General features: G+C 70.4%; 55 protein-coding genes and 2 pseudogenes (2 of these 57 only partly in view). 33 read left to right on the plus strand and 24 right to left on the minus strand.

The window, feature by feature from the left end; translation table 11 throughout:
- The 5 genes from ACFZDC_RS11985 to ACFZDC_RS12005 all read right to left on the minus strand — a co-directional run.
- Positions 1-1,121, minus strand: partial view of an FtsX-like permease family protein gene (locus ACFZDC_RS11985; RefSeq protein ID WP_391322732.1) — the 5' end (the start) only. 1,180 nt of this gene lie to the left of the window's left edge; only the first 1,121 of its 2,301 coding nucleotides appear in the window; its start codon is at positions 1,119-1,121; the stop codon falls past the left edge of the window.
- Positions 1,122-1,186: 65 nt separating this feature from the next.
- Complete coding sequence (locus tag ACFZDC_RS11990; RefSeq protein WP_391322734.1) at positions 1,187-1,888, minus strand: ATP-binding cassette domain-containing protein; 702 nt, start codon at positions 1,886-1,888, stop codon at positions 1,187-1,189.
- Positions 1,885-2,409, minus strand: a complete 525-nt coding sequence (locus ACFZDC_RS11995; protein WP_391322736.1) for a helix-turn-helix transcriptional regulator — start codon at positions 2,407-2,409, stop codon at positions 1,885-1,887. The genes ACFZDC_RS11990 and ACFZDC_RS11995 overlap by 4 nt, the downstream gene beginning before the upstream one ends.
- Positions 2,410-2,553: 144 nt before the next feature.
- Entirely contained in the window at positions 2,554-2,811 is a 258-nt protein-coding gene (locus ACFZDC_RS12000) for a hypothetical protein (protein ID WP_391322737.1), read from the minus strand.
- On the minus strand, positions 2,808-3,743 hold the full coding sequence (locus ACFZDC_RS12005) for an SPFH domain-containing protein (RefSeq protein WP_391322739.1): 936 nt from the start codon (positions 3,741-3,743) through the stop codon (positions 2,808-2,810). Before ACFZDC_RS12005 ends, ACFZDC_RS12000 begins: the two co-directional genes overlap by 4 nt.
- 217 nt (positions 3,744-3,960) lie before the next feature.
- Here ACFZDC_RS12005 and ACFZDC_RS12010 point away from each other — a divergent pair, with 217 nt between their 5' ends.
- The gene (locus ACFZDC_RS12010) at positions 3,961-6,291 is read left to right on the plus strand and encodes a transglycosylase domain-containing protein (RefSeq protein WP_391322741.1); all 2,331 of its coding nucleotides are present in this window, start codon (positions 3,961-3,963) and stop codon (positions 6,289-6,291) included.
- A 50-nt stretch (positions 6,292-6,341) separates the two neighbouring features.
- Here ACFZDC_RS12010 and ACFZDC_RS12015 read toward each other — a convergent pair whose 3' ends face one another.
- From ACFZDC_RS12015 to ACFZDC_RS12030, 4 genes are all read right to left on the minus strand, one after another.
- The gene (locus ACFZDC_RS12015; RefSeq protein WP_391322743.1) at positions 6,342-8,450 is read right to left on the minus strand and encodes a SpoIIE family protein phosphatase; all 2,109 of its coding nucleotides are present in this window, start codon (positions 8,448-8,450) and stop codon (positions 6,342-6,344) included.
- Positions 8,451-8,730: 280 nt separating this feature from the next.
- Positions 8,731-9,420: a DUF402 domain-containing protein gene (locus ACFZDC_RS12020; protein WP_391322745.1), complete on the minus strand. Its 690-nt coding sequence runs from the start codon at positions 9,418-9,420 to the stop codon at positions 8,731-8,733.
- Positions 9,421-9,492: 72 nt separating this feature from the next.
- Positions 9,493-10,878: an aspartate ammonia-lyase gene (locus ACFZDC_RS12025; RefSeq protein WP_391322747.1), complete on the minus strand. Its 1,386-nt coding sequence runs from the start codon at positions 10,876-10,878 to the stop codon at positions 9,493-9,495.
- A gap of 354 nt (positions 10,879-11,232) precedes the next feature.
- Positions 11,233-12,903, minus strand: a complete 1,671-nt coding sequence (locus tag ACFZDC_RS12030) for a FumA C-terminus/TtdB family hydratase beta subunit (RefSeq protein ID WP_391322749.1) — start codon at positions 12,901-12,903, stop codon at positions 11,233-11,235.
- Between the two features lie 179 nt (positions 12,904-13,082).
- Between ACFZDC_RS12030 and ACFZDC_RS12035 the strand changes: the two genes are divergently transcribed.
- Both ACFZDC_RS12035 and ACFZDC_RS12040 read left to right on the plus strand, forming a co-directional pair.
- Complete coding sequence (locus tag ACFZDC_RS12035) at positions 13,083-13,784, plus strand: DUF1707 domain-containing protein (RefSeq protein ID WP_391322751.1); 702 nt, start codon at positions 13,083-13,085, stop codon at positions 13,782-13,784.
- 174 nt (positions 13,785-13,958) lie between these two features.
- Positions 13,959-14,333 (plus strand): WhiB family transcriptional regulator, encoded by a 375-nt coding sequence (locus ACFZDC_RS12040; protein WP_094215194.1) that lies wholly within the window; start codon positions 13,959-13,961, stop codon positions 14,331-14,333.
- Positions 14,334-14,458: 125 nt separating this feature from the next.
- Here the strand turns inward: ACFZDC_RS12040 and glpX are convergent, their stop codons facing one another.
- A complete protein-coding gene (gene glpX / locus ACFZDC_RS12045) occupies positions 14,459-15,493 on the minus strand; it encodes a class II fructose-bisphosphatase (RefSeq protein ID WP_391322752.1) in 1,035 nt (344 codons plus the stop codon).
- Between the two features lie 127 nt (positions 15,494-15,620).
- Here glpX and ACFZDC_RS12050 point away from each other — a divergent pair, with 127 nt between their 5' ends.
- Positions 15,621-16,145, plus strand: a complete 525-nt coding sequence (locus ACFZDC_RS12050; RefSeq protein WP_391322754.1) for a DUF4245 family protein — start codon at positions 15,621-15,623, stop codon at positions 16,143-16,145.
- A gap of 68 nt (positions 16,146-16,213) precedes the next feature.
- On the opposite strand, the gene ACFZDC_RS12055 is transcribed toward ACFZDC_RS12050, so the two are convergent.
- The 3 genes from ACFZDC_RS12055 to xseA all read right to left on the minus strand — a co-directional run bounded on the left by ACFZDC_RS12055 (position 16,214) and on the right by xseA (position 18,379).
- Entirely contained in the window at positions 16,214-16,804 is a 591-nt protein-coding gene (locus ACFZDC_RS12055; RefSeq protein WP_391322756.1) for a malonic semialdehyde reductase, read from the minus strand.
- A gap of 131 nt (positions 16,805-16,935) precedes the next feature.
- Positions 16,936-17,160: an exodeoxyribonuclease VII small subunit gene (locus tag ACFZDC_RS12060; protein WP_391322758.1), complete on the minus strand. Its 225-nt coding sequence runs from the start codon at positions 17,158-17,160 to the stop codon at positions 16,936-16,938.
- A 10-nt stretch (positions 17,161-17,170) separates the two neighbouring features.
- Entirely contained in the window at positions 17,171-18,379 is a 1,209-nt protein-coding gene (xseA, locus tag ACFZDC_RS12065; protein WP_391322760.1) for an exodeoxyribonuclease VII large subunit, read from the minus strand.
- 372 nt (positions 18,380-18,751) lie between these two features.
- On the opposite strand from xseA, the gene ACFZDC_RS12070 reads away from it, so the two are divergent.
- Together ACFZDC_RS12070 and ppgK are read left to right on the plus strand one after the other, a co-directional pair.
- On the plus strand, positions 18,752-19,777 hold the full coding sequence (locus tag ACFZDC_RS12070) for a 4-hydroxy-3-methylbut-2-enyl diphosphate reductase (RefSeq protein ID WP_391322762.1): 1,026 nt from the start codon (positions 18,752-18,754) through the stop codon (positions 19,775-19,777).
- 64 nt (positions 19,778-19,841) lie between these two features.
- Complete coding sequence (gene ppgK, locus ACFZDC_RS12075) at positions 19,842-20,594, plus strand: polyphosphate--glucose phosphotransferase (protein ID WP_391322764.1); 753 nt, start codon at positions 19,842-19,844, stop codon at positions 20,592-20,594.
- A gap of 14 nt (positions 20,595-20,608) precedes the next feature.
- Here the strand turns inward: ppgK and ACFZDC_RS12080 are convergent, their stop codons facing one another.
- Positions 20,609-21,148: a DUF6542 domain-containing protein gene (locus ACFZDC_RS12080; RefSeq protein ID WP_391322766.1), complete on the minus strand. Its 540-nt coding sequence runs from the start codon at positions 21,146-21,148 to the stop codon at positions 20,609-20,611.
- 181 nt (positions 21,149-21,329) lie between these two features.
- On the opposite strand from ACFZDC_RS12080, the gene ychF reads away from it, so the two are divergent.
- The gene (gene ychF / locus ACFZDC_RS12085; RefSeq protein ID WP_391322768.1) at positions 21,330-22,418 is read left to right on the plus strand and encodes a redox-regulated ATPase YchF; all 1,089 of its coding nucleotides are present in this window, start codon (positions 21,330-21,332) and stop codon (positions 22,416-22,418) included.
- A gap of 433 nt (positions 22,419-22,851) precedes the next feature.
- Here ychF and ACFZDC_RS12090 read toward each other — a convergent pair whose 3' ends face one another.
- Positions 22,852-23,301: an Lrp/AsnC ligand binding domain-containing protein gene (locus ACFZDC_RS12090; RefSeq protein ID WP_391322770.1), complete on the minus strand. Its 450-nt coding sequence runs from the start codon at positions 23,299-23,301 to the stop codon at positions 22,852-22,854.
- A gap of 236 nt (positions 23,302-23,537) precedes the next feature.
- Positions 23,538-25,715, minus strand: a complete 2,178-nt coding sequence (locus tag ACFZDC_RS12095; RefSeq protein WP_359004925.1) for an MMPL family transporter — start codon at positions 25,713-25,715, stop codon at positions 23,538-23,540.
- A 418-nt stretch (positions 25,716-26,133) separates the two neighbouring features.
- Here ACFZDC_RS12095 and ACFZDC_RS12100 point away from each other — a divergent pair, with 418 nt between their 5' ends.
- Positions 26,134-27,171: a polyprenyl synthetase family protein gene (locus tag ACFZDC_RS12100; protein ID WP_391322771.1), complete on the plus strand. Its 1,038-nt coding sequence runs from the start codon at positions 26,134-26,136 to the stop codon at positions 27,169-27,171.
- 215 nt (positions 27,172-27,386) lie between these two features.
- Here ACFZDC_RS12100 and ACFZDC_RS12105 read toward each other — a convergent pair.
- A pseudogene (locus tag ACFZDC_RS12105) lies at positions 27,387-27,629 on the minus strand (carboxyl transferase domain-containing protein); the annotation flags it as partial.
- A gap of 1 nt (position 27,630) precedes the next feature.
- Here ACFZDC_RS12105 and ACFZDC_RS12110 point away from each other — a divergent pair.
- From ACFZDC_RS12110 to ACFZDC_RS12130, 5 genes and pseudogenes are all read left to right on the plus strand, one after another.
- Positions 27,631-27,798 (plus strand): annotated as a pseudogene (locus tag ACFZDC_RS12110) (carboxyl transferase domain-containing protein); the annotation flags it as partial.
- A 120-nt stretch (positions 27,799-27,918) separates the two neighbouring features.
- Positions 27,919-28,425, plus strand: coding sequence for a hypothetical protein (locus ACFZDC_RS12115; RefSeq protein WP_391322774.1), 507 nt, complete (start codon positions 27,919-27,921; stop codon positions 28,423-28,425).
- 265 nt (positions 28,426-28,690) lie between these two features.
- Entirely contained in the window at positions 28,691-29,728 is a 1,038-nt protein-coding gene (gene sbnB, locus ACFZDC_RS12120) for a 2,3-diaminopropionate biosynthesis protein SbnB (protein WP_391322776.1), read from the plus strand.
- Between the two features lie 4 nt (positions 29,729-29,732).
- Complete coding sequence (sbnA, locus tag ACFZDC_RS12125; protein ID WP_391322778.1) at positions 29,733-30,719, plus strand: 2,3-diaminopropionate biosynthesis protein SbnA; 987 nt, start codon at positions 29,733-29,735, stop codon at positions 30,717-30,719.
- A gap of 21 nt (positions 30,720-30,740) precedes the next feature.
- Positions 30,741-30,959 (plus strand): MbtH family protein, encoded by a 219-nt coding sequence (locus ACFZDC_RS12130; RefSeq protein ID WP_359004913.1) that lies wholly within the window; start codon positions 30,741-30,743, stop codon positions 30,957-30,959.
- Between the two features lie 90 nt (positions 30,960-31,049).
- Here the strand turns inward: ACFZDC_RS12130 and ACFZDC_RS12135 are convergent, their stop codons facing one another.
- A complete protein-coding gene (locus ACFZDC_RS12135) occupies positions 31,050-31,838 on the minus strand; it encodes a LuxR family transcriptional regulator (RefSeq protein ID WP_391322780.1) in 789 nt (262 codons plus the stop codon).
- Between the two features lie 80 nt (positions 31,839-31,918).
- Positions 31,919-32,689, minus strand: coding sequence for a DNA-binding response regulator (locus ACFZDC_RS12140; RefSeq protein WP_391322782.1), 771 nt, complete (start codon positions 32,687-32,689; stop codon positions 31,919-31,921).
- Positions 32,690-32,946: 257 nt separating this feature from the next.
- Here ACFZDC_RS12140 and ACFZDC_RS12145 point away from each other — a divergent pair, with 257 nt between their 5' ends.
- Together ACFZDC_RS12145 and ACFZDC_RS12150 are read left to right on the plus strand one after the other, a co-directional pair.
- The gene (locus ACFZDC_RS12145) at positions 32,947-33,387 is read left to right on the plus strand and encodes a helix-turn-helix domain-containing protein (protein WP_359004904.1); all 441 of its coding nucleotides are present in this window, start codon (positions 32,947-32,949) and stop codon (positions 33,385-33,387) included.
- A 16-nt stretch (positions 33,388-33,403) separates the two neighbouring features.
- On the plus strand, positions 33,404-33,982 hold the full coding sequence (locus tag ACFZDC_RS12150) for a toxin (protein WP_359004901.1): 579 nt from the start codon (positions 33,404-33,406) through the stop codon (positions 33,980-33,982).
- A gap of 10 nt (positions 33,983-33,992) precedes the next feature.
- On the opposite strand, the gene ACFZDC_RS12155 is transcribed toward ACFZDC_RS12150, so the two are convergent.
- The gene (locus ACFZDC_RS12155) at positions 33,993-37,424 is read right to left on the minus strand and encodes an aminotransferase class I/II-fold pyridoxal phosphate-dependent enzyme (protein ID WP_391322785.1); all 3,432 of its coding nucleotides are present in this window, start codon (positions 37,422-37,424) and stop codon (positions 33,993-33,995) included.
- A gap of 69 nt (positions 37,425-37,493) precedes the next feature.
- Positions 37,494-38,435, minus strand: coding sequence for an NAD-dependent epimerase/dehydratase family protein (locus tag ACFZDC_RS12160; protein ID WP_391322787.1), 942 nt, complete (start codon positions 38,433-38,435; stop codon positions 37,494-37,496).
- 214 nt (positions 38,436-38,649) lie between these two features.
- Between ACFZDC_RS12160 and ACFZDC_RS12165 the strand changes: the two genes are divergently transcribed.
- Positions 38,650-39,354 carry a WHG domain-containing protein gene (locus tag ACFZDC_RS12165; protein WP_391322789.1) on the plus strand — a complete coding sequence of 235 codons (705 nt, stop codon included), beginning with the start codon at positions 38,650-38,652 and terminating at the stop codon, positions 39,352-39,354.
- 41 nt (positions 39,355-39,395) lie between these two features.
- Entirely contained in the window at positions 39,396-40,559 is a 1,164-nt protein-coding gene (locus ACFZDC_RS12170) for an MAB_1171c family putative transporter (protein ID WP_391322791.1), read from the plus strand.
- A gap of 76 nt (positions 40,560-40,635) precedes the next feature.
- Here the strand turns inward: ACFZDC_RS12170 and ACFZDC_RS12175 are convergent, their stop codons facing one another.
- From ACFZDC_RS12175 to ACFZDC_RS12185, 3 genes are read right to left on the minus strand one after another with little or no spacing between them, the layout of a single operon-like run.
- On the minus strand, positions 40,636-41,205 hold the full coding sequence (locus ACFZDC_RS12175; RefSeq protein WP_359004890.1) for a hypothetical protein: 570 nt from the start codon (positions 41,203-41,205) through the stop codon (positions 40,636-40,638).
- Positions 41,206-41,994, minus strand: coding sequence for an ABC transporter permease (locus ACFZDC_RS12180; RefSeq protein ID WP_359004888.1), 789 nt, complete (start codon positions 41,992-41,994; stop codon positions 41,206-41,208).
- A complete protein-coding gene (locus tag ACFZDC_RS12185; RefSeq protein WP_391322793.1) occupies positions 41,991-42,974 on the minus strand; it encodes an ATP-binding cassette domain-containing protein in 984 nt (327 codons plus the stop codon). Before ACFZDC_RS12185 ends, ACFZDC_RS12180 begins: the two co-directional genes overlap by 4 nt.
- A 358-nt stretch (positions 42,975-43,332) precedes the next feature.
- Between ACFZDC_RS12185 and ACFZDC_RS12190 the strand changes: the two genes are divergently transcribed.
- From ACFZDC_RS12190 to ACFZDC_RS12265, 16 genes are all read left to right on the plus strand, one after another.
- Positions 43,333-43,584 (plus strand): LysR family transcriptional regulator, encoded by a 252-nt coding sequence (locus ACFZDC_RS12190; protein ID WP_359004882.1) that lies wholly within the window; start codon positions 43,333-43,335, stop codon positions 43,582-43,584.
- Between the two features lie 420 nt (positions 43,585-44,004).
- On the plus strand, positions 44,005-44,844 hold the full coding sequence (locus ACFZDC_RS12195) for a recombinase family protein (protein WP_359004879.1): 840 nt from the start codon (positions 44,005-44,007) through the stop codon (positions 44,842-44,844).
- Between the two features lie 100 nt (positions 44,845-44,944).
- Positions 44,945-45,319, plus strand: a complete 375-nt coding sequence (locus tag ACFZDC_RS12200; protein WP_391322795.1) for a 3-hydroxyacyl-ACP dehydratase FabZ family protein — start codon at positions 44,945-44,947, stop codon at positions 45,317-45,319.
- A gap of 47 nt (positions 45,320-45,366) precedes the next feature.
- Complete coding sequence (locus tag ACFZDC_RS12205; RefSeq protein ID WP_359004873.1) at positions 45,367-45,855, plus strand: 3-hydroxyacyl-ACP dehydratase FabZ family protein; 489 nt, start codon at positions 45,367-45,369, stop codon at positions 45,853-45,855.
- Positions 45,856-46,051: 196 nt separating this feature from the next.
- A complete protein-coding gene (locus tag ACFZDC_RS12210) occupies positions 46,052-46,312 on the plus strand; it encodes an acyl carrier protein (protein WP_359004870.1) in 261 nt (86 codons plus the stop codon).
- Positions 46,313-46,316: 4 nt separating this feature from the next.
- Entirely contained in the window at positions 46,317-47,522 is a 1,206-nt protein-coding gene (locus ACFZDC_RS12215; protein WP_359004867.1) for a beta-ketoacyl-[acyl-carrier-protein] synthase family protein, read from the plus strand.
- Positions 47,519-48,697 carry a beta-ketoacyl synthase N-terminal-like domain-containing protein gene (locus tag ACFZDC_RS12220; protein ID WP_391322798.1) on the plus strand — a complete coding sequence of 393 codons (1,179 nt, stop codon included), beginning with the start codon at positions 47,519-47,521 and terminating at the stop codon, positions 48,695-48,697. Before ACFZDC_RS12215 ends, ACFZDC_RS12220 begins: the two co-directional genes overlap by 4 nt.
- A complete protein-coding gene (locus ACFZDC_RS12225) occupies positions 48,675-49,808 on the plus strand; it encodes a beta-ketoacyl synthase N-terminal-like domain-containing protein (protein WP_391322800.1) in 1,134 nt (377 codons plus the stop codon). The genes ACFZDC_RS12220 and ACFZDC_RS12225 overlap by 23 nt, the downstream gene beginning before the upstream one ends.
- Positions 49,801-50,664: a beta-ketoacyl synthase N-terminal-like domain-containing protein gene (locus tag ACFZDC_RS12230; protein WP_359004858.1), complete on the plus strand. Its 864-nt coding sequence runs from the start codon at positions 49,801-49,803 to the stop codon at positions 50,662-50,664. The genes ACFZDC_RS12225 and ACFZDC_RS12230 overlap by 8 nt, the downstream gene beginning before the upstream one ends.
- Positions 50,661-52,487 (plus strand): alpha/beta fold hydrolase, encoded by a 1,827-nt coding sequence (locus tag ACFZDC_RS12235; protein ID WP_391322802.1) that lies wholly within the window; start codon positions 50,661-50,663, stop codon positions 52,485-52,487. The genes ACFZDC_RS12230 and ACFZDC_RS12235 overlap by 4 nt, the downstream gene beginning before the upstream one ends.
- A complete protein-coding gene (locus ACFZDC_RS12240; RefSeq protein WP_391322804.1) occupies positions 52,484-53,122 on the plus strand; it encodes a DsbA family protein in 639 nt (212 codons plus the stop codon). Before ACFZDC_RS12235 ends, ACFZDC_RS12240 begins: the two co-directional genes overlap by 4 nt.
- 3 nt (positions 53,123-53,125) lie before the next feature.
- Complete coding sequence (locus ACFZDC_RS12245; RefSeq protein ID WP_391322805.1) at positions 53,126-53,317, plus strand: hypothetical protein; 192 nt, start codon at positions 53,126-53,128, stop codon at positions 53,315-53,317.
- Complete coding sequence (locus tag ACFZDC_RS12250; RefSeq protein WP_359004847.1) at positions 53,314-53,475, plus strand: hypothetical protein; 162 nt, start codon at positions 53,314-53,316, stop codon at positions 53,473-53,475. Before ACFZDC_RS12245 ends, ACFZDC_RS12250 begins: the two co-directional genes overlap by 4 nt.
- An 88-nt stretch (positions 53,476-53,563) precedes the next feature.
- The gene (fabG, locus tag ACFZDC_RS12255) at positions 53,564-54,304 is read left to right on the plus strand and encodes a 3-oxoacyl-[acyl-carrier-protein] reductase (protein WP_391322808.1); all 741 of its coding nucleotides are present in this window, start codon (positions 53,564-53,566) and stop codon (positions 54,302-54,304) included.
- Complete coding sequence (locus ACFZDC_RS12260; RefSeq protein WP_391322809.1) at positions 54,301-55,293, plus strand: hypothetical protein; 993 nt, start codon at positions 54,301-54,303, stop codon at positions 55,291-55,293. Before fabG ends, ACFZDC_RS12260 begins: the two co-directional genes overlap by 4 nt.
- 231 nt (positions 55,294-55,524) lie before the next feature.
- Positions 55,525-56,240, plus strand: partial view of an amino acid adenylation domain-containing protein gene (locus tag ACFZDC_RS12265; protein WP_391322811.1) — the 5' end (the start) only. The gene runs 3,940 nt beyond the window's last position; the window shows 716 of its 4,656 coding nt (coding positions 1-716); its start codon is at positions 55,525-55,527; its stop codon lies off the right edge, out of view.

Raw genomic sequence — 56,240 nt, forward strand, 5'->3', positions numbered from 1 at the left:
AGCAGCGCGGTGACGCCGACCAGCAGCAGCATCACGCCACCGGTCACCAGGTACTGGTTGAAGTCACCGTTGCCGCGGCCTTTGCCGATCATCGGGTACAGCATCGCGAGCCCGGCCAGCGGCAGCAGCAGCCGCCACCACAGCCGGCGCCGTGCCTGCTTGGCCGCGCGCACCACGCCGAGCGGCTCGACGACGACCCCGCGCATCGCGAACAGCGTGACCAGGACCGCGGACGCCGGGACCGCCACCACGACGAGCGCCACGAGCGCGGGGGAGGGGTCGAGATAGCTGGGGAAGACGCTCTCGCCCAGCACCTCGACAGAACTCGCCACCTGACGGCCGATCAGGAAGAACACCGTACCGACCACCAGCCCGAGCAGGGCCCCGGCCAGCGCCTCGCCCGCCGCGATCCGCCGGGTCATCCTGCTGTCCGAGCCCACCAGCCGCAGCGCGGCCAGCCTGCGGTCGCGCCGCTCGCCACCGAACCGCACCGCCGCGGCGATGAACACGGCGACCGGCATCAGCAGCACCACGAAGACGACCAGGATCATCATGATCAGTACCGGGTCGGCCTTCTCGGCCGTCGGGTGCGGGTCACCGAACGCGGTCAGCCGCTCCACCCGCGCACCGCCCGCCTTCGGTACCAGCCCCTCGGCGCCCGCGTAGTACGCCAGCTCGTGCGAGCCGATCAGCCCGTTCTCGCCGATCGTGCCGGTGATCCGGTACGGCAGCCGCTCGCGCAGCAGCTTCGCGTCGTCCGAGGAGAGCAGCTTCTTCAGCGCGGGGGAGACCATCATTTCGCCCTTGGCCGGGAAGCGGTCGAGACCCGGGGGCAGCGGCGCCCGTGCGCCCTCGGGTTCGAGGAGCCGGCCCCGGATGCTCTTCGAGCGCCACTCGGTGTCCGTCGACCCGACCAGCACGGTGTTGTCGGCCTTGGGCCGGAGCGTGCTGGAGAACGTGTAGTCGTAGCGGGCCTCTTCGACCCGGTGGCGCGCGGTGAAGACGTTCGGCAGCGCGGTCGTCAGCAACAGCAGTGCCACGCCCAGCCCCACGCCGACCGCCGTCAGCAGCATCCGGACCCACCCCTCGCGCCCGCCGGTGAAGGCGAACCGGGCCCCCATGGCCAGATCTCTGCACCTCCCCCACGCTCGGCTTCGCCCGCGCGGGAGATGCCCCCTCCGCACCTTCATATGGCCCGCTCCATGTCCCGGGACTTGCCGTCGCGTACGACGATCTCGCGGTCGGAGTAGGCCGCCACCCGGGCCTCGTGCGTGACGAGGACGACGGCCGCGTTGGTGGAGCGGGCCGCGTCGGTGAGCAGTTCCATCACGCGCTCGCCGTTGAGGGAGTCCAGCGCACCGGTCGGCTCGTCGGCGAACAGCACCCGGGGTCCGGTGACCAGCGCCCGCGCCACCGCGACCCGCTGCCCCTGGCCACCGGAGACCTCGCCGGGCCGCTTGCCCTTGAGGTCGTCGACCTCGAGGCGCTCCATCCAGCTCAGCGCCGCCTTCTCGGCCTCCTTGCGGGAGGTGCCGTTCAGCCGCAGCGGAAGCGCGACGTTCTCCACGCAGGTCAGCTCCGGTACGAGCTGCCCGAACTGGAAGACGAACCCGAACTCGCTGCGCCGCAGCGCGCTGCGCTCGGTGTCGCTCATGGTGGCCAGCTCGCGCCCGGCGTAGGTGATCGAGCCCGAGTCGGGCGGCACGATGCCGGCGAGACAGTGCAGCAGCGTCGACTTGCCGGACCCGGAGGGGCCCATCACGGCGACGACCTCGCCGGGGTGGATGGAGAACCCGGCACCGTCGAGCGCGAGCGTCGGGCCGTAGGCCTTGCGCAGGTTCTCGGCGGTGAGCAGGGAGCCCGGGGGAGGAGGAGGGGCGCTGGTCATGCGGTCACCTCCGCACGGAGTTTGTCGAGCCGCGCGGCGGTCAGTTCCAGCCACCGCAGGTCGGCCTCCAGGTGGAACAGGGCGTGGTCGCAGATCAGCTGGTCCGCGAGGTCACCCCGGCGCTTGCGGTCGGTCAGGATGCGCATGCTGCGCAGGTGCTCGGCGCGCTGGGTGTCGAGGACGTCGGCCGCGTCGCGGTGGGTGAGCAGCGCCAGCACGACCTTGGTGTACAGGGTCGACTGGAGGTACTCCTCGGGCTTCTCCGGGGTCGCGAGCCACTGCTCCACGTCGGTGACGCCGGCGTCGGTGATGGCGTACCGCTTGCGCTCGGGCCCGCCACCCGACTCGATCCCGTCGACTTCCACGAGCCCGTTCCTCAGCAGCCGGGACATCGTCGAGTAGACCTGGCCGTAGTGCAGCGGCCGGTCGTGGCCGAACTTCTCGTCAAAGGCCCGCTTCAGGTCGTAGCCGTGTCGGGGGCCGGACTCCAGGAGCCCTAGAAGGGTGTGACCGATGGACATGACAGCACTCTACACACGGTGTATACGCGGCATGTATACGCGGAGTGTGTAGATCATGGCGGCCGCTAGGCCCGCGCAGGTGGGAGGCGATTGTCATGGTTCGGTAACGACAACCAGTCGGTCCAGCGGTCGAGGCGAGGCCGTTCAGGTCGAGGGAGGTTCGGGGGCGGAGCCCCCGGGCGGCCGTCCGCGGCGCGGCAGCGGGCCCGTCTCCCTCGGCAGCCGGCCGGCCTCGGCCAGGGCCTTCCGCAAGAGGAACTCGATCTGCGCGTTGGCCGACCGCAGCTCGTCGCCGGCCCACCGTGCCAGTGCCTCGTACACCGACGGGTCCAGCCTCAGCAGCACCTGCTTGCGCTGCTGAGGCCGACGCTGCGGGGCCGAACCCCCGGAAGGAGCCGTCACTGGTAGAGGGTCCCGGTGTTGAGCACGGGCTGCGGGGCCCGGTCCCCGCACAGCACCACCATCAGGTTGGACACCATCGCCGCCTTCCGTTCCTCGTCCAGCTCCACGATGTCTCGCTCCGCGATCCGGGCGAGCGCCGCCTCCACCATGCCGACCGCGCCGTCCACGATCTGCCGCCGGGCCGCGACGACCGCGCCGGCCTGCTGGCGCTGGAGCATCGCCGAGGCGATCTCGGGAGCGTACGCGAGATGCGTGAAGCGCGACTCGATGATCCGCACCCCGGCCGCCTCCACGCGTACCTGCAGCTCCACGGCCAGCTTCTCGGTGATCTCCTCGGCGTTGCCGCGCAGCGACAGGCCGTCCTCGTCGTGGGCGTCGTAGGGGTACTCGATGGCGATGTGCCGTACGGCCGTCTCCGTCTGTGTGGCGACGAACTCGGCGTAGTCGTCCACCTCGAACACCGCCTGGGCCGTGTCCTGGACCTTCCAGACCACGACCGCGGCCAGCTCGATCGGGTTGCCGTAGGCGTCGTTGACCTTCAGCACGGCGGTCTCGTGGTTGCGTACCCGGGTGGAGAGCCGGGTCCGCGAGGTGAAGGGGTTCACCCAGCGCAGGCCGTCCTGCCGGATCGTGCCCCGGTAGCGGCCGAAGAGCTGGACGACCCGCGCCTCGCCGGGCGCGACCGTGTTCAGGCCGCGCATCGCGATGACGGCGGCGAGGAAGAGGAGGACACCGCCGGCGACGAGCCCGCCCTTGGCGCCGGACGAGCCCACCGCCGAGGCGGCGGCGAGCAGGGCGACGGCGGCACCGAGCCCGAGCAGTCCGAGGAGCAGTGCGAGTCCGCCGCCGATGCTGTGGGCCTGGAACTCCCGCACGCGTGGCGCGGGCATCTCGGGTATGTCGGCGGTCGCGGACGCGTCGTGTGCGGACATGGTGGGTCCCCCCGTTCTCGGAACGTCTATCGTATTCCTAGCTAACTGCTATCACTTTTTTCTGTCAAGCAACCCTTCGCCGGTCAGAGTCGTCGGTTCCCTTGGGGTGGGTGCTGATTGTCACGTCCGCAAAAGAGCGGATCGGACGCCCTTTGTCATATAGACGGGTGTTAGCTTTCGGAGCTGACCCCGAGACGGAAGCGGAGCGTAGGGACTCATGGGACGAGCGGAAGAGAGACGAGCGCGACAGCGCGGTGGCCACCGCGCGGCGCCTGGGCGCCGTTCCCCGTCCGCAGCGGCCGCCCCGCCCGTGGCCGGGGCCAAGCCCGCCAAGGGCCGAATACGCAGGCTGTTCACCTGGAAGAAGATGCTCGGCACCTTCCTCGGCCTGTGCCTGCTCGGCATCGGCGGCTTCATCGTGCTGTACATGGCCGTCGACGTGCCGAAGGGCAACGCGGCCGCGCGGCAGCAGAGCAACATCTACAAGTACAGCGACGGCAAGGTCCTGGCCCGCGTCGGCACGGTCAACCGCGAGAGCGTGGACCTCGCCAAGGTGCCCAAGCCCGTCCAGCACACCTTCGTCGCGGCGGAGAACAAGACCTTCTACCACGACCACGGAATCGACGCGAAAGGCCTGGTCCGAGGCCTGTTCAACACGGTGACCGGCCGGGGCACCCAGGGCGGCTCGACGATCACCCAGCAGTACGTCAAGAACTACTACCTCAGCCAGGACCAGAGCGTCAGCCGCAAGCTCAAGGAGATGGTCATCTCCTTGAAGGTGGACCGCCGGCTGACCAAGGACGAGATCCTCGCGGGCTACATCAACACCAGCTACTACGGCCGCAACGCCTACGGCATCCAGGCCGCGGCGCAGGCCTACTACCGCACCGACGCGAGCAAACTCACCGTCGAGCAGGGTGCCTACCTCGCCGCGCTGCTCCAGGCGCCCAGCCAGTACGACTGGGTGGTCGCCGGGCCCGTGGGCAGGAAGCTGGTTCAGGAACGCTGGAACTACGTCCTGAACAACATGGTCAAGCAGAACTGGCTCGACCCCGCCGAGCGCCAGGCGATGAAGTTCTCGGACGCGATCCCCGAGGAGCCCAGGGGCACGCCCGGTGAAGAGGGGCAGAAGGGCTACCTGGTCCAGCTCGCCAACCAGCAGCTCGAACAGCGGCTGATGCAGACCGAGGGCATGACCCGGTCCCAGGCGGAGGCCGCGGTGGTGGACCGCGGCTGGACCATCACCCTGAACATCGACAAGAAGAGGCAGACCGCGCTGGAGAAGGCGGTCAAGTCGCAGCTCACCAGCAAGCTGAACCCGAAGAAGCGCAAGGTCGACGGCAACGTCCAGGCCGGCGCCGTGTCGGTGGACCCCAAGACGGGCAGGATCGTCGCCCTGTACGGCGGCCAGGACTACTTCAAGCACTACTTCAACAACGCCACGCGCCGCGACTACCAGCCCGCCTCCACCTTCAAGCCGGTGATCCTCGCCGCCGCGCTGGAGCAGAACGCCACGACGCAGACCGGCAAGCCGATCACCGCCAACACGCTCTACGACGGCACCAGCGGCCGCCAGGTCGTCGACCACGGCAGCAAGGTCGGCTTCGGGCCGCCGAACGAGGACCACGTCAACTACGGGCCCATCACCGTCCAGCGGGCGATGAACGAGTCCGTCAACTCGGTCTTCGCCCAGATGGGCGTCGACGTGGGCATGCCCAAGGTCATGGACACGGCCAAGCAACTCGGCATGGACACCGAAGGCATGCAGGCCGTGCCCGCGCAGACGCTTGGCTCGATGGGGGCGAGCCCGCTGGAGATGGCCGGGATCTACGCCACGTTCGACAACCACGGCTACAAGGTCACGCCGTCCATCGTGAAGACGGCCGAGCAGAAGGAACGTGCGGTCAGTATTCCGAACCCGATCGGCGGCCAGGTGATCAGCAGGACGGCAGCCGACACGGTGACCTCCGTGCTGACCGGTGTGGTCGACGACGGTACGGCCAAGCGGTCCGTGGCGGCCAACCCCCTGCGCAACGGCCAGCAGGTGGCCGGCAAGACCGGTACCTCCGACGAGAACAAGTCCGCCTGGTTCACCGGCTACACGCCCGACCTGGTCACCTCCGTCGGCCTGTTCGGCGAGGACCAGAAGACCAAGTCCCACGTGTCCATGATGGGCGCCACCGGTCAGCTCCCCTACCCGGGCCGCGTCAACGGCGGCAGCTACCCGGCCAGGATCTGGGCCGGGTACACCTTCGGAGTCACCAAGAGGGCCAAGTTCGACCTGAACACCACCCAGGGCGCCGCCGTCCAGCCGACGGACACCCCGACGTTCAGCCAGAGCCCGACCCAGACCCCGTCCAACACCCCGAGCAGTGAGCCGCCGACGTCCACGACCCCGTCAACGACGCCGTCGCAGACGCCGACCCAGACTCCGACGCAGACACCCACCCAGACTCCGCCCACCGGGACCCCGACCACCGGCCCACCGACGGGCGGCGTCACGGACGGCCCGCTCGATCCCAACGGCAGCGGCAACTTCAGCCGCTAGACCGCGCACGGAAAAGGGCGCCCGGATTCCCCGGGCGCCCTTTTCCGTGCTCAGCCCCGGTTCAGCTCGAACCAGACCACCTTGCCGGTGCTCAGCCGGGTAGCGCCCCACCGCCGGGCCAGCTTGTTGACCAGGTACAGCCCGCGGCCGCCCTCGTCCGTGGCCCGGGCCTGGCGCAGCCGCGGCAGCTGGGGCACGTCGTCGCCGACCTCGCAGCGCAGCACGTCCGTGCGCAGCAGACGGAGCGTTACCGGCCGGGAGGCGTACCGCACGGCGTTCGTGACCACCTCGCTGACCAGCAGCTCCACCGAGTCCGTCAGCTCCTCCAGGCCCCAGCGGGCCAGTGCGCGCCGGGCCAGCCGACGGGCCTGGCCCGGGGCCGCGTCCTCCGGCTCCAGGGTCCAGTACGCCACATCGCTCGGCGCGATCCCGTGGAAGCGGGCCGCGAGCAGCGCGATGTCGTCGTCCCGGTCGCCCGGGCCGAGCATGTCCAGCACCTCGTCACACAGGGCCTCGAGGGGCGGCGGATGGTCGGGGCCGGTCAACTGGGCGGTCGCGGCGAGCCGTTCGCGCAGTTGCTCTATACCGGTCCACACGTCCCGCAGCCGGGACTCCACCAGGCCGTCGGTGTACAGCAGCAGCGTGGCCCCGGCCGGCGCGTCCAGCTCGACCGCCTCGAAGTCGACCCCGCCGACGCCGATCGGCGCGCCCGGCGGCACCCGCAGCACCTCCGCGCGGCCGCCCAGGTGCAGCAGAACGGGCGGCGGATGGCCGGCGTTGGCGATCGTGATGCGGTGCGTGACCGGGTCGTAGACGGCGTACAGGCAGGTCGCCATGCGGTCGGTGCCCAGGCGCTGCGCCTGCTCGTCCAGATGGTGCAGCACCTCCTGCGGGGGCAGGTCGAGCCCGGCGAGCGTCTGGGCCGTCGTGCGCAACTGGCCCATGATCGCCGCCGACGTCATGGAGTGCCCCATGACGTCACCGACCACCAGCGCGACCCGGCTGCCGGGCAGCGGGATCGCGTCGTACCAGTCGCCGCCCACCCGCGCGGTCTCCGCCGCCGGCAGATAGCGCGAGGCCAGCCGCACGCCCGTCGGGCGGGGCAGCGTCTCGGGCAGCATGGTGCGCTGCAGCTCGTCGGCGATGTAGGCCTCCCGGCCGTACAGCACCGCCTTGTCGATGCCGAGCGCGCTGTGCGTGGCGAGCTGGGCGGCCACCAGCAGGTCATCCGCCTCGAACGCGAGCCGCTCCGGGCGGCGCAGGAACAGCGCGGCGCCGATCACCCGGCGCCGGCCGCGCAGCGGCGCGAGGATCGCGTGCTGCCCGCCCGGTACGACCGCCTCGCCGCCCTCGCCGAGCAGCTCGGGCAGCGCGGCCCGGGCGGCGGGCGCGTCGGCGAACACCGGCCGCACCCCGCGCAGCACCTCGTTCAGTGCACCACCGGGACGCACCTCGCACAGCTCGGTCGTCAGCGATGACAGCTCCGAGAGGGCCGAGGCGTCCGGCTCCGGATGCTGGAACGGCGGGAGCAGCAGGCCCTCGGTGTCCCGTTCGTCCGGTATCCGGTCGGTCCTGCGCAGCCGCAGCACCACCGGACCGGTGGGCCGCTCGTCACCGACCGGCAGCGGGTCGCGCAGATAGACCAGGATCGCGTCCGAGAACGTCGGCACCGTGGCCCGGCACAGCCCCATCACGATCTCGTCCAGATCGATGCCACGGGCGATCCGCCGGGTCGCCGCGCCCACGAACCGGAGCCGGTCCCCGTCGCGCCGCATCGGCATCGGCCGCCCCGGCGGCAGTCCCCGCCCGGTACGGCGTTCCTGACCGCCCGGCGCCCGCTCCTGCTCGGAGGCCGGCTGCGGCGGAATCGCCTCCGGCGCGGGACGCGGGCGATGCGTGTCCGTCTCGGCGGTGGCGGGCTGGGAGTGCTCCGGGCCGTTGACTGGGGGCTCCTTCCCCTTGTTCCCCTTGCCGCGGGGCGCGGTCGTCCCCGGACCGGTGGGTGTGCCGTCCGCCCGGGCCGCCTGTGCCGGTAAGGCCGGGCTGCCGAGCGGTGCCGGGGCACGCAGGAGCGCCCCGCGGGCCTCCGCGGGGTCGACGCCCGGCTGCGGGCGCTCGTAGGAGGAGGTGGGCTGCTCCGTCACGCGTGTCGAATCCATCCGTCCGGGGCTGCGCGCCGGGCGCGCAGATGGTCCCGCCGAAATCCTGATACCCGGAATACGTGCCCCAGGAACGGAATTCCCGTGTGGTCAGAGGTTGTTCCTGTGCCACCGGCGAACCCTCCCGGGCCCGCGGTGGTGTTGCCCTCGTACCCCTCGCTCACGTCCTGCCGCCCCTCGGTGACGTATGGTCAGGCCCGGTACATGCTCCCGGATTTGCACTGAAGCGCCCTTGCGGAGGACGATCCTACGGTTGTGGACCGGGGGCGCATCAAGGGTCTCATGAGGACACGTGCGCGGGCGTACGGTCCCAGTCCTCGGGGAGTGACGGTACCGCCCAGGACGGGTCCGGGCGCCAGTGCTGCCAGCCGTCCGAGAACGGCGCGCCCCACGCGCCGATCACCTCCACCACGGCCCGTCCCGCCGCCCGCACCCGCTCGGCGGTCCGCTCGTCCATCAGCCCGTCCCGCTGGGCCTGCGCGAACTCGTCCTCGTCCCGCCAGTGCCAACTGCGGTCCGAGTGCACCGAGATGTCCAAAAAGTAGTCCTCGGAGTCCACCCCACCCTCCCAACGGGACAACGGCCGCTCAAGGTTGACGTACCAGTTCTTGAACCGCCAGCCCGGCTCCCAGAACAGCCACACCGACCAGGGCCGGCCGGGCTCCGCCAGCTTCAGCACACCCGTGCCGAACCACCGGTCCCGCTGCACCGTGCGGGGCTTGGTGTAGCGGGACTCCAGTGGTTCCAGGTGCACGGGCCTGCCGTCGGCCAGTACCGGCTTCACACACTCGGTGCCGGGCGCCAACCACACCGCGAGCAGCTCCTCGTCGTCCCGCACGATGGTGACGGGCCGCGCGATGTGGAAGCGCTCACCGGCGTTCTCCCGGTACCGCCACAGGATCTGGGTCCCGGGGGTCCAGTACGTCGCAGGTCCCGCTGCCACTCGTCTCACCGCTCCGTCGTCCGCCATGCACAGATATTAGGTGCCGTAGGCATACGACGCTGCGGCGCGCGTCACGGTTCAACACAGCGGAGCCTGTTGTCACGGGCGCGTCATCCGCAGGACATCCAGCGCCTCGTCCAACTGCTCCAGGGTGAGGGCGCCGCGCTCCACGTAACCGCTCTCCAGGACCACCTCGCGAATCGTCTTCCGCTCGGCCAGCGACTTCTTGGCGACCTTCGCGGCCTCCTCGTAGCCGATGTACTTGTTCAGCGGGGTCACCACTGAGGGCGACGACTCGGCGTACTCACGGGTCCGTTCGCGGTCGGCGGTGATGCCGTCGACGGTCCGGTCGGCCAGCAGCCGGGAAACGCCCGCGAGCAGCCGGATCGACTCCAGCACGTTCTTGGCGATGACCGGGAGCATCACGTTCAGCTCGAAGTTCCCGGAGGCACCGGCGGTGGCGATGGTGGCGTCGTTGCCGATCACCTGGGCCGCCACCATGAGTACGGCCTCGGGGATCACCGGGTTGACCTTGCCCGGCATGATGGACGACCCCGGCTGCAGGTCGGGCAGCCGGATCTCGGCGAGCCCGGTGCGCGGCCCGGACGCCATCCACCGCAGGTCGTTGGCGATCTTCGTCAAGCCCACGGCGATCGTCCTCAGCTGTCCGCTGGTCTCCACGATGCCGTCCCGGGCGCCCTGCGCCTCGAAGTGGTCCCGGGCCTCGGTGAGCGGCAGCCCGGTGACCCGCGCGACCTCCCTGATCACCGCGCCGGAGAATCCGGGCGGTGTGTTGATCCCGGTCCCGACGGCCGTCCCGCCGAGCGGCAGCTCGGCAAGACGGGGCAGCGAGGCGCGCAGCCGCTCGACGCCGTACCGCACCTGGGCCGCGTACCCGCCGAACTCCTGCCCCAGCGTCACCGGAGTCGCGTCCATCAGATGCGTCCGCCCGGACTTCACCACGTCCGCGAACTCCTCGGACTTGCGGGCGAGGGAGCCGGCGAGGTGCTCCAGCGCAGGGATCAGGTCGCGGGTGACGGCGGCGGTGGCGGCGATGTGGAGGGACGACGGAAACACGTCGTTCGAGGACTGCGAGGCGTTGACGTGGTCGTTGGGATGCACGTCCCGGCCGAGCCGCTCACTGGCGAGGGTCGCGACGACCTCGTTGGTGTTCATGTTGGACGAGGTCCCGGACCCGGTCTGGAACACGTCGACGGGGAAGTGCTCGTCCCACTTCCCCTCGGCGACCTCCCCGGCCGCCTCCTGGATCGCCTCCGCGACGTCCTTGTCCAGCACCCCCAGCTCGGCGTTCACCTTCGCCGCGGCCGCCTTGATCCGGGCGAGGGCCTCGATGTGGGCCCGCTCGATCCGCTGCCCGGAGATGGGGAAGTTCTCCACGGCACGCTGTGTCTGCGCCCGCCACTTCGCGTCCGCGGGCACCCGGACCTCGCCCATGGAGTCGTGCTCGATGCGATATTCGCTCATGCCGGGTATAGCGGTCGGGGGGGTGGGGATGTTCCGGGGTTGGGCCGGGTGGGTGCTCTGGGGTGGCTCAGCGGGTACGGAGTTGTTCGTCCAGGCGACCCAGTTCGTCCAGAAGTTCGCCGCTGCCGTCCTCGAGGTTCTCGATGTACCGGCGCAGGGTGCGGCGGTTCCGGCGAGCGCATGACCCCAGGAATGGCCAGCAGGATCCGTGGGCCGCCGAGTTTTCCGGCGGGCAGCCCTCCGCGTACGCAAGAGAGCACGCTGGGGCAACGCAAAAGGGCGTTGGACCTGAGTCACGGGCAGCCCACCCTCCGGCCGACAGGGGATGGAGGGTGGGCAAAGAGCTGGGAGGTACTACGCCAGCCCGGGGCCCCGCACCGGGATCGACGTGAACGTCGGCTGCGGAGCGGGATCCTGGAAGAAGTCGTTGCCCTTGTCGTCGACGACGATGAACGCCGGGAAGTCCTCGACCTCGATCTTCCAGACGGCCTCCATGCCCAGCTCCTCGTACTCGAGGACCTCGACCTTCTTGATGCAGTCCTGGGCGAGGCGGGCGGCGGGGCCGCCGATGGAGCCGAGGTAGAAGCCGCCGTGGGCGTTGCACGCGTCGGTGACCTGCTTGCTGCGGTTGCCCTTGGCGAGCATCACCTTCGAGCCGCCCGCCGCCTGGAACTGCTCAACGTAGGAGTCCATGCGGCCGGCCGTCGTGGGGCCGAAGGAACCGGATGCGTAGCCTTCGGGGGTCTTCGCCGGGCCCGCGTAGTACACCGGGTGGTCCTTCAGGTACTGCGGCATCTCCTCGCCCGCGTCCAGCCGCTCCTTGATCTTCGCGTGCGCGATGTCGCGCGCCACGACCAGCGGGCCGGTCAGGGACAGACGGGTCTTGACCGGGTACTTCGTCAGCTCGGCCAGGATCGTGTCCATCGGCTGGTTCAGGTCGATCTCGACGACGTCCGAGGACTCGTCCAGGTGATCGTCCGTGGTCTCCGGCAGGAAACGCGCCGGGTCCTTCTCCAGCTGCTCCAGGAAGACACCCTCGGCCGTGATCTTCGCGACGGCCTGGCGGTCGGCCGAGCAGGAGACGGCGATGGCGACGGGGCAGGAGGCGCCGTGCCGGGGCAGTCGGACGACCCGGACGTCGTGGCAGAAGTACTTGCCGCCGAACTGGGCGCCGATGCCGATCTTCTGCGTGAGCTCGAAGACCTTCTCCTCCAGCTCCTTGTCCCGGAAGCCGTGGCCGAGCGGCGAGCCCTCGGTCGGCATGTTGTCCAGGTAGTGCGCGGAGGCGTACTTCGCGGTCTTAAGCGCGTACTCGGCGCTCGTACCGCCGACGACGATCGCCAGGTGGTACGGCGGGCAGGCGGCCGTACCGAGTGAACGGATCTTCTCCTCCAGGAACTTCATCATGGAGGCCTCGTTCAGGACGGCCTTCGTCTCCTGGTACAGGAAGGACTTGTTGGCCGAGCCGCCGCCCTTGGCCATGAACAGGAACTTGTAGGCGCCGCCGTCGGTCGCGTACAGCTCGATCTGGGCCGGCAGGTTGGAGCCGGTGTTCTTCTCCTCCCACATGGTGAGCGGAGCCATCTGCGAGTAGCGCAGGTTGAGCTTGGTGTAGGCGTCGTAGATGCCGTGGCTCAGGGCCTGTTCGTCGCGGCCCTCGGTGAGCACGTTCTGGCCGCGCTTGCCCATGACGATCGCCGTGCCGGTGTCCTGGCACATGGGGAGCACGCCGGCGGCCGCGATGTTCGCGTTCTTCAGCAGGTCGAGGGCGACGAACTTGTCGTTGCTCGACGCCTCGGGGTCGTCGATGATCCGGCGCAGCTGCGCCAGGTGGGCCGGGCGCAGGTAGTGCTGGATGTCGTGGATGGCCTCCTCGGCCAGCTTGCGCAGCGCCTCCGGCTCCACCTTGAGGAACGTCCGCCCGTCCGGTCCCTCGACGGTGGACACACCTTCCGAGGTCACCAGCCGGTACGGGGTGGTGTCCTCGCCCTGGGGGAGCAGATCGGTGTACGCGAACTCAGGCATCTCAGCCCATTCCTCACTCGACAGACGTCCGCCCGCCGACGCTGGCGGGCCTCACCAGCGTAGAACCTGCCGCCGACACGGAACCTGTGAGGTAAGGCTCAGTTCCCGGGGCGTTGCATCGACACGCGGGCTGTCCACACCCCTAGTCGCGATCTATCGCGTTTCGGTACGCTGCTGCCGTGGACCTTCAGAAGCACGCTCCAGCCCAGGACACGGCACCGCGTCTCGCCGAGCTGCGCGCCTCGGACGCCGACCGTGACCGCGTGGCCGACATCCTCCGCGAGGCCCTGGCCGAGGGCCGGCTGACCGCCGACGAGCACGCCGAGCGGGTGGAGGGGGTGCTGCACGCCAAGACGGTCGGCGAGCTGGAGGTCTTCATCCGCGACCTCCCGGCCGCCCACCAGCGGCCCGCGGCCCCCGCCTACACCCCCGTGCCGCCCCGTCCCACGCCCGGCGCCATTCCGGCCGAGGCCGACGCGAACGTGGTGGCCGTCTTCAGCGCCGCCGCCCGCAAGGGCCGCTGGCGTGCCGGGCGCAGACTGCACGCCTACGCAGTCTTCGGCAGCGTCGAGATCGACCTCAGCGAGGCGATCTTCGAGTACCAGCAGGTCGTGATCAAGGCCGTCTCGGTCTTCGGTGACGTCCAGATCCGTGTTCCGGAGAACGTCTCGCTGCGCGGCACCGGCGGTGGCGTGCTGGGCAACTTCGAGGTGGACACGCTGGATTCGGTCGAGTCGGAAGCGCCGGTGGTCTATGTCGACGGGTGGGCCGTACTCGGCAACGTCGAGGCGCGGCCCCGGCGCGGCAAGCGTGTGGCGGACATCCTCGACCGTGTCCAGGACAAGGTCGACAGAAAGCTGCGCAAGCACCTCGGCCGTTGACGGTCGCCGATCCGCCGGTGGTCGGAAGGGTGCCGCCCTGTTGCGGCGGGCGCGTGGGGGCGCGAACAAGCCGCCGCGCGCCTGCGGTTGGGAACGCAGTGCATAGGCGCGCGCACAGCGGGTAGGCCTTGCTGCGTCGTCGCTCACTCGCGAAGCCGTCGTCAGGAGTAGACCGTGCTGCAACCGCCGCATTCGTCCTTGCAGGTAGCTGCCGTTCCGGCCCAGCGGGTGCCAGCGCGCGACAGGGATCAAGACGCACCCTGGCATACCGAGGCGGTGTGCCGGCGCGACGAGGCCGGGCTGTTCTTCGCCCCGTCGAAGGAGCCGACGGCCGCTCGTCTGTCCCGTGAGGAAGCGGCCAAGCGGGTCTGTGCGCGCTGCCCCGTCATGGTCGAGTGCCGTGAACACGCGCTCCTTCAGCCGGAGCCGTACGGCGTCTGGGGCGGCCTGACGGCGGCGGAACGCCGGGTGGTCCTGGCGAGGCGCCGCAGGCGCGAGGTAGAGCTGAAGAAGGCGGCGCGGGCGACGACGAACCGCATAGCGGGCTAGGTCATGTCGTCGAACTCCCGTCGTCCGCCCGGGGGCGGGGCAGACGGGAGTTCGACGACAGGGCCTGGGCAAGCGTATGGGCGCCCTCTCCGCACAGAGGGCGCCCATGAGCCATCGGGTGCGGGCTACTTGGCCCGGTCGAAGTCGATCGCGCTGTAGGCCCGCAGCTTGCTGAGCCGGTGCTCGGAGTCGATCCGCCGCACGGTCCCGGACTTCGACCGCATCACGATCGAGTCGGTGGTGGCGGTCTCGGACCGGTAGCGAACTCCGCGCAGCAGCTCGCCGTCGGTGATACCGGTGGCGACGAAGAACACGTTCTCCCCGGTGACCAGGTCCTCCGTGGTCAGCACCCGGTCCAGGTCGTGCCCGGCGTCGATGGCCCGCGCACGCTCCTCCTCGTCCTTCGGCCACAGCTTGCCCTGGATGGTGCCGCCCAGGCACTTGACCGCGCAGGCCGAGATGATGCCCTCGGGGGTGCCGCCGATTCCGAGCAGCAGGTCGATGCCCGTGCCCTCGCGCAGTGCCAGGATCGAGCCCGCGACGTCGCCGTCGGAGATCAGCTTGATGCGCGCGCCGGTCTCCCGGATCTCCTTGATGATGCCCTCGTGCCGGGGCCGGTCCAGGATGACGACCGTGACGTCCTCGGGCGTGGAGCGCTTGGCCTTGGCGACCCGGCGGATGTTGACCGACACGGGCGCGTTGATGTCGACGAAGTCCGCGGCCTCGGGGCCGGTGACCAGTTTGTCCATGTAGAACACGGCGGACGGGTCGAACAGGGCGCCACGCTCGGCGGCTGCGAGGACGGCGATGGCGTTGGGCATGCCCTTGGCCGTCAGCGTGGTGCCGTCGATCGGGTCGACGGCGATGTCGACCTCGGGCCCGGTGCCGTCGCCCACCTGCTCCCCGTTGAAGAGCATCGGGGCCTCGTCCTTCTCACCTTCGCCGATGACGACGATGCCGTTCATCGACACGGTGGAGACGAGGGTCCGCATGGCGCGCACCGCGGCGCCGTCGGCGCCGTTCTTGTCGCCGCGTCCGACCCAGCGGCCCGCGGCCATGGCCGCGGCTTCGGTGACCCGGACAAGTTCCAGGGCGAGGTTGCGGTCGGGGGCCTCGGAGGGGACGTCCAGCTCGGACGGCAAGTGATGATGCTCGGTCATCGGAGCGCACCTTTCTGATACGACGACGGCCGGATGAGGGTGTTGGTCCCGACTCTATCGTTAGGTAGACAAAATGAGCAGGGGGCCCCACGGATGAGCGCTCCGGACACCTGCGACGATAGAGGGCGTGGCAGGTTCGAACGGCAAGCAGAAGACGGTCCGGGACATGATCCTCTCCCTGGGGCTGATCGGGATCGCGGCGGCGGTCATCTATGTTTTCGTCCCGCATGACGATCACGCTCCCGACATCAAGCGGGTCGACTACCGGGTCGAGCTGCTCACGGCGCGTCGTGCGGCGAGCTACCCGGTGGCCGCACCGGAGGGACTGCCGAGTACCTGGAAGGCGACCTCCGTACGCTTCCAGGGCGAGAATTCCGACCGCTGGCACCTGGGCTTCCAGGATCCCGAGGGACAGTACGTGCAGGTCGAGCAGTCCACTCAGAAGCGTGCCGACTTCATCGACCAGGCCAGTCAGGGCGCCTCGGCGACCAAGCGGACCGAGCGGATCGGCGGCCGCACCTGGACCCGCTACACCGGTGGCCGCTACGACGCCCTGGTCCTCGAGGGCACCCCGGGCTCCACGACGGTGGTGGCGGGCACGGCCTCCTTCGACGGGCTGACGAAGATGGCGGTGGCGCTGAAGATGCGGTGAGCGCCCGCGCAGGCGTACGGCAGGAGGCCCCCAGCACCGCTGGGGGCCTCCTGCCGTACGCGGGTGACTCAGACGGTGGTGACGACGTCCTCGTACGCCAGGCGCGGGGAGCGCGGGTACCAGGCGTCCGGGCCCGGCTTGCCGATGTTGACGACCATCAGCGGGGTGTGGTCGTCGTCCAGGAAATCCTTGCGGACGCCCTCGAAGTCGAAACCGGTCATCGGGCCGGCGGCGAGGCCCGCTGCGCGGACGCCGACGATGAAGTACGCGGCCTGCAGGGCGGCGTTCATCGCGGCGGAGCCCTCGCGGACCGGGCGCTCGGCGAAGAAGACGTCCTTGGCCTGCGGGAAGGCCGGGAACAGGGCGGGCAGCTCCTCGTGGAACTCGTTGTCCGCGGAGAGGACGGCGACCAGCGGGGCGGTGGCGGTCTTCGCCCGGTTGCCCTCGGCCATGTGCCGCACCAGGCGCTCGCGGGCCTCGGCGGAGCGGACCAGAGTGATGCGCAGCGGGGTCTGGTTGAAGGCGGTGGGGCCGTACTTGACCAGGTCGTAGATCGCCTGGACCTGCTCCTCGGTCACGGGCTCGTCCGTGAAGGTGTTCGCGGTGCGGGCCTCGCGGAACAGCAGGTCCTGGGCGGCCGGGTCAAGAACGAGAGACATGCGTGACTTCCTCGGATGCGCGTCCGGTCCGGGTGCCGGACCGGCTGACGGCAGCGACCTTACGCCAAAGAAGTTCAACCTTCAACTAAAGTCGGGGTGTGGTGATCCGCTTCACAGCTCCCGCCGTGTGCCTACTCGGTGTCCTCCTCGGCCTCTTCCTCGGCGAGGGCCGCGTCCAGCCGGGCCCGTGCCCCCTCCAGCCAGCGCCGGCACACCTTCGCCAGCTCCTCGCCGCGCTCCCACAGCGCCAGGGACTCCTCCAGCGTCGTACCGCCCGCCTCCAGCCGCCGCACGACCTCGATCAACTCATCCCGCGCCTGCTCGTACGAGAGCGCCTCATCCACCTTGCTGGTCATCCCACCCACCCTAGACATCGACACGTACGGAGAACTCACCCTCGGCGACCCGGGCGCGCAGCGTCTCGCCCTCCGCCACCTCGGCCGGGTCGCGTACCGCGTGGCCATCGGCCCTCTGCAGCACCGCGTAGCCGCGCTTGAGGGTGGCGGCGGGGGAGAGGGCCACCACGCGCGCGTGCGTGTGGGTCAGCTCCGAGTCGGCGCGGTCCAGGAGGTGGCCGAGGGTGCGCCGGCCGCGCTCCAGCAGCGAGACCACGTGGTCGGCGCGCTCGTCGAGCATCCGGTGCGGATCCTCTATCGACGGCCGCGCCAGCGCGTGCGCGAGACCCCGCTCCTCTCGCTCCACGAACGCGTTCACGCAGCGCCGGGCCCGGTCCCGCAGCATCCGCACCCGCTCGAACTCCTCGCCCACGTCCGGTACGACCTTCTTGGCCGCGTCGGTCGGCGTGGAGGCGCGCAGGTCGGCGACGTGGTCCAGCAGCGGGTTGTCCGGCTCGTGCCCGATGGCGGAGACGACCGGCGTACGGCACTCCGCCACGGCCCGGACGAGCTGCTCGTCGGAGAAGGGCAGCAGGTCCTCCACGCTGCCGCCGCCCCGGGCGACGATGATCACGTCCACGTCCTCGATCCCGTCCAGCTCCTTGACGGCCTGGACGACCTGCGGGACGGCGTGCACGCCCTGCACGGCGACGTTGCGCACCTCGAAGCGGACGGCCGGCCAGCGATGACGGGCGTTCTCCAGCACGTCCCGCTCCGCGGCGGAGGCGCGGCCGCAGACCAGCCCGATCAGCTGGGGCAGGAACGGCAGCGGCTTCTTCCGCTCCGGTGCGAACAGTCCCTCGGCCGCGAGTGCCTTCTTCAGCTGCTCCAACCGGGCGAGCAGCTCGCCGACACCGACGGGCCTTATCTCGGCGGCCCGCAGCGACAGCTGCCCGCGCGGGGCGTACCACTCCGGCTTCGCCAGCACGACGACCCGGGCGCCCTCGCCGACGACATCGGCGACGGCGTCGAACACCTGCCGGTAGCAGGTCACGCTGACGGAGATGTCGTACGACGGGTCCCGCAGGGTCAGGAACACGACCCCGGCCCCCGGCCGCCGCGACAACTGCGTGATCTGCCCCTCCACCCACACCGCACCGAGCCGATCGATCCAGCTCCCGATCAGCCGGGAGACCTCACCGACGGGGAGGGGTGTTTCGGGCGACGTGTTCACAGCCATGCCGCGAGCGTAGTGGCCGGTACCGACAAAAGGCGGTGTCCCCGGACTCCGGACGGCCTCGGCCGTCTCCGCTGCCCCACCAGCACCAGTGACCCGACGAACAGCCACACCGCCCCCACCACCTGAGCCGTACCGGACGCCTCCGAACCCGGCCTCCTCACCCACCCCCGCGCGCGTACGCGAACACCGCCCCCGCCCGGGGGAGGGGAACAGCCGCCCGTAGACCCCAGGTCCCGGGAGCCGAGGCTGCGCCGCAGCCGGTGCCGCTCGTCGGCCTGGGGCACCGCCGTGCCGGTCTCGGACCCAAGGACCGGCTTTCCCCGCCACACCGCGGGGGCACGCGATCTCGGAGCCCACGCACGCACCCTTACGATGGGGGGCATGACCGCTTCGCCTGGCCGCCGTGTCCTGCTCGCCGCCCCCCGGGGCTACTGCGCCGGTGTGGACCGCGCCGTGATCGCCGTCGAGAAGGCCCTGGAGCAGTACGGGGCCCCGATCTACGTCCGGCACGAGATCGTCCACAACAAGTACGTCGTGCAGACCCTGGAGAAGAAGGGCGCCGTCTTCGTCGAGCGGACGGAGGAGGTGCCTGCGGGCAACATCGTGATGTTCTCGGCGCACGGCGTCGCACCGGTGGTGCACGAGGAGGCCGAGCAGGGCCGGCTCGCCACCATCGACGCCACCTGCCCGCTGGTCACCAAGGTCCACAAGGAAGCCGTCCGCTACGCCAAGGAGGACTACGACATCCTCCTGATCGGGCACGAGGGCCACGAGGAGGTCATCGGCACCTCCGGTGAGGCCCCCGACCACATCCAGCTGGTCGACGGCCCCGAGGACGTCGCCAAGGTCGAGGTGCGTGACCCGTCGAAGGTCGTCTGGCTGTCCCAGACCACCCTCTCCGTGGACGAGACCATGGAGACCGTCGACGCCCTGAAGACGAAGTTCCCGGGGCTCGTCTCCCCGCCCAGCGACGACATCTGCTACGCCACCCAGAACCGTCAGCTCGCCGTGAAGCAGATGGGCGCCGAGGCCGAGCTGGTCATCGTGGTCGGCTCGCGCAACTCGTCCAACTCCAAGCGGCTGGTCGAGGTCGCCAAGCTCGCCGGTGCCCGCGAGGCCTACCTGGTGGACTTCGCCCACGAGATCGACGAGGCCTGGCTGGAGGGCGTCACCACGGTCGGTGTCACCTCCGGTGCCTCCGTCCCGGAGGTTCTGGTCGAGCAGGTTCTGCAATGGCTCGCCGAGCGCGGCTACGGTGATGTCGAGATCGTCAGGGCGGCCGAGGAGTCCATCACCTTCTCGCTGCCCAAGGAACTCCGCCGTGACCTGCGCGAAGAGGCCGCGACCCTGGTCGCGGGGCGCGGCGGTTCGGGCGCCTCGGACGCCACCGCCGAGTAACGGGCGGGCGTACGCGCGGCGGGACGCCGTAGTGACGGTCAGTCGTCCGTCGTAACGTGGGGCCATGCAGATCTTCGGTGTGGACATCGGCGGGTCCGGGATCAAGGGTGCCCCTGTGGACCTGGACAAGGGCGACCTGGCCCAGGAGCGCTGCAAGGTGCTCACCCCGCACCCGGCGACGCCCGACGGCGTGGCCGACGGCGTGAAGCAGGTCGTCGACCATTTCGGCTGGACGGGCCCGGTGGGCCTGACCTTCCCCGGCGTGGTCACCGGCGGCGCCACGGTCCGTACGGCGGCCAATGTCGACAAGGGCTGGATCGACACGGACGCGCGCGCCCTGTTCAGCGGGCGGCTGGGCGGCCTGCCGGTGACCGTGGTCAACGACGCGGACGCGGCGGGCGTCGCGGAGATGCAGTTCGGCGCCGGGCAGGGCCGCCGGGGCACGGTCATCCTGCTCACCTTCGGCACCGGCATCGGCAGCGCCGTCTTCGTGGACGGTGTCCTGGTCCCCAACACCGAGCTGGGCCACCTCGAGCTGGGCGGCAACGACGCGGAGAAGCGGGCCTCCAGCAAGGCCAAGGAGGACCACGAGCTGACCTGGGAGCACTGGGCCCGCCGCGTCCAGAAGTACCTCGCGCACGTCGAGATGCTCTTCTCCCCCGAGCTGTTCATCATCGGCGGCGGGGTGAGCCGCAAGGCGGAGAAGTTCCTGCACTTCATCGAGGGCATCAGGGCCGAGATGGTGCCGGCCCAGCTGCAGAACAACGCGGGGATCGTCGGAGCGGCGATGCGGGCGGCGCAGGCCCGGGCGCAATAGCGGGGGCGCCCGGCTCAGACGCGGCGGCGGGCCCGTACCCACAGCGCCCGGCGTACCAGCACCGTCACCCCCGCGGCCAGCGTCCCCGCGTAGAGCCAGCCCGCCTGTGTGGCGAGTCCGGTGACCAGCCCCATCAGCCGTCCGCGCAGACCGCTCCCGCCCTCGGCGACGGGGAAGAGGCCCACCGCGAAGGCGATCGGTACGACGACGGGCGCGGTGAGCAGGTCACCGCCGCGCACCCACAGGGCGGTCAGCGCGCACACCGGCAGGAACAGCACGCCGTACAGCGTCAGGGACGCGCCGAACAGCAGCTGGTCCACAAAGCCGAGCAGCAACATCACGGCCGCGCAGAACAGCCCCCCGCCGAGCCCGGTGAGCCGGGGGCCCGGCATCTCGCCCGGCGGCACCGGGCGGGTGACCGGCCGCGCGGCACGATCCGTCTCCCGTGCGGATCTGCTCTCGCCCGTCCGCCGTCGCGCCTGCGACGGCAGTGACGCGGACGGTGTGCCGCGTCGCCGTGCGTCGTTCGGGGGTCGCCTTCTGCGTTGCTCCATTGGGCCAACTTAGGTCTGTTTATGTGCCGAATCGGCCCTCAGACACGCCGATGCCAAGAGCTCGGTCGGGCGTACGACGCTCCAGCGAGCCCGCCGACGTGGACGCCGTAGACTGGTGGATCGGCCAGTGTCTCTGGCCCCTGGCAGCCCCTGGCCCCTCTCATCTACGGGAAGTCGCAACGTGTCGCTCACGATCGGAATCGTCGGCCTGCCGAATGTCGGCAAGTCGACCCTGTTCAACGCCCTGACCAAGAACGACGTGCTGGCGGCCAACTACCCGTTCGCCACGATCGAGCCGAACGTCGGCGTCGTCGGCGTCCCCGACGGCCGGCTGGCCAAGCTGGCCTCGATCTTCAGCTCCGAGCGCATCCTTCCGGCCACGGTCGACTTCGTGGACATCGCCGGTATCGTGCGCGGCGCCTCCGAGGGCGAGGGCCTGGGCAACAAGTTCCTCGCGAACATCCGCGAGTCCGACGCGATCTGCCAGGTCATCCGCGCTTTCAAGGACGAGAACGTCGTGCACGTCGACGGCAAGGTCTCGCCGAAGGACGACATCGAGACGATCAACACCGAACTGATCCTCGCCGACCTGCAGACCATCGAGAAGGTCCTGCCGCGCCTCCAGAAGGAGTCCCGGATCAAGAAGGACGTGGCTCCCAAGGTCAAGGCCGTCGAGGAGGCCAAGGAGATCCTGGAGAAGGGCGACACGCTCTTCGCCCACGGCATCGTCCAGGGCACCGAGCGCAACGAACTGCTGCACGACCTGCACCTGCTCACCACCAAGCCGTTCCTCTACGTCTTCAACGTCGACGAGGACGAGCTGGTCGACGAGGACTTCAAGAACGAGCAGCGCGCCCTGGTCGCCCCGGCCGAGGCGATCTTCCTCAACGCCAAGCTGGAGGCCGACCTCGCCGAGCTGGACGAGGAGGAGGCCCTGGAGCTGCTGGAGTCCGTCGGGCAGCACGAGCCCGGCCTGGCCACGCTGGCCCGCGTCGGCTTCAACACCCTCGGGCTGCAGACCTACCTGACGGCAGGCCCCAAGGAGTCCCGTGCCTGGACGATCAAGAGGGGCGCCACGGCCCCCGAGGCGGCCGGCGTGATCCACACCGACTTCCAGAAGGGCTTCATCAAGGCGGAGGTCATCTCCTTCGAGGACCTGGTCGATGCGGGCTCGGTCGCCGAGGCCCGCGCCAAGGGCAAGGCCCGGATGGAGGGCAAGGAGTACGTCATGCAGGACGGCGACGTGGTGGAGTTCCGCTTCAATGTGTAGCGAGTGACTTAACGCCACTTCGCTGATCTGGCAAACGCGCAGGCCAAATGGGGTCTGGCTCTTCGGGGTCAGGCCCCTTGATTTTTACCGTGCTGGATAGGTGCTGGATTTTCTGACCTCTCGTCACCTGTTATCACCTCCCATCACCCGTACCGTGCTGGATGTCGGCGTAGGCGTGGGGCACCACCGGCCTGCGTGCTCGTCGGGGCAGCTGATCTGCAGCAGCGTCGATTTCTCCGCGCTGCAGTCGGCACCGCTGCTGGGGGTTGTCGGAGTCGGCCGCCGACGGCCCCATCGACGACTTCGGCCCCTCGCTGGTCCAACGCTGGCGGCTCCGCGAGGACATGGTTCCGACCGTGGACGGAACCCTCCGGAGAGGGTAGGACCCTACGAATAGCTCGCTCATCCCGATCAAAAAGGTAGGGAGGACTGATCATGTGGTTCGTCCCCGGTCGGAGGGCGATCCGGGAGTCGGGAACGTGCCGACCGCTTTGAGCGTTCGCAGGACCGGTGCTGTCTCCATGGTGTGGATCGCCTTGACCGCCCCCAGACCGTGGGTGAGGTGGCGGTACAGGGCGGCGGTGGCCCAGCACAGGGTGTGCGCCACGAGATTCGTCGGGCCAGTGGTGTGGGCCACGAAGGCGAGTTCGTCATGGCGAGCAAGAGCGGTGGCCACATCATCGAGGTGCGCAGAGGCGACGGCCATCCACAGCAGCGCCTTCACGTTGCCGCCCAGCAGGGCGGGGTCGATCTCGATGTCGAAGAAGATCGCCCCGCAGGCACGGAGGTGGTCCAGTCGGCGTGAGACCGTCGCCGGTGACCAGTCCGTGCCGGCGGCGAGTTCGGCGATGGCTGCTCGTCCGTCCCGCCGCAGTGCGTCCATCAGGGCGAGACCGGCAGGGGAGGGCTGCGATTGGCTGAGAGCCTCTCGAGGGCCGGGACCGTGGCCCGCGCTCGCTCGCCACCGTCCGCACTTCCTGAGCAGGCATGACGATCGCTGGGCCTCGCCTGGTGTGCGGGGCCGTACGGCACGCCGCGGGGATCGCGCGGGGCCGGGCAGCGCGCGGGGCCGGGCAGCCACCCCCGAGGGGTGCTGCCCGGCCACTTCGTACGCCTGGGTCAGGAGCGGCCCGGGGTGATGGTCACCGGCTCCTGCTCCTCCTGGCGAGGCCCGGCGAGGGACTGCCCGGGGTGGCCGGGTTGCTGCCCGGACCGGGTCCGGGGCCACCACGCCTTCGGGCCGATCAGCCCGGTCAGTGTCGGCACCAGGAGCAGCGCCATGACGAAGGCGGTCAGCAGGATGCCGAACGCCACCGCGAAGCCCATCTCTTGCAGCATCGAGTTGTCCGCCAGCATCAGGACACCGAAGGTGCCCGCCAGGATGACGGCGGCGGATCCGATCGTCGGGGCCGACCGGGAGACGGCGAGACGTACGGACTCGGCCGTGGACTTGCCGTTGAGCACCTCCTCGCGCAGCCGCGCCACCATGAGGATGTTGTAGTCGGTGCCGATGGCGACGACGAAGAGGTACACCACGATGGGCAGCGAGAACAGCAGCCCCGCCTCCCCCTTGACGTTCTGGAAGAGGAAGACCGTCGAGCCCAGCGTGGCGGCGAAGCCCAGGCCGACCGCGAGCATCAGGTAGAGCGGGGCGACGACGCTGCGCAGCAGCAGCCCCAGGATGAGCAGGATGGCGAGCGCGGCGATCGGGAAGACCAGCGTGTAGTCGTGCTCGACGGCGTCCTCGATGTCGGCGAGGACCGCGGTCTTTCCGCCCACCAGCGCCTTCGTGCCCTCGGGCGCGTCCTTGTGCACGGTGTCCCTGAGGTCGCCGGCGACCAGGTTGATGGCCTCGTCGGAGGAGGGCCGGAACTTCAGCACCACGTTGTACTGGGCGACGTCGCCCTTGGGGCTCAGGCGGGCCGGGGAGACCTCGCCGACGCCGGACACCTTGGCGATGGACTGCCGGAACGAGTCGAGGGAGGTCTTGTCGAGCGGCGTGCCCTGACGCGATGTGACGAACACCAGGCTCGGCTCGGTCTCGCCCGCCGAGAAGCTCTTCTGCAGATCCGCGTTGGTGCGGATCGACTCCAGGGACTTGGGAAGCGTGCTCTCCTGGTCGAAGCCGGGCTTGAAGCCGAGCGCCCCGATGGCGAGCACGGCGAGCAGGCCCGTGGAGGCGGCGGCGACCAGGCCGGGCCGCCGCGAGGCGAAGGTCCCGAGCTTGCCGGCCAGACGGTTCTTCGGGGCCCGCTGCCATGCCTTGGACGGCCAGAACGCCTTCGTACCGAGGAGGGAGAAGACTGCGGGCACCAGGGTGAGTGCGGCGACCAGGGTGACAGCGACGGAGATCGCGAGGGACGGGCCCATCGCGCGCAGGTTGCCCATGGTGGAGAACAGCAGGGCCAGGAAGGCGACGATCACCGCGCCCGCGGCGGAGGCAATGGTCTCGCCGACTCGCGAGACGGAGTCGATGAGGGCCCGCTTGGGCTCGCGCCCCTCGCGCAGGTGCTCCCGGTACCGGAACAGCAGGAACAGGATGTAGTCGGTTCCCACACCGAAGAGGACCACGATCAGGATCGCGGAGTTGCTGCTGTCCGCCTCGAGGCCGAAGAGGGAGCTGGCGGTGGCGATCAGGCCGTTGGCCACGATGAACATCAGCGCGATGGTGAGGACCGGCAGCAGCGCGATGAGCGGACTGCGGAAGATGACCCCGAGCAGGACGATGATCAGGAGCAGCGTGGCCATCATGATCATGGCGTCCGTGTTGCCGGCCGCCTCCTTGGCGTCGAGCGCCAGGGCCGTGGGGCCGGTGACCCCCATCTTCAGCCCGGTGCCCCGGAGCTGCTCCTTGCCGTCCGAACGGAGCTTGCGGACGGACTCCTGGCCTTTGTCGGTGGCCGGGTCCTTCTCGGCGGAGACGACGCTCGCGAGCGCCATTCTGCCGTCCTTGGAGACCGCCTCGGGCGAGGTCAGGACCTTGTCGAAGGTCTCGTACCGCTTGGCCTGGAACTCCCCGGCCACCTTGGCGACGGTGGCCTTGTCGGCGGCCGTCAGCCTGCCGCCGTCGGTCCGCTGGAAGACCACCACGGCAGCGGGGGTCTCCTGCTGCGGGAACGCCTTCTCCTGGATCTTCGTGACCTGGACCGACTCGTACCGGGAGGGCAGGAAGTCGGCCTGGTCCGTACTGGACTTCAGCGTGGGAGCCAGGGTGGCCAGTGCGACCGTGGCAACGATCCAAGCCAGGATGACCAGCCAAGGCCGGTTGACGGTGAACCGTCCTATCCGTCCGAACACGACGCTCCTTTGGAAAGGGATGGTGGTGCGCGGCCGCAGGTCTGCGGCATGGCAGCACCTAGGGCCGCCCGGTGCCCGGACGGCGCGACACCACGCGGGATGGGAGGCAGCGCATAACCCCGGCGGCACGCGGGCATGCCCCTCGAGTCGTGGCCGGGATGCGAGCGCTGCCCGCCCAGTCTCCCGCGTCGACTCGGAAGCACAGGCTCCGAGCGGGCTGGTCGACACGTTGTTGACAGCCGGGGTTGATCTTCCGGTGGAATGTCGCCCGAACCGAGGGCCGTGCGTCCGCGGGACCTTCCCTCGCTGTCCTCTTGCGGACAGCCGGGAGGGATTCCCTGTCCCGGCCGGGCGTCCCTTTCCTACCGTTCGGCGTGGTGGGCCGTGACGACGCAGACGTGCCCCGGGGGAGGGGTAGATGTCGCAGGTGGCCACGCTGGACGCTCAGGCGCGCGGCCGTTCGGTGCTTTCCCGGATCGCCGCAGGTGAGGACGAGCTGGAATCCCGCCTTGCCGCCGGCCTCGCGCGGGTGGAGGAGCGGCTCCGGGAGTGTGCCGCGGGGGCGGCCGACCCGCGTGTGGCCGAGGTGGTCGGCTATCTCGTCGCGGCGGGCGGCAAGAGGCTGCGCCCGCTGCTCACCCTGGTGGCCGCCGAGTTCGCGGAACCCGGTGCTCCGGGTGTGGTGGACGCCGCCGTGATCTGCGAGCTGGTCCACGTCGCCTCGCTCTACCACGACGACGTGATGGACCAGGCCCACATCCGGCACGGAGTGCCCAGCGTCAACGCGCGCTGGAGCAACTCCGTCGCCGTCATGGCGGGCAACTGGCTGCTCGCCACGTCCGCCCGGCTCTGCGCCGACCTGGTGGCACAGACCCTCGCGCTGCACGCCGAGGCTTCCGCACGACTGGTGCGGGGCCAGCTGCGGGAACTGCTCGGTCCGGGCGCGGACGACGACCCGCTCGACCACTACTTCGGCGTGGTCGCGGACAAGTCGGCCACACTGATGTCCCTCGCGCTGCGGCTCGGCGCGCTCCAGGCCGGGGTGCCCACCGCCGTGGCCGACGCGCTCGCGGAGTACGGAGAACATCTCGGCGTGGCGTTCCAGATCGCCGACGACCTGCTCGACATCACCTCGTCGTCCGGGCTGAGCGGAAAAGAACAGGGCAAGGACCTCGCGGTCGGCGTGGCCTGCTTGCCCGTCCTGCTCGCCCGCGCTGACGACGATCCCCGTGACGACGAACTGCGGTCCCTGCTGAGCACCCCCTCGGGGGTGGCGGGCGAGGCGCACCGCCGGGCCCTCGAACTGCTGCGCCAGTCCCCGGCCATGGCGCGGGCTCGCACGCTGATGAACGAGCGGCTCGAGCAGGCCCGTTCGGCCCTGCACCGGTTGCCTTCCGGGCCACCGTCGCGCGCCCTGGACGCACTGTGTGATGTGGTGGCCCATCGCACGTCATAGCGCGTGCCGGATCGGACAACCGTGCCGGACCTGTTCCGGGGTGATCGCCACCACTCCGCGACCCGCTTCGGAAGTGACTCATGAAGGTGGACCACGACATGACGCGCGTGACCGGGCTGCGCCGGATCCGCGGCGTGGTCCGGCGGGGCAGCGCACAGGCCAGCGTGGTGATCGGCTGGGGCACCGTGCACGGCCGGTCGGTCGTCACGTACGCCCATGACGCGAACGTCGGCGAGGCAGGTCTCCTCGTCGTCGTACGCGAAGTGCGCGACGCCCGACGTCCCGGCGTGCACGTCGGTGCCGCCCAGACCGCTCTGGGAGACCTCCTTGCCGGTCATCGCCTCGACGACGCCGGGGCCTGTGATGAACATCTGGGAGGTGTCGCGGACCCTGAGCACGAAGTCCGTCAACGCCGGTGAGTAGGCGGCGCCGTCGGCGCACAGCCCGAGCATCACGCTGGAGGCAGAGCTGGTGCACCCCTACTACGCCGCCGAGCGCGGCCTGGTCGACGACGTCGACGTCGTCGACTCCGCCGAGACCCGCGAGGTGCTGATCGGCGCGCTCGCGATGCTGCTCGAGAGGCACGCCCCGCTGCCGGTGCGCAAGAACGGGAACCAGCCGGCATGACGTTCCAGGGGTGCAGGTCCGCATCCTCCTCACGAGGGAGACGGATGACCCCACAGACTGATGCGCGGCGGCGCCGCAGCGAAGAAAGTGGATTACATGCTCAAGAACACAGTTCCGGGCGTGCCGCGTTGGGCAGTCCGCACCGCCTACGCCGTACCGTTGGTCACCTTGCCCTCGAGCCTGTGGCGGCTCGCTCTGGCCGCCGGGCTCCCGGTGACGTCGGAGCCGTTGCGCACGGGCTGGGGCGTGGCATACGTCGTGGTTCTGACGGTGGTCACGGAGGGGCTCGCCCTGCTCACACTCGGCCTGGTGCAGCCGTGGGGTGAGGTCGTGCCGCGCTGGATGCCGCTGATCGGCGGCCGGCCGGTGAGCCCGCTCGCGGCGGTGGTCCCGGCGCTCGCCGGGTCGTTCGTGCTGTTCGCTCTGAGCCTTCTGGTCGGTTTCGTTCAGGGCGGCAATCTGGCGGCCGGCGTTCTGACGGACACCCGGGCCCAGACGGTCCTCCTCGCCGTCTGCTACACCCCGCTGCTCGCCTGGGCCCCGCTCCTCGCGGTGTCGGCGATCGCGTACTACCGGCGGCGCACCACCTCGGCTTCGGTGCTGGAGGGGGTGCTCGAGCACCAGTGAGCGGCGGCGGGACCCCCCGCGCAGACGAATCTCCACGATTTCCTCGGCATGTATATAGAGGTATTCAATGGACGAGGGCGCTCCGGCCCGTCGATATCTAGGGTTCAACCATGTCGACCGAACGGGGCCCGTTCTCAACTTCGCGGTGTGACAAGCGATTCGGTCGACCGAAATCGATGGCACTGATGACAGTGGCCTGGTCCGAAATCCCCATTGCCGGGTCGGCTACGGACCGGACCGCCGCCGCGAGGATGGAGTGGAATCCATGCAAGGACACGTGCCGCCATTCGCGGTGATTTCCGGCGCCCAAGTGGACGGGGTGCTCACGGGGCACGAGCAGCAGGTGACGAAGCTGATCGAGGCCGCCTACCGGACGCACGGCCAGGGCGACACGGTGAACCCGCCGTCCTACTTCCTGCGCTTCCCGGACCGCCCGAGCGCGCGCATCATCGCGCTGCCAGCGTCGATCGGCGGCGAGACCCAGGTGGACGGTCTCAAGTGGATCTCCAGTTTTCCGGAGAACGTGGCCGCCGGGATACCCCGCGCCTCGGCGGTGCTGCTGCTCAATGACCAGGACACCGGATACCCGATCGCCTGCCTGGAATCATCCATCATCAGCGCCGCGCGTACCGCCGCCTCGGCGGCCCTGGCCGCCGACGTCCTCACCCGGGAGCACGGCCGCCCGCGCCGGATCGGCTTCTTCGGCGTGGGCCTGATCGCCCGGTACGTGCACACCTACCTCGCCGCGAACGGCTGGACGTTCGACGAGGTAGGGGTGCACGATCTGGCGCCCGAGCACGCCGCCGGGTTCGCCGGCTACCTCAGCGGCGACGGCGGCGAGAAGGTCACGATCCATGACCGGGCCGAGGACCTGATCCGAGAGTCGGACCTGGTGGTGTTCGCGACGGTGGCCGGTGCCCCCCACGTCACCGACCCGGCGTGGTTCGCCCACAACCCGCTGGTCCTGCATGTCTCATTGCGCGACCTGTCCCCGGAGATCGTGCTGGCCTCGGCCAACATCGTCGACGACGTGGAGCACTGCCTCAAGGCCAACACCTCGCCCCACCTGGCCGAACAGCTCACCGGCAACCGTGACTTCGTCCACGGCACCCTGTACGACGTCCTGACGGGGCGGGCACCCGGGCACGACGGAAGCAGGCCGCTGGTGTTCTCACCGTTCGGCTTGGGCATCCTCGACCTCGCACTCGGCAAGCACGTGTACGACCAGGTGGCCACCGCCGGCGAGCTGATGGTGGTGCCGGGCTTCTTCCACGAGCTCAGCCGCTACGGATCGAGGGGCTGAGGGTTTGCCTATCGTCAGCGTTCCTGAGCAGTTCAATCAGGAAGACCTGTACCTCGATCTGCACGCGACCATGGACCTGCCGGTCTACCTCAAGTGCGAGGGTTTCAACTTCGCGGGGTCGATCAAGATCAAGGCGGCCACCGAAATGGTGGACGCCGCCGAGCGCGAGGGGCTTCTCGGCTCCGACTCGATCCTGATCGAGTCCTCGTCCGGCAACCTGGGCGTGGCCCTCAGCATGATCGCCGCGAGCCGCGGCTACGCCTTCGAGTGCGTGACGGACGCCCGGTGCAACCTGGCCACCCGGCTCCTGATGGAGGCCATGGGAAGCCGGGTGAAGGTGATCACCGAAGAAGACCCGGAGCGCGGTCTGCTCGGTGCCCGCCTCGACTACGTGGCCAAGCAGTGCGAGGCCGATCCGCGGTACGTATGGCTGAACCAGCACGCCAACCCGAACAACTGGAAGGCCCACTACCGGAGGACCGCGCCCGCAATCGCGGACCGCTTCCCGGGCCTGGACGTACTGTTCATCGGGGCCGGCACGACCGGGACCCTGATGGGCTGTGCCCGGTACTTCCGCCAGACGAACCCCAGGGTGACCGTCGTCGCGGTGGACAGCGTCGGCTCCGTCACCTTCGGCACGCCGCCGGGCCTGCGGATGATTCCCGGCCTGGGCGCCGGCGTTCGGCCGCAGCTGCTCGACGAGTCCTTCGTGGACCACGTCGTGCACGTTCCGGAGGCGGAGACGGTCCGGGTCTGCCATCGGCTCGCCCGGACCGGATTCCTGTTCGGCGGCTCGACGGGAACCGTCATCGCCGGCGCGAGTCACTGGCTTGCGGAGCACCGGCCTGGGGATGACGTCACGGCGGTGGCGATCGCGCCCGATTTCGGCGAGCGCTATCTCGACACGCTTTATCACAGCAATTGGGTGCGGGAATTCTACGGCTCGGACGTCCTGGACGGCCTTGCCCACGACTCGCAGTACACGCACTGACCAGAACGGAGTGGAATGACCATGACGAATCCCTTTGAGGACAAGGACGCCGATTACTACGTCCTGGTGAACGACGAGGGCCAGCACTCCCTGTGGCCCGCCTCCGTCGACGTCCCGCGGGGGTGGGTCACCGTGTTCGGGCAGGACGGCCGGCAGGCCTGCCTGGACTTCATCGAGCGGAACTGGACCGATATGCGCCCCAAGAGCCTGATCGCCGCGACGGCGCGGCAGGCGGGCTGAGGCACCGCCCGGGCTGCCGCGCGGGCACCGTGAAGATGGGCGCCGGGCTGCCGCTCCAGCGCCCATCGAGGGACTGCAACGGTCCCGCTTCTACGGCGTGCTGCGGGCCCTGGCCGGCCTCGGGGCCGGTATCAGGCCCAGTTCCGCTGCCCGCACCCCGGCCTGGAAGCGGGAGCTGGCGCCGAGCAGCGACATGACCTCCGCCACGTAACGGCGGTAGGTCCGCACCGAGACGGCCAGATCACGGGCGGCAACCTCGTCGGTGACCCCGGCCTGCAGGGCGCCCAGGATCCGCTGGGCCAGGGCGGCGCGGTCGCGGTCGCCGAAGACGATGATCTCGCTCGCGGGCACGGCGTCGCTCCACACGTTCTGGAAGAAGGTGCGCAGGGCGTGCAGCACCTCCGGCACCCGGATCACCGAGGAGCGACGCCCGACTGAGGACTCGGCCACCACGAGTGCGGCGCCGCCGTCGACGATGAGCGCCTGCAGCGGGGGGATCCTCGCGACGCGGACCGCCACCGGCCGCGCCCTGCCGAACTGCTCGCGGACGAACCCTTCGTCGAGCAGGGGAGGGGTGGTGAGCAGGCGTATCGCGACCCCCTCGGCCGCGTCGCAGAGCAGGTCCCGCTCCGCTCCCTCCGAGTGGCGCGCGGCCCGGTCCGAGACGCTCGGCCGTCGCGCATGGACGATCTCGATGCTCCGCGAAGCCCCCTTGACCAGGATGCGGGCGGTGTCGAGGACGACGGCGCAGTCGTTCTCCACGGTGGTGATCAGCTGTTCCTGCGCACTGCGGTCGCGGTGGATGGCCACGGACGACTCGATGAGGGCCCGTACCTCGAACAGTGCTTGTTCCAGTTCGTCCTCGCGCCGATCGGACACGTCTTCTCTCTCCCCGTTTCCCCTGAGCCGGGTGGGCCCCCCGCAGAACGGCCCACCCGGAGATGCCTCTGTCTGTCCGGTCAGGCCGACAGCAGGCCGCACTCCACCGCGCGGACTCCGGCCTGGAAGCGGGAGCTGGCGTCGAGTGCCCGCATGATCTCGGCGACGTACCGCCGGTAGGTGCGCAGTGACACGTTGATCTCGCGGGCGGCCGCCTCGTCGGTGTGGCCCGCGCGCAGCCGCTCCAGGATGTTCCGGACGAGTTCGGTGCGCAGGCGGGGGCTGAGCCGCAGGTGGTCCGCGAGGTCGCGGCTGCCGGACCAGGCGCCGGCGAGGAGCAGTTCCAGGGCGCGCACGGCGGCGGTGTCGTGGACGACGGCGAATTGCCCCTCGGCCGCGTGAGGGGGCGCCGGGACGAGCGCGACCCTGCCGTCGACCACGAGGAGCCTGCGCAGTTCCCTGTCGGTGACGCGGGCGTCGAGTCGTGACTCCGGGATCGGACGGAGCCGGTCCGCGCAGAGCTGCATGGCGTCGGCGGTGCACAGCACCCGGACGGTCGTACGGACCGGGCTGCCGGCAAGGAGCCGGAGGGCGGACTCGGTGAACTCCCCGAGGCCGGTGAGGGCGATGGAGACGGAATGCCGGGCGGTGCCGATGAGCTGCTCCATGGCAGCACCGAGCTGGGCTATGTTGTTGCGCGCGACGGTACTGGGAAGCACTTGGCGCTCGCGGTGCATCGAGACCGTGGACTCGATCAAGGCCCTGGCCTGGAGCAGCGCCTGCTCCAGGTGAGCGGCGTGGCCACCGGCCCAGCCGCCCGTCGTACGCAGGGCCGATGGTTCAACTGTCACGTTCAATGCGTGTAACCCCCGTGATGTTCAGACCCTGCCGGCGGACTTCCGCTCCGCGTTCCCTGCCGGTGGGTCCCCCGTTTGTGAGCCGACATGACGGTCACCCAACTCGACCGCTCCCGTACCCGGAGTTAGCTGACAGCTATCGGCGAGGCCCACGTTGGCGGAGTCTCGCCGGATTGTCAACTGACAGCTAATCTGCAAAACTGGCGGGCGGCCAAGGGCATGTCCAAGGGGGTGACCGGAGGGAGATTCACATGTCCGAGAGCGACGAACGGCCCGTGCTGGCGGTGCGTCTGGACAATCTCTTCAGGACGGTTCGCCCCAAGGGCAGGCACTGGACCAATGCCGAGGTCGCGGAGGAGCTGAAGCGGGCCAACCCCGAACTCCGTGTGGGCAGCGTGTACTTGTCGCAGTTGCGGACCGGCAAGCGCTGCAATCCCTCACCGGACCTCCTGGCCGCCCTGGCTCGCTTCTTCGGTGTGTCGGTCGCCTACTTCTTCGACGACGAGGTCGCCGAGTCCGTCCTCAGCGAGGTCGCCGCCATCGAGGCCCTGCGGCAGGCAGGGGTGCGCGCCGTGGCGATGCGGGCGGCCGGGATGAAGAAAGAGAACCTCCAGGCCATCACGGCCATCATGGACCAGTACAGGCAGCTGCAGGGGCTTCCGCCCGTCACCGACCCCTCGGCCACGGAGTGAGGGGAGGCCAGGGCCGGTGAGAGGTAGCGGGAAGAGGCGGGCGGCCGATCAGGTCCGCCGCAGCCAGCTCAAGAGGCTCCGCAAGGACGGCGTACGGCGCATCGCCGCACTCGATCTGCCGGACGTGGCCGATGTGGCGGAACTCTGCTGCCACTTGGGCGAGGTTCGAGGCCGTCCCATCACGCTGGTCCCGATGCAGATGCCTGCGTCGCACCCGTGCGGCATGTGGGTCGCCGCACGCGACGAGGATCTCATCTTCTACGACGCCAACACGACCAGCGCGCATCAGGAGCACATCATCTTGCACGAGCTGGGTCACATCATTTGCTGCCACCGCGGGGCAGGCTGGCTGGACGAGGCGAGTGCCCGCCTCCTCTTCCCCAACCTGGACCCCGACATCGTGCGTGACATGCTCCTGCGCGCGACCTACGACGACGTCCAGGAACAGGAGGCGGAGGTCATCGCCTATCTGCTCGCCCAGCGGGTGGGCACCGCCAAGGAGCGCCACGGCGTGTCCGAAGCCGAGGAGCCGGACGACGGCAGAGCACCCGGGAGCGACGCCATGCTCAGCCGGATCGAACGCACCCTGTTCTGACGTGGGTCACTCATGCCCCGGCGGACGCCACCTCCTCCGCCAGAATCGATACGGCCCGCCGGATGTCGTCCTCGCGGTGCTCGCTGGTGGCGAAGAACCGCAGCCTCGCGAGCCCCTCCTCCACAGCGGGGTGGAAGATCGGATCGGCGATGACCCCGCGGGCGAACAGCCGGTCCGCGACGCGCAGGGTCTTCGCCGAGTCGCGGAGGATGCAGGGCACGATTGGCGTGCCCGCGCTGGAGCCCGTCGCCAGACCGGCCGAGGCCGCCAGTTGGAGGAACAGTTCGGCGTTCCGCTGCAGCGCGCGCACCCGGTACGGTTCCGCGACGATCAGCTCGGCGGCGGCCAGCGCCGCGGCCGCGTTGGCGGGGGTCAGGCCGACGCTGTAGACGAAACCCGGCAGCGTGTGCCGCAGCCACCGCACCATCCGGGGCGAACCGCCGAGGTAACCGCCGCAGCTGGCGAAGGCCTTGGAGAGGGTGCCCATCCACAGGTCCACGTCGGAGCGGTCGACGCCGAAGAACTCGCCGACGCCACGGCCGCGTTCGCCGACGGTACCGATGCTGTGCGCCTCGTCGACCATCAGCAGGGCCCCGTAACGCTTCTTCAGGTCGATCACCGCGGGCAGGTCGACCAGGTCGCCGTCCATGCTGTACGCGCCCTCGACCGCGATCAGCACCCGCCTGAACCGGGACCGGTTGACCTGCAGCGTGTAGTGCAGCTGCTCGATGTCGTTGTGGGCGAACGGACGCCGCGCCGCCCCGGACAAGGCGCAGCCCTGAAGAATGCTGTCGTGGGCCAGCGCGTCGTGCACCACGAGGTCCCCGGTGCCGACGAGGTGCCCTATCGCGGTGACGTTGGTGGCGTGGCCGCTCACCAGCGCCAGGCAGTCCCCGACGCCCAGGAAGTCCGCGAGTGCCCGCTCCAGCCGTACCGTGAGGTCCCGTTCGCCGGAGAGTGCCCGGCTCGCGGAGACCGAGGTCCCGTACCGCTCCACCGCCTGATGCACGGCCTCGTTGACCGCGGGATGGCCGGAGAGCCCCAGGTAGTTGTAGCTGCCGAAGGACAGGAATTCCCGGCCCCGGACCACGGTCGTGTCACGGATGTTGCCCTCATGGACCCGGAAGTACGGGAAGTCCGCACCGCTGCCGACGATCGAGCTCACGCGCTCCTCGAACTGCCGCACCTCCGGGAAGTCGTCGACGCACGCGGTCACGGCATCCCAGTCCGCCTGCGTCTCCTGGGGCAGCGACGCCCCGGGGGCAGGCGGCTGGGCGAGGTGCGGATCGACCAGCCGGATCAGCCGCTCGACGGTCAGGTCGGGCGAGAACATCTCATCGGTGCGGAAGCCCGGTATCCGCTTCCCGATGTTGACCTCCAGTTCCTGCAGCATCAGGGAGTCGAAGCCGAGGTCGGTCACCAGCGCCGTCCGCTCGGTCAGAGCCGAGAGGGGGAAGACGCCGGTCCGGGACACCTCTTCGAGCACGAGGGACGCAGCGGAGGTACCGCCGGTCCGCGCCCCGGAGGGCGTTGCCGGGGGCGATTCCACCAGCCCGGACCGGTTCCCCCACCGGTTCGCCGCCACTGCCTCGGGGGCGTGGGGGGTGCCCCCGCCCTCGCGGGCCGACTCGTCCACCACCCAGTGGTGGCGCGGGGCGAGCGGACTCGGCGGCAGGGTGCACGGGGGCATGCGCTCGGTCACCGGACGGAGTCCGGAGCCGGTGACGGCACGCTCCGCGAGCCGGGCCAGCGCGGCCGTGCGTGCCTCGGCGGACAGCGAGCCCGGCACGGGTACGGAGACCTCCGGCGGCTCACCGGGTGGCACGGTGCCGACCGCCTGCCCAGGCCCGAGTACTCCGGTACGGCCCGCCGCCACGGCCTCGGCCGCCGAGGTCAGCCGGGTGGCGGCGTCAGCGGCGTCCTCCGCCAGCAGGGCGAGTCGTTCCGGGAGGGGAGCCCGGCGAGCCAGGGTGACCGCCACCCCGGCCAGCGGCGGCTGGTCGTCGGCGATGGTGTGCGCCAGTTCCCGGGCGTAACGGGCCAGCCCGGCGCGGTCGCGTGCGCTGAGCACCAAGAGGTGCGGCCCCGCGTCCGCCGCTGCGGGACGCTCCGGTTCCGTGGTGCTCTCCTCCACGACCAGGTGGACACCGGTGCCGCCGAAGCCGAAGGCGCTCACCCCCGCCCGGCGCGGCTGCCCGGACCCGGGCCATCGGGTCGGCGCCGTCGGGATGGTCAGCCGCGCGGCGTCGAGGCCGGAACGGTCGGCCAGGTCGAACTCCGGCTGCGGCGGTATCACCCCCTTGTGGACCGCCAGGACCGTCTTGATGAGTCCGGCCATTCCCGCGGCGTTGAGCGAGTGCCCGACCACTGCCTTCACCGCGCCCAGGAAGGCGGGTGCACCCCGCTCACCGCGCAGTTCACGCAGGGCACTTATCTCGACCGGATCGCCGACCGTGGTCCCGGTGCCGTGCGCCTCCAGGTAACCCACCGAGTCCGGAGCCAGGTCCGCGTCACGGTAGGCCCGGCGCAGCGCTCGGAGCTGACCGGACGCCTGGGGGTGCATACCGCCCGGCACCGCCCCGTCATTGGCCGTACCCACACCCCGGATCACCGCATAGACCCGGTCGCCGGCTGCGAGCGCATCGGCCAGGGGCCGCAGCACCAGGACGCCGGCACCCTCTCCCAGGACGAAGCCATCGGCATCTGCGCCGAACGGCAGGCACCTCCCGCTGCGTGAGATGGCGCCGACCCGGCACAGCCCCACCAACAGGTCCGGTGTCAGCATCAGTTGGGCCCCGCCCGCGAGTGCGATGCGGCATCGGCCCGCGCGCAGTGCGAACACGGCGTTGGCCACGGCCATGAGCCCGCCGGAACACGCCGAGTCCAGCGCATAGCTCTCGCCATGCAGATCGAAGACCGAACTGACGCTGTTCGGACCCATGTTGAGCAGCAGCCCGGCGACGGACGTGCCGTGCAGCCCGTCGACCGCGCGCACCATCTCGAGCCACCCCGGATCGGTCGCCCGCGCGCCGAACTCGCCGCCGGCCAGCTGACGCATCCGGAGGCGCATGGTGCTGAGCTCGCGGTAGCCGCCCTCGGTGAGCGCCGTGATCACCGAGGTCTCCTCGCGGTCGAAGCCCTCGGTCTCCCACCCCGCGTCCTGAATCGCCTCACGGGCGAGGTCGATCAGCAGCCGGGCCTGAGGATCCATCGCCCTGGCCCGCCGCGGCGGAATGCCGTAGTGCACGGCGTCGAAGTGGCCCACATCCGGCAGCAGCGCCATGGTGTCCGTGTAGGCCGCGGACGTTTCGCGGAAGTTGTCGCTGAGAAAGGCCGCGGTGCGCCACCGCGAGTCCGGGACCGTGCCGAAACGCGGCTCCGGGGCGGTCAGCAGCCGCCAGTACTGGTTCACATTCGGTGCCCCCGGAAACCGGCAGGCCATGCCTACGATCGCGACGTCGTCACGCCGCGTGCGCTCCAAATCCACGTGAATCTTCCCCCGTCACAGATGTCATCCACCAGCCGCCAGGCGCGCGCGCCACCAGTCCACCGTCACCTTGACCTGCTCGTCGACGGGGGTGGATCGCACAGCGAATGCAGCTTCGTAAGCGCTCGAGTCGACTACGAAGGGGTAGTCGAACTGATAACGGACCTCCTTCAGTTCCCGGATCAGCGGGACGAAAACTCCGGCGACTCCCAGTACGGCCGGCGGCAACCTGCGCACCGCGACCGGCTCCACTCCCGCCTGAGCGGCAAGTCGGCGGACCATCTCCCGGGTGGACTGCGCGGGCTGGGTCGGGACGTGCCAGACCCGGCCCCAGGCCCGTTCCTCGCCCGCGACCTCGACCAGCGCCCCGGCCACATCCGGGACGTAGCTCCAGCTGTGTGGGGCGTCCGGATCCCCGAGCGTGGAGACCGGCTTGCCGCGCAGCAGCCGTGGCACGACCCGCGCGGCCAGGTGCCCGCCGTCGGTCACCCCGGGCCCGAAGAAGTCCGAGGCCCGCACCTCGACCGCCCTGATACGGCCCTGTTCGTGCAGCCTCCGGGCTTGCTCCCACACGCCGGCGCGCACCCGCCCCTTGGTGCCGGTCGCGGCAAGCGGCAGCTCCTCGGTCATGGGACCGCTCACCGGACCGTAGCCGTAGAGGTTGCCCAGCATGACCAGGACCGCTCCGGTCGCCTCGGCCGCCGCGCAGACCGACGAGGCCAGCGACGGCCATTCACCGGCCCAGCGGTGGTAGGGCGGTGAGGCACAGCTGTAGATCGCGTCTGCGCCCTGCGCGGCCTCGGTTAGTCCCTTGTTGTCCCTCGCGTCCAACGCGACGTGTTCGATACCGGGCTCCGGGCGTCGGCCCGACCTGGTGACGACCCGTACCGAATGTCCCTGGTCGGCCAGCAGTCGTGCGGTGGCCGCCCCGGCCGGTCCAAAACCTAAAATGATCGAAAGGCTCACATGTGAACACTAGCGCGACTGGCGGCCGTCGCAGCGCCCGCTCACCGTCTGGAGGCGACGATATTACTAATACGTAACGTAACGTCAGAAGGCCTGCCAGCGCGCCCGATTGCGCTGGCCAGCGGGGGGTGCGCCGAGCTGGGGAAGGTGCTGGAGTGCCAAGGCGTCACGGGGCGCCGCCCGGAACCGCTCCGAGGCAGGTACCGTTCGAATCATGGATGTTTCTCGAACGAGTGCCGCTGACATCAAGGCCACCGCGCGCCAGCTGCTGGTGAAACTGGGCGCCGGAGGAGTGACCCTGGAGGCCGTTGCGTCCGACGGCGGCCTTGACGTCACCGACGTGGAGGCCGTCTTCCCGCACCGGGACGATCTGCTGACCGCGCTGGTCATCGATGCCTACAACGACTCCGGCGCCGCGATGGAGCGGGCCGATCAGGCCGCCAGGGACACCGGCGCCCCGGGGGGCGCACGGCTCCTCGCGGTCGCCCGCGCACTGCGGCAGTGGTCCTTCGACAACCCCGCCGAGTTCACGCTGATCTACGGCTCGCCCGTTCCGGACTACCACGCCCCGCAGGACACCGTCCCGCCCGCCTCACGCACCCCCGCGGTGCTGGCCGGCATCGTGCGTTCGGCGCTGGAGTCCGGTGAACTCACCCCGCCCCGGAGGGCGGTGCCGGGTCCGCCACTGCTCCTGCCGGACGCCGTGCAGCTCTTCGGCGGTGTGCCCGAGGCTCCGTTCTCGGACATCATCGAGCGCGGCATCGTGCTGTGGAGCAATCTGATCGGACTTCTGGTGTTCCAGGTCTTCAGCCGCACCCACGACAGCGTCCGGGATCAGTCCGCGTTCTTCGACTTCGCCATCGCCGTGGCGGCCGAAGGCGTCGGACTCGTGGTGCCCTTGGACGAGACCACCGACTAGAACCGTCCGCCGCCTGCGCGGCACGAGGGGGAAGCCACGCCGTGCACATTATCAAGACCCTTTGCTTCGTCATCGCGGCGCTCTCTTCGTATGCCGCGCTTCTCTACCGCCTGTGCCAGGCGAGGCGCAGCTGGCGGGACAATGCCTACCGCGCACTGCTGATCACTCTGCTGTTCCAGTGCCTCACCTTCACCATGGGCGCCGTCGCCATGACGAGCGACAGCTTCCTGGGCGTCGGCAACCTCGCCATCCTAGTGATGCACGTATCGGCGGTCTCCTTCTGCGTCAGTGCGCAGATCATCCTGTTGCGCTGGGCCGCCGCCGAGGACGAGACGGTGCGCAGGACCCGCTACTGGCTGATGGCCGGATTCGCCTTCAACGCGGTGCTCGTCGGGCTCTTCTTCGCGGCTGACGGCCCCGCTCGGCAGGCTTCGGACTTCAATACCGGCAGCGGCGACGGGCTGGTCCTCACCTACCTCCTGGTCTTCATCGTGTCCCAGGCGGTCCCGTGCGTCACCATCTTCCGCCAGTGCGGCCCCTACGCCCGGATGGCCGCCAATGCCTCGCTGCGACAGGCACTGCGGCTGCTGTCCGTCGCCGCGGTGGTCCTCTTCCTCTACTGCCTCGCCAGAACGGTCAACATCCTCACCGCCGCGTCGGGGATCGACATCGGCGACTGGCAGGTCGCCGCCGGGATCTTCAGCGCGGCCGGCATCGTCATCCTCTCCCTCAGCCTGACCATTTCCTCCTGGTGGCCCTCGGCTGCGAAACTGGTCGAGTGGTCGGGTAGTTACCGGTCGTACCGGTCTCTTTACCCGCTCTGGCGGGACCTGTACGAGTCCTTCCCGGACATCGCTCTGGAGCCGCCGGGGACTTCGGTCTCCGGCGTCTCCGACCTCGACTACCGCCTCCACCGCCGGGTCATCGAAATACGGGACGGCTGGCGGGACCTGCGTCCCTACATCGACCGCGCCCCCAGAAGCGTCGTACCGCAGGGCCCCGGGACGAACGAGGAGTCCCGCCAGGCGTTCGCCGAGGCCGCGCAGATCAGACAGGCCCTGCTTGCCAAGCATGCCGGCACCATCCCCGATGACAACAAGGACTCCGGCGACTTCGAAGACCGCGACACGGGCAACTTCACCGCCGAGGTCGCCTGGCTCACCAAGGTGGCGCGGGCCTACCGGAAACTCGGCACAGCCCGTTGAGCACGCCCGCCCGGTCCGCCCCTGCCCGACCGGGCGGGCTTGTCCCGTATCGGTGGACGGCGTTCAGGATCTCCCGTCACTGCTGGACCCTGCGGCGGACGGCGTTCAGGACCTCCCGGCGGACGAGCCCGGCGGGCAGCCGGATCAGCGTCCAGTACCGGCGGAACCGGATCCGGGCCGCCTCGTCGGCGCCGAAGACCCGGGTCTCCGTGCTCAGGACGCCGTCGACGAACTGGAAGTCGAAGGCCACCTTGGTCGACGCGGGCTCCGCATAGGCGCGGAACCACGCCACGCGTGCCCCGTCCGAGTCCTGCGGGGGGAACGGCTCACCGCCGGACACCGCGGCGAGAACCACACCCCGGGCATCGTGCGTCAGCACCGTGAAGCCACTGGAGAGGAACTCGTCGAGGACCGCGCGGGCCGGATCGCGGCGCACCCGGCCGAACGACGCCACCCGCAGCAGCATGCTGAACAGCGGCGTTTCCGACCAGGTGACGTCCATGACCGCCCGGAGGACGGCCTCCCCGGGCCCGTCGATCCGAACCCGGTGCGGGGGCTTGCGGAAGTGCCACTGCGGCATCACGTCGTTCAGACGAGCCCCGGTACTCGCCTCGCGACCGCGCCCGGAATCATCCTCGGCGGTCATTCAGCGGACCGTGGCCTTGCCGAAGCTGCGCACGGTGGCCGGGACGATCAACGCGAACAGGACCGCCAGGGCCACCAGGGACACCAGGCCGGGGTGTGCGGCGGCGAACCCGTCGCCGTGGGCGGTGGTCGAGTTGCCCCACAGCCGCCGGCACTGGTCGGTGACGGCGGTCAGCGGATTCCACTGGGCGACCACGCGCAGCCAGCTCGGCAGCCCGCCCAGCGGGATGAAGGCGCTCGACAGGAACATGAACGGCATGACGATCACGAACCCGAGAGAGCCCACCGCTTCGGCGTTGCGCAGGGCAAGACCCAGCAGCGCTCCGCCCCAGATGGCCACGAATCCGAGCAGCAGAATCAGGCCGAACCCGGCGAGGGCGGCCCAGAAGCCGCCGTGGATGCGCCAGCCGATCGCGTAACCGACCACGGACATGACGACACAGGCGATCGCCGAGAGGAGCAGGTCCGACACCGTCCGCCCGATGAGGACGGCGGACCGGGACATGGGCAGGCACCGGAAGCGGTCCATGAGCCCATTGCTCAGGTCCTCGCACACCCCGACGCCGGTCGTGGTCATCCCCGCGACCATGACCTGGGCGAACACGCCCGCCATGAAGTACTCGCGGTACTCGACGCCCGGCACGTCCATGGCGCTGCCGAGGATGTATCCGAAGGCGAGGACCATGGTCACCGGCATCACGGTGACGGAGAGCAGCTTCTGCGGGACCCGGCGGATGTGCTTGATGTGCCGCCCGATCAGGGCCGCGCCGTCGACGATTACCTCACTCATGCCGCGTTCTCCGCTTCTGCGTCCGGCTCCGATTCCTGGGCCGGTGCTCCGTGCCCAGTCAGGCTGAGAAAAACATCGTCGAGCGACGGCTTGCGCAGACTGAAGTCGACGATGTGCGCGCCCTCGCCCTTGAGCGCGGTGACCGCGGCCGCGATCGAATCGATGCCGCCGTCGACGGGCACGGTCACCTGCCGGCCGCCCTCCCCGACGGACGCCGCGCCGACCCCCCACTCACGCAGGGCCCGCGCGGCGTCCTGCGCCTGCGCCGGGTCGGCGAGGGTCACTTCGAGGCGCTGTCCGCCGACGCCGACCTTCAGCTCGTCGGGGGTGCCTTCGGCGATCGTCCGGCCGTTCTTGAGGACGACGATGCGGTCGGCCAGCTGGTCCGCCTCTTCGAGGTACTGGGTGGTCAGCAGCACCGTCGTACCGCGGGCGGTCTGCTCGCGGACCAGCTCCCACATGGCGATGCGGTTGATCAGGTCCAGTCCCGTCGTCGGCTCGTCGAGGAACACCACGGGCGGGTCGGCGATCAGGCTCGCCGCCAGGTCGAGGCGCCGGCGCATACCGCCCGAGTACGTCTTGACCTGCCGGTCCGCCACCGTGGTCAGGTCGAAGCGCTCCAGCAGGTCGTCGACCCGGCCGGGGACCTCGCGGCGGCCGAGATGGTAGAGGGTCCCGATGAGCCGGAGGTTCTCCAGGCCGGTGAGCCGCTCGTCGACCGCCGCGTACTGTCCGGCGAGCCCGATGTTGCGCCGGACCTCCTTGGCCTGCTTGACGACGTCGAGACCGACGATGCGGCAGCTGCCGGAGTCGGGCCTGAGCAGGGTGGTCAGCAACCGGACCGTGGTGGTCTTGCCGGAGCCGTTGGGGCCCAGCAGGCCCAGGATCGTCCCCGGCGGCACCGCGAGATCGAGCCCGTCGAGGGCCTTGTGACGTTCGTAGCTCTTGGAAAGGTCGCGGGTCTCTATGGCGTACTCCACGCCAGCCTCCTCGATCGATGCAACGACCTGGATCCGTTCGCACACCACCTGCGGCCCGTACGCGGTCGCGAGGCCGGCGGATCGACGCCGTCCGTAACGGTCACGCCTCACCGGCGACGAGCCGGCGGGCGGCCACGACGGTACGCAGTTCCCGGGCCGCTCTCCAATCCACTGTGAATACTTCGATATGGCGCGGCGGTGGCGCGCTTATAACACCCTTCGACCGCGGCGAAGGCATCTCTACACGTTCCTGCACCGAACCGCTTCCCCGGCGGTACGGGGACTGAAAATGGCGTCAACACGGTGGGACGGAGTCCTTCTCGTCCACGGACAGTGAATTATGTGAGGAGAGTTGGTCATGCACGAGCGAGAGCTCCGCGCCTTCGTCTCGATCGCGGAAACAGGCAGGATGGACCAAGCCGCCAAGTGCCTGGGCTATTCCCAGCCGGCCGTCAGCTACCAGATCAAGTGCCTGGAGCAGACCCTGGGCACCAAGTTGTTCGTACGGGACTCGACCGGGACCCGGCTCACCCGCGAGGGGCGCATGATCCTGCCCTCGGCGCGCGCCATGCTCAGCCTGTTCGAAAGCATCAAGAGCGTCGCTGCCTGACCGTGCGGCGCCCGGCGCGACGGGCGGCCGTGCTCGGCCCTGCCAGTGTCGTCATGACCCGCGTATCCGGCCAGCAGCGCATTCAGGCTTTGAAACTGGATTGGTTCACGGCCCGTGAAGCTGTCCAGACTCCTCTGGGTGGAGCGAACCCAGCCTCCCGGCGGGGTCAACCGGCCATGACGCCGACCCTGGTACGGCGTCAGCAGCGTGGCGGACGCCACGCTCCGCCGACCCGCGGTCGGCCGGGTCGCCACCCGCGATGGCACTTTCAGGACACGACGTCGGACTGAGCCGGACACCCCGGCTTAGCGTTGGCGCGCTCGGCGACCTCGACCTCGACCGCGGCAGACGGAGAACGGAATGGGCACGTTGACACGATCGGTACGGCCGGAACCGGCACCGGAGCGGTGCGCGCCCGGGGTGAAGTCTCCGGCCGCACGCACGGCGGGGCTGCGCGGCCGCCCTCCCTACGGCTACCGCGTCACCGCCGGGGCGGACCGGTCGTCGCTCGTCGTCGTTCCCGACGAGGGCACCGCGGCCGTCGTCCGCCGGATCTTCTCCGAGTACCTCGACGGCAAGGGACTCCAGGACATCGCCGAGGGCCTGACGGCCGACGGCATCGCCAGCCCGAGTGCACTGGGCAGAGGGGGAGCCGGCAAGGAGGCATCAGGCCGGTCCGCCCATGCGGCCGGGTCGGCGTCCGCAGCGGCCTGGGCCAAGGGGACCGTGCGGTCGATCCTGGTGAACCCACGCTACGCGGGCGGCCCCTCCGCGGCCCTCCAGCCGATCGTTCCGGCCGCGGTGGCGGAGCGCGTCACCGAACTGTTCGCGGCCCGGCGGGCGGGCGCGGACCGGCCCCTGCCGTCCGGGCGGACGTACGTCCTGCGCGGCCTGGTCCGCTGCACCTGGTGCCACCGGCTGATGCAGGGGACCCACAGCAACGGCGAGTCCTACTACCGCTGCCGTCGCCCCAGAGCCTCTGTGCGGGCCGCCGGCCAGGACGAGCACCCGCGCAACGTGTACGTGCGGGAGCAGACGGCGGTCGGCGCGGTGCTGGCCTGGCTGCGGCACGTGCGCGCCGCGGCGCACGGAGCCGGCGGCGGGCTGGGCACCTTGCCCGACGTCCCCGGTGAGGAGCACGCCGCGCTGTTCCGCTCCCTGGGGCTGCACATGACCTACACGGACACCTCGCGCACCTTGACGGTGAAGGCCGCCATCGGCGCCGAGGGCAGGACCTTGAGCGGTGCGCTGCGCCTGTGATCCGTGGACGTCCACCGTCTGCGTGCGCCCCACGCCCGAGAGCACCCGAGAACACCGAAGGCTCCGAAGAGTCTGCGGAGACCGAGGAGAAGGAGCAACGATGTCGGCTGTCACCCTGCTGCCGGGGGAGACCTTGCGGCGCCTGGACGACAGCGGAGTCACCCTGAGCGTGGCGGTCGACCCGCAGGCGCCGGTGTTCGCCGGGCACTACCCCGCATTCCCCCTGCTGCCCGGGGTGTTCCTGCTGGATCTGACGCAGCGTGCGGTGCGCCGCTTCGCCGCCGGGCACGGGCGCGACCTCCGGCTGGAGTCCGTCGTGTCGGCGCGCTTCCTCCTCCCGGTCACCCCGGGCGCCGAGGTCACCGCCGACTGCACCCTCGCGGCGGGCGAGGGCTCGCTGTGGACGGTGAGCGGTCACTGCACGGCCGATGGCGTCAAGGCGGCCACCTTCCGCCTGCGCTACCGCGAGCTCTAGTGGCTCCCGCCCACCGATCGACCAACCGCATGGGAAAGGCACAGCACATGTCCGCTACGTTCGGGCCCGGAACGGCGAAGACGCTCATTCCGCACCGCTACCCGATCCTGCTCGTGGACCGGGTGCTCGAGGTCACGGCGGGTCGCGGCATCTCCACCGTCAAGGCCGTGACGTGCAACGAACCCTGGTACCAGGACATTCCGCAGGACGCGGAGGACGGCGCGTACGCCTATCCCACCGCGCTGCTGATCGAGTCCTGGTGCCAGAGTGCCGCCCTGCTCGCCGCCCACACCGATCGGGGCGGCGTGGGGCAGGGGGACGTCGTCCTGTTCGGCGGCATGTCCAAGGTGACGGTCCACGGGCAGGCGTACCCCGGTGACGTGGTGCGCCACGAGGTGAGGCTGGTGCAGCAGGCCGCGGGTGCGACGTTCTTCGAAGGCACCGCATCGGTCGGCGGCGAGCCGGTCCTCACGGTCGGCCAGGCGGTGACGCTGGTGAAGCCGGCCACCACCCTGGAAGCCGCAGCCGCGCGCTGATCGGGCCGGCCAATCCGAGACAGAAGAAATTCACGGGTGCTGCCCAAAAGTGCCGCCCGTGTATTTCGCGTACCCATTTCCGGCGGGGCGGTCGCTTCATTCTGAACCCCTATATGGGCTGGATGTGCCGGAGTGGGGCACGTTAATCTAATTGAGCAAGGGCGAGATTCGCCTTTCTGAACGAGGGGAATTGGGAATGGCAATCGTGATGCAGCAGGAGCAGCTCGAAGAGATCCGCGAGATCGTGGCCGAGGTCCTGGAGGTCGAGCCCGAGGAGATCACCGAGACCAGCAACTTCGCCAACGATCACGAGGCGGACTCCCTCCGCGCGATCGAGATCCTCGCCCGCCTGGAGAAGAAGTACAAGGTCGAGATCCCGCAGTCGGACCTCCCGAAGATGGAGAACCTGACCGCGGTGTACGAGATCCTTGCCGAGCGCGCCGGCTGGCTGGACTGATCACATGCGACGGGTAGTCATCACGGGCCTGGGGCCTGTCTCGAGTATCGGGATCGGAGCGGCCGCTTACGAGCAGGCGCTGAGGCAGGGTGTCAACGGCGTCTCGCCCATCGAGTGCTTCGACACCACTGGTTTCCCTTACTACATGGCCGGAGAGGTGCACGATTTTCGGCCGAAGGACATGGTCCGTCGGCTGTCTGTCGAAGAGTGGGGCCGCACCAGCCTCTTCGCCGCGTCCGCCGCCCGTCTCGCGGTGGCGGACGCCGGCATCGACGAGGACGTGCTCGCGTCCTCGCGGGCCGGTTCCACCATGGGAACCACCGGAGGTGAGACGCAGATCCTCGAGCGGCTCACCGCCGACTCCCTCGCCGGCGGTCCCGCCGGTCTGGACGCCGGCCTGGTGCGCCAGGTCTCCAGCGCACGGCTGTCGCAGGCGGTCAACCGCGAACTGCGTCTCACCGGCGACGCGGTGACGCTGTCCACCGCGTGCTCGGCCAGCAACTACGCCCTCGGCTTCGCCAGCGACATGATCCGCTCGGGCGAGATGGACTACATGATCGCCGGTGGCGCGGACTCGGTGCACCGCTGGTCGCACGCCGGGTTCTACCGGCTCGGCGCGCTCACCGAGAAGGCGTGCTCGCCCTTCGACAAGGACCGCTCGGGCATCATCACCGGTGAGGGCGGCGCCGCCATGTTCCTGGAGAGCCTGGACTCGGCTCTCGCCCGTGGCGCGCGCATCCACGCCGAGGTCCTCGGCTACGGCCTCAACTGCGACGCCAGCCACATGGTCGCGCCGGACCGGGCGAGCATCGCCGCCTGCATGCGGCTCGCCCACAAGAACGCCGGTATCAAGCCCGAGGACGTGGACTACATCTGCGCCCACGGCACCGGCACCCCGGCCAACGACTACACCGAGGCGAGCGCGGTGGTGGACGTCTTCGGCGACAACCCGCCGCCGATCAGCTCGACCAAGTCGATGCTGGGACACGCGATGGGGGCCGCGAGCGGCCTCGGCGCCATCGCCTCCGTGCTCGGCATCACCGGCTCCTTCCTGCCGCCGACCATCAACTTCACCACTCCCGACCCGGAGCTGCCGGCGATCGACCCGGTGGCCAACCACGCCCGCGACGCGGATGTCCGGATCGCCCAGGTGAACGGATTCGCCTTCGGCGGCAACAACGCCATCGTCGTCCTCGGGAGGATGTCATGACGACCGCCACCGCCACCGGCGCCGCCGCGGCCGCCACCACGCCCGGGACGGCCGCCACCGGCACCCTGGCCATCACCGGTTTCGGCGTGCTGTGCGGCGCGGGCCTCGGACCGGAGTCCCTCGTGGCGGCGCTCGCCGACCCGAAGCCCAGCGACGCCTCCGAGATGTACGAGGAGCCGCTGCCGCGCCCCGAGGCCCACGCGCTCGTGGACTTCAAGGTCCGCGACCACCTCGGCCGCAAGGGCACCTCGTTCTTCGACCGCGCCACCGCCCTCGGCCTGGTCGCCTGCAAGGCCGCGCTCGCCGACTCCGACCTGGAGGTCGACGACGGCAACCGCGACCGCATCGGCATCACCCTGGGGACCACCACCGGCAGCGCCAAGTCGACCAGCGACTACAGCCGGGACACCTTCACACAGGACCGTCCCTACCTGGTCAACCCGCTGCTGTTCCCGAACGCCGTGATGAACTGCACGGCCGGGCAGGCGGGCATCTGGTTCGGGCTCAAGGGCCCCAACGCCACGGTGGCCGGCGGCCACATGGCGATGCCCAACGCCCTGCGCTACGGCCGCAACCTGATCAACTGCCGCTACGCGGACGCCCTGCTCGTCGGCTGCGTGGAGGAGTTCAGCCCGCACGCCGCGTGGGCCGCGCACTTCACGCAGTCCGTCGAGGGAGGCGACCTGCCCGCCGGGGAGGGCGCCGCGGTGTTCGTGGTCGAGCGCGCCGAGGAGGTGCGTGCGTCAGGGCGCGCGATGGACGCCGAAGTGCTCGCCGTCGAGACCGGTGTCTTCGAGCCCCCCGGCCCCGACGGGGCGTTCGCCGCGGGCCTGGAGACCTGTCTGCGGCGGGCTCTGGACCGCGCCGGAGTGGCGCCCGACCAGATCGCCACCGTGGCCACGGCCTGGAGCGGCATGCCGCGCCTCGACGACGCCGAAGAGGCCGCCGTCACCGCCGTGCTCGGTGCGGACGTGCCCCGGCTGCGGGTCACGGAAGCCACCGGCGAGGCGTTCAGCGCCACCGGCGCCTTCCAGGTCGCCGCGCTGCTCGCCCGGCACCGTGCCGAGCCGGTCCGCGACGGCGAGATCTCGGTGATCACCACCCGCTCCGCGGAGGGCGCCGCCGGTGCGGCGGTCATCAGGGGGTGGAGCCGTGTCGGCGGCCATCACGGGTAGCTCCATGGTCACCTGCCTCGGTGACCTGGAGGCCACCTTTCTGGCCCTCTTGGAAGGCCGCAGCGGGGTCGCCCCGCTGCGGCTCGGCGACCCCGGCAAGCTCGGCGTCACCCATGGCTACGAGATCCAGGACGGTCAGCCGGCGTCTCAGCCGCGCCTGGCGGGGGACTGGCTTGCCGACTGCGTGATCAAGGCCCTGCGCGCCGCCGGGGTCGACCCCGCGCGGCGTCGGGTGGCGGTGATCGTGGGCACCGGCCTGCGCGAGCTGCGTGCCGTCGAGCAGTGGCATGCCGACGGCGTCCCGCTCCGCCTGGCGCAACTGCACTTCAAGGAGGCCGTGCGGGCGGCGGTGCCCGAGGTCACCGAAGTGCACACCATCGCCAACGCGTGCGCGGCCTCCGGTTACGCGCTCGCGCTCGGCGCGGACATCCTCGAACTGGGCGACGCCGACGTGGTGGTCGCCGCCGGCTGCGACACGATGACGGAGAGCATGCTCACCGTCATCGGCAAGGTCACGGCCGGCACCTCGGACATGGTCCGTCCGTTCGACGAGGACCGCCCGGGCGTCCTGCTCGGCGAGGGCGCGGTGGCCGTGGTCCTCGAGCGCCCGGAGGACGTCGCCGACGGGCGGCCCTGCCTCGGCGTGCTCCGTGGCGTCGGCCTCACCTGCGACGCGTACCACGAGACCGCGCCCGACCAGGCCGGGATCGTCGCGGCCATGCGGCAGGCGCACGAGTACGCCGGGATATCGGCGGACGACATCGGACTGGTGGTGGCGCACGGCACGTCCACCGGGCTCAACGACCCCACCGAAGGGGCCGCCCTGCTCGACGTGTTCGGCCCGGACGGGCCGCCGGTCACCGCCATCAAGGGCGCGACCGGCCACACGTCGGGCGGCTCGGCGCTGATGAGCGTGCTCGTCGCACTCAGCGCCATGCGCGCCGGCACCGTCCCGGCCGTGGTCGGCCTGCGCTCGCCGATGCCCGAGGCCGACAAGCTCAACCTCGTGCACGGTGCCCCGCTCCAGGTGAGCCCGCGCCACGCACAGATCAACGCCTTCGGGTTCGGCGGGGTCAACGCGGTGACGATTGTGGAGGCGAGTGATGGCTGACCGCGACCCGCAGGTCGTACTGGCGGGCTGGGCCGTACACGTGCCCGGCAAGGCAGCCGCCGAGCTGCCCGGCTCCCCGCAGGAGCCCGCCTGTTCCCCGGCCGACGCCAAGCTCGTCCTGGGCCGCAAGGGACTGCTCGGCAAGGAGCCGGCCACCCGGCTCGCCCTGTGCGCTGTGCACCGGGCGCTCGGCCTGCCCGCGGGCCAGGCCCCCGGCCCGGTGGACCAGGCGGCCGGCACCGCCGTCGTCGTCGCCTCGAACCTCGGCAATGCCGGGACGGTCTGCGCGATGGTCTCGGACATGCGCGAGGGCGGCGGCGCCGCGGTGAGCGTCCTGGACGCGCCGAACGCCTCCAGCAACATCATCGCCAGCAGCATCGCGATCCGGTACGGCTTCACCGGGCCGAACCTCGCGGTGTGCAGCGGCGCCACAGCCGGACTCGACGCCGTGCAGCTCGGCGCCCGGCTGCTGCGCGCGGGCCGGGCCCGGCGCGCCGTCGTCGTGGGCGTCGAGCCCGCGGACGCTGTGGCGCGTGGCCTTGAGGCCCTGCGCCCGGACGGCGGCGCGTTGACCGAGGGAGCCGGCTGTGTCCTGCTCGGCGTACCCGGCGCCTGGCCCGGCCCCGCGGCGGTCGCCATCGGCTCCGTCGAGCGGCACGGCGAACGACCCGCCACCGCGGAGCCCGGCGTGGGCAGCCGCTACGGCGCCGACGGCGTCATCGGCCTCGCGGTCGCGGCCGAGCGGCTCGTCACCGGGCAGGCCCCGGGCCCGCTCACGGTGGCCTGCGGCGACCGCGAGGACGACTGGGCCGCTGTGACCGCGAGGCGGCTCGAACCGATCGGCGAAGCGGCATGACCGGGTGGGACACGGTGGCCCGGGCCGACGGCCTGGAGGTGCGGCGCGGCCCGGGACAGGGGCCCGTGCTCGTCGCCGCCCACGGCATCGAGGACTCCTGGGGCATCTGGCGCGACCTCGTGGAGCAGCTGCCCAACTACCGCCTGTACGCGCTGCAACTTCCCTGGCACGGCGGCAACTCCTACGCCTGGCGGGCCGAGGGCTCGCCGGGCGAGTGGCTGCGCCGGGCCCTCGACCTGGTGCCCGAACGGCCCGCCGCCCTGGTGGGCCACTCGTTCGGGGCCAACGCCGTGCTGGAGTACCTGGCCAGGTGCGAGGGCGCCCCCGGCATCGACGCGGCGGTGCTCGCAGCGCCGTTCTACCGCCCGGCCGACTTCCCCGTGTCCCCCGCGATCCGGCTGCGGTCGGAGGGCGCGCTGCGCAAGGTGATCCGTCAGGGAGTCACCCTGGCGCTCGGCCCCCGTGCGGACCGGATCGATCCGGAGGTCGTCGCCGCGATGAGCCAGAAGGCGAGCGATCGCGCCGTCGTCGGCGGACTGCCCGTGTTCCACCGCGAGTTCGAGAACTCCGGCAGGCTCGATCTCTCCGGCATCAAGGTGCCCACCCTGGTCCTCGCCGGGGTGGACGACGAGTCGCTCACCCCGATGCGGGCCGCCGCGCTCGACCACGCCATGCCCGCGGCCACGGTGCGCCTGCGCGGGGTGTACGGACACTTCTGCCATGTGACGCAAGCGCGTGAGCTGGCCCGGGAGGCGGACGCGTTCCTGCGCCGCACCCTGTCCGCTCCGGCCCTCCCCGGCGCGGCCGCCGAACCCGCGTCCGAACCCGTACCCGCATGCGTGACCGCATCCGATCTCGAAGAAGAAGGCACTGTGACGAATCTGCTTGACGGCGCCCCCACGACCTATGTCGGCATGCCCCGCTACGAAGGCGCCAACATCCGCACCTGGATCGGGTTCAAGCACTTCATGTACCTGGTCGAGGAGGCCGTACTGGAGTACTTCCGCGAGCGCGGTGTCGGGGCCCGCGACATGTACCACCGCTACGGGCTCGGCCTGGAGATCGTCGACTCCTCGGTGCAGCTGCCCGCGACGCTCTTCGTCGACGACCGCGTCTACGCCACGGTGGTCTCGGCCACGCCCAAGCCGGAGCAGGGCGCACCGTTCACCGTCACCCTGACGGTGGAGCGCGGCGGCGAGGCCGTCACGGTGCTCAAGGGCAAGCTGCGGGTCGCCCTGGTCGCCGTCAAGGACGGCTCGGGAACGGAGCCGGTGCCCGCGGTCCTCGCGCCCTTCGTGGTGCCCGAGGTCGCGGCCCTCGCCAACACCAAGTCCGCGAGCCTGCCCATCGGCCCCGGCCAGGAGGTGGCCGACGTCCTCGTCCCCGAGGGCTCCGGCGCGTACCTGTGGTCCTGGCGGGCCCCGTACTACTACTGCCACTTCTCCGACCGGCTCCAGCACTCGGCCTATGTGCGCACGCTCGAGGAGGTCGTCGACCGGTTCCTGCACGACCGGGGCCTCGCCATCGGCAAGCTGCTCGAGGAGCGGGCCTGGATCCCGGTCGTCTCCCGCGCCCGCGTGCAGGTCCTCTCCGACATCTTCATGGAGGAGACCGTGCACACGGTCTTCACCGTCGAGGACGTCATCAAGGACACCGTCTACACGGCCCGTATGGACTGCTACGTGCGCCGCGGCGACAGCCTGGAGCTGGCCGCGACGGCGACGATCATGCACGGCTACGCCATCAGCAGGGGCGAGGAGGCCGGCACGGTCGCGCTCTTCGACGAGGACGTGAAGGCGGCACTGCTCGGGGGGCAGGCATGAGGAGGCCGCCCCGTCTGTACTTCTCGCTGCGCAGCCCGTTCAGCTGGATGGCCGTGCGCCTGCTGGAGGAGCGCCTGCCCCACGCGGACGAGCTCATCGAGTACGTGCCGTTCACCGAGCCGGACGAGACGAGCCTCACCGAACTGAAGGCGCGCGGCGGCGAGTTCCACTACATCGCGATGAGCAAGGCCAAGCACCTGTACATCCTCAGCGACACCAAGCGCCTGGCCGCGAAGTACGGCTTCGCGATGAAGTGGCCGATCGACACGGGTGACGAGTGGTGGGAGCTGCCGCACCTCGGTTGGCTCAAGGCGCGTGAACTCGGCGTCCACCGCGAGTACTACCGTGCGGTGATGGCCGCCCGCTGGGAACGCGGCGAGGACATCTGCGACCGCGAGCAGCTGCGCCGCGTGTGCAACGAGGCCGGTCTGGACGGCGACGTACTGGCAGCCGCCCCCGAGGACCCGGCCATCCGGGAGCAGGGCGTCCAGGCGCTCATGGACGTGTACGAGGACGACGTGTTCGGCGTCCCCTACTTCAGGCTCGGCAGGCACCGCTACTGGGGTCTGGACCGCCTCGACGACTTCGTCACCGCGCTCGAGCAGCAGCTGGCGGCGGCCGCCGTGAGGGGGTGAGCCATGCGTGTGAGCACCCCACGCGCGAACGGTGTGTGGCAGCCGGGCTCCGGCGGCCCGCTGACGGGCGAGACACGGCGCGAGGACCCGCTGGCGAGCGTCCCCAGTGAGCTGGACGACCCCTTCGGCGTATTCCTCGCCGCGCTGGAACAGCAGCTGGCGACCCTCAAGATCACGGAAGGCGATGAGGAATGAGTAGCACCACGCGGCGACCGGACGGTTCGCGAGAGCCGGCCGTCGGCTACCCGTCGGTGGACGAGGAGTGGGGCGAGGACCCGCTGGCGGGCGTCCCCAAGGAGATCGTCGACCGCGTCGGCGTCCTGGACCAGGACACCGCGGGCGGCTGCGGCTGAGCCGCCGCCCTGTTGTTCGTCGCCGACCGGACCGGCCGACAGCCGGTCCAGGCCGGTGAGTCGTGCCGTACCGGCTAAGGAGAGAGCAGTGACCGAAGAGGGATGCACCGTCGTCACGGGCGGTTCGAGGGGAATCGGGCGCGCGGTGGCCGTCCGCCTGGCGCAGGAGGGCCGCAACATCGCCTTCTGCTACCGCTCGGGCGTGGAGGCGGCCGAGGAGACCGAGAAGCTGATCCGTGAGGCGGGCGTGCAGGTGTACCACGCCCCCTGCGACGTGTCCGACTTCGACGCCGTGCAGGAGTTCATCGCCGCGGCGGAGAAGGCGGTCGGCCCGGTCCGCGCCCTCGTCAACTCCGCCGGCATCGTCCGCGACAACCCGATGGTCCTGATGGACCCGAAGGACTGGCAGGCCGTCATCGGCACCAACCTCGACGGGACGTTCAACTTCTGCCGCGCGGTCGTCTTCGGGTTCATGAAGCGCAAGGAGGGCGCGATCGTCAACATGTCCTCCGTCGCGGGCATCGATGGCAACGCCACGCAGACGAACTACTCCGCCTCCAAGGCCGGCATCCAGGGCATGAGCCTCTCGCTCGCCAAGGAACTGGCCGGCTACGGGGTACGGGTCAACGTGGTCGCCCCCGGCTTCATCGAGACCGACATGACCGACGCGCTCCCGGAGAAGGTGCGCGCCCAGGCCCTGAAGAGCATTCCGATGCGTCGCTACGGCAGCGCGGACGAGGTCGCCGACCTCGTCTCGTTCCTGCTCTCCGAGAGGGCCGGCTACATCACCGGCGAGATCATCCGGGTGGACGGCGGAGTCGTTCTGTGACCCTCGTCGCCCCGTCGCCCGTGCCCAGCGCCGCCATAGAGGCCGGCCGCCGGGCACGGGCGGTCCCGCTTCCCGCCGTCGACTCCTGCACCGTCCTGTCGGCCACCGAGGTCACCGCCCACAAGCTCATCCGCGCCGACGACCCGTACATGGAGGGCCACTACCCCGACTTCACGATCTATCCCGGCGCGTTCGTCATCGAGTCCGTCTACCAGGCGGTCCTGCACCTGGTGTGGGAGCAGCACGGCACGCACGCCTTCGCGGAACCGCTACGGATCACCCACGTTCGCTTCCTCGCGGCGCTGCGCCCCGGCGACCGGCTCGACCTCCACTGCGTGGCCAGGGCCGTCGGCCCGGACGGGGCGGACGAGCTGGAGGTCACCGCCGACTGCCGCAGGGGGGACGTCCGGGCCGCGAAGGTCACGATGACGTTCCGGATCATCGCCGGTACCGGCACCGGTGCGGTGCCCGCGGCCGACGCCGGTGACCCGGCGGCCGGTTCCGGCGGCCCGGCGACGGCGCTGCTCGAACACGCCGAGATCCGCGGCACGATCCCGCACGCCCATCCCATGCTGCTCGTCGACCGGGTACTGGACCTCGCCCCCTACGACCGCATCGTCACCAGCAAGGCGGTCACGGGCAGCGAACCCTGCTACGCGCTGCTGGCACCCGGCGCGGGAGAGCGCGCCCTGCGCTATCCGCCGTCCCTCCTGGTCGAGTCCTGGGGGCAGGGCGGCGCCCTGCTGTGGCTGCGGCGCGAGCGGGCCACGGCGCAGCCGGGCGGCAGCGCCCCCATCCTGGCCGCCGTGCGCGACATCATCTTCCACCGGGGCGTCCACCCCGGGGACACGCTGCGGCACACCGTCCGGATCGATCAGTACATGGCCGCCGGCGTCATCATGAGCGGCGAGATCCACCGGGGAGACGAACTGGTCGCCGAGATCGGCCAGGCCCTCGCGGTGCTCCGCCCCTCGGGCGAGCTGTTTTGAAGTATTGGAAGCAACCGCGACCTCCGCGTGCTCAGCGCATATTCTCGATGTGCTGCCGAATCAATGCATTTCAGTGAAATGAATGTGTTGCCGAGTTCCGGAAAAGGCGGACGTCGCGTTTCCGACGGGAAATCCCGCCACGGTTTCGACTTTGCCGGACCAGTGAAGCAGAGCACCTCGGACGGCCGCGGCTGAGCACGAAACCAACGGAGGGGAACGACCATGTCAGCAGTGCCTGCTGAAGTCATTGAACTCACTGCGGCGCAGCGCGGCATGTGGTTCGCTCAGCGGTTGGACCCGGACAACGCCATCTACAACATCGCCGAGTACGTCGACATCCGCGGCCCGCTCGACCGGGCCGCGTTCACCGAGGCGCTGCACCGGGTCCTCGGCGAGGCCGAGGCGCTGCGGGCCACGTTCCACGAGCACGACGGCGAGCCGGTGCAGAGCGTGCGCCCGGCCCCGCCCGCCCAGGTCCGCACGGTCGACGTCAGCGCCGAACCGGACCCGGAGGCGGCCGCCCTCGACTGGATGCTGTCCGACGCCCGCACGGCGGTGGACCCCGCCCGGGACCCGCTGTACCTGTTCGCCCTCATCGACCTCGGTGGCGAGCGGCTCCAGTGGTACTACCGCGTCCACCACCTCGTCCTCGACGGATTCAGCGGGGGCCTGATCGCCACCCGCGCCGCCGAGGTCTACCGGGAACTCACCGGCGGCCAGGACCCCGCCCCCCGGCGGGCGCTGGGCAGCCTCACCGAGCTCGTCGCGGCCGACGCGGCCTACCGTGGATCGGACCGTTTCGCGGCCGACCGGGAGTACTGGCTCGACCGCTTCGGGGACCGCCCCGAGCCCGCCAGCCTCTCGGGCGGTCAGCCGGCGATGCCCTCCTCGTTCCACCGGCGCACCGGGCGCCTCCCGGACCCGGTCACCGACGGGCTGCACCGGCT

The sequence above is a fragment of the Streptomyces sp. NPDC007905 genome, from assembly GCF_042959345.1.
GTDB lineage: Bacteria > Actinomycetota > Actinomycetes > Streptomycetales > Streptomycetaceae > Streptomyces.

Coding starts and splice junctions, on each gene's coding strand:
- ACFZDC_RS12250 (WP_359004847.1), top strand. CDS start 53,314: ATGAGTAGCACCACGCGGCGACCGGACGGTTCGCGAGAGCCGGCCGTC.
- ACFZDC_RS12235 (WP_391322802.1), top strand. CDS start 50,661: ATGACCGGGTGGGACACGGTGGCCCGGGCCGACGGCCTGGAGGTGCGG.
- ACFZDC_RS12245 (WP_391322805.1), top strand. CDS start 53,126: ATGCGTGTGAGCACCCCACGCGCGAACGGTGTGTGGCAGCCGGGCTCC.
- ACFZDC_RS11995 (WP_391322736.1), bottom strand. CDS start 2,409: ATGTCCATCGGTCACACCCTTCTAGGGCTCCTGGAGTCCGGCCCCCGA.
- ACFZDC_RS12205 (WP_359004873.1), top strand. CDS start 45,367: ATGTCCGCTACGTTCGGGCCCGGAACGGCGAAGACGCTCATTCCGCAC.
- ppgK (WP_391322764.1), top strand. CDS start 19,842: ATGCAGATCTTCGGTGTGGACATCGGCGGGTCCGGGATCAAGGGTGCC.
- glpX (WP_391322752.1), bottom strand. CDS start 15,493: ATGACCGAGCATCATCACTTGCCGTCCGAGCTGGACGTCCCCTCCGAG.
- xseA (WP_391322760.1), bottom strand. CDS start 18,379: ATGGCTGTGAACACGTCGCCCGAAACACCCCTCCCCGTCGGTGAGGTC.
- ACFZDC_RS12210 (WP_359004870.1), top strand. CDS start 46,052: ATGGCAATCGTGATGCAGCAGGAGCAGCTCGAAGAGATCCGCGAGATC.
- ACFZDC_RS11990 (WP_391322734.1), bottom strand. CDS start 1,888: ATGACCAGCGCCCCTCCTCCTCCCCCGGGCTCCCTGCTCACCGCCGAG.
- ACFZDC_RS12155 (WP_391322785.1), bottom strand. CDS start 37,424: ATGGCCTGCCGGTTTCCGGGGGCACCGAATGTGAACCAGTACTGGCGG.
- ACFZDC_RS12165 (WP_391322789.1), top strand. CDS start 38,650: ATGGATGTTTCTCGAACGAGTGCCGCTGACATCAAGGCCACCGCGCGC.
- ACFZDC_RS12130 (WP_359004913.1), top strand. CDS start 30,741: ATGACGAATCCCTTTGAGGACAAGGACGCCGATTACTACGTCCTGGTG.
- ACFZDC_RS12200 (WP_391322795.1), top strand. CDS start 44,945: ATGTCGGCTGTCACCCTGCTGCCGGGGGAGACCTTGCGGCGCCTGGAC.
- ACFZDC_RS12145 (WP_359004904.1), top strand. CDS start 32,947: ATGTCCGAGAGCGACGAACGGCCCGTGCTGGCGGTGCGTCTGGACAAT.
- ACFZDC_RS12080 (WP_391322766.1), bottom strand. CDS start 21,148: ATGGAGCAACGCAGAAGGCGACCCCCGAACGACGCACGGCGACGCGGC.
- ACFZDC_RS12190 (WP_359004882.1), top strand. CDS start 43,333: ATGCACGAGCGAGAGCTCCGCGCCTTCGTCTCGATCGCGGAAACAGGC.
- ACFZDC_RS12100 (WP_391322771.1), top strand. CDS start 26,134: ATGTCGCAGGTGGCCACGCTGGACGCTCAGGCGCGCGGCCGTTCGGTG.
- ACFZDC_RS12215 (WP_359004867.1), top strand. CDS start 46,317: ATGCGACGGGTAGTCATCACGGGCCTGGGGCCTGTCTCGAGTATCGGG.
- sbnB (WP_391322776.1), top strand. CDS start 28,691: ATGCAAGGACACGTGCCGCCATTCGCGGTGATTTCCGGCGCCCAAGTG.
- ACFZDC_RS12240 (WP_391322804.1), top strand. CDS start 52,484: ATGAGGAGGCCGCCCCGTCTGTACTTCTCGCTGCGCAGCCCGTTCAGC.
- ACFZDC_RS12070 (WP_391322762.1), top strand. CDS start 18,752: ATGGGGGGCATGACCGCTTCGCCTGGCCGCCGTGTCCTGCTCGCCGCC.
- ACFZDC_RS12030 (WP_391322749.1), bottom strand. CDS start 12,903: ATGCCTGAGTTCGCGTACACCGATCTGCTCCCCCAGGGCGAGGACACC.
- ACFZDC_RS12025 (WP_391322747.1), bottom strand. CDS start 10,878: ATGAGCGAATATCGCATCGAGCACGACTCCATGGGCGAGGTCCGGGTG.
- ACFZDC_RS12090 (WP_391322770.1), bottom strand. CDS start 23,301: ATGGACGCACTGCGGCGGGACGGACGAGCAGCCATCGCCGAACTCGCC.
- ACFZDC_RS12055 (WP_391322756.1), bottom strand. CDS start 16,804: ATGTCTCTCGTTCTTGACCCGGCCGCCCAGGACCTGCTGTTCCGCGAG.
- ACFZDC_RS12180 (WP_359004888.1), bottom strand. CDS start 41,994: ATGAGTGAGGTAATCGTCGACGGCGCGGCCCTGATCGGGCGGCACATC.
- ACFZDC_RS12015 (WP_391322743.1), bottom strand. CDS start 8,450: ATGGATTCGACACGCGTGACGGAGCAGCCCACCTCCTCCTACGAGCGC.
- ACFZDC_RS12005 (WP_391322739.1), bottom strand. CDS start 3,743: ATGTCCGCACACGACGCGTCCGCGACCGCCGACATACCCGAGATGCCC.
- ACFZDC_RS12060 (WP_391322758.1), bottom strand. CDS start 17,160: ATGACCAGCAAGGTGGATGAGGCGCTCTCGTACGAGCAGGCGCGGGAT.
- ACFZDC_RS12230 (WP_359004858.1), top strand. CDS start 49,801: ATGGCTGACCGCGACCCGCAGGTCGTACTGGCGGGCTGGGCCGTACAC.
- ACFZDC_RS12010 (WP_391322741.1), top strand. CDS start 3,961: ATGGGACGAGCGGAAGAGAGACGAGCGCGACAGCGCGGTGGCCACCGC.
- ACFZDC_RS12220 (WP_391322798.1), top strand. CDS start 47,519: ATGACGACCGCCACCGCCACCGGCGCCGCCGCGGCCGCCACCACGCCC.
- ACFZDC_RS12020 (WP_391322745.1), bottom strand. CDS start 9,420: ATGGCGGACGACGGAGCGGTGAGACGAGTGGCAGCGGGACCTGCGACG.
- ACFZDC_RS12175 (WP_359004890.1), bottom strand. CDS start 41,205: ATGACCGCCGAGGATGATTCCGGGCGCGGTCGCGAGGCGAGTACCGGG.